The sequence below is a fragment of the Aurantimonas sp. 22II-16-19i genome, from assembly GCF_002088275.1.
GTDB lineage: Bacteria > Pseudomonadota > Alphaproteobacteria > Rhizobiales > Rhizobiaceae > Jiella.
In genome coordinates, this window is record NZ_AQQS01000038.1 from 1 (window position 1) to 56,488 (window position 56,488).

47 protein-coding genes and 1 tRNA gene are annotated in these 56,488 nt (G+C 67.3%); 28 read left to right on the forward strand and 20 right to left on the reverse strand.

The genetic code is table 11. From position 1 onward, the window contains the following. Nucleotides 1-310: 310 nt before the first annotated feature. Nucleotides 311-1,198, forward strand: a complete 888-nt coding sequence (galU, locus tag ATO4_RS22330; protein WP_083593986.1) for a UTP--glucose-1-phosphate uridylyltransferase GalU — start codon at nt 311-313, stop codon at nt 1,196-1,198. 183 nt (nt 1,199-1,381) lie between these two features. Next, complete coding sequence (locus ATO4_RS22335; protein WP_083593987.1) at nt 1,382-1,993, forward strand: NUDIX domain-containing protein; 612 nt, start codon at nt 1,382-1,384, stop codon at nt 1,991-1,993. Between the two features lie 40 nt (nt 1,994-2,033). On the opposite strand, the gene ATO4_RS22340 is transcribed toward ATO4_RS22335, so the two are convergent. Next, nucleotides 2,034-3,773: an outer membrane beta-barrel protein gene (locus tag ATO4_RS22340; protein ID WP_139802633.1), complete on the reverse strand. Its 1,740-nt coding sequence runs from the start codon at nt 3,771-3,773 to the stop codon at nt 2,034-2,036. A gap of 258 nt (nt 3,774-4,031) precedes the next feature. Here ATO4_RS22340 and ATO4_RS22345 point away from each other — a divergent pair, with 258 nt between their 5' ends. Beyond that, complete coding sequence (locus ATO4_RS22345) at nt 4,032-5,033, forward strand: KpsF/GutQ family sugar-phosphate isomerase (protein ID WP_083593989.1); 1,002 nt, start codon at nt 4,032-4,034, stop codon at nt 5,031-5,033. Between the two features lie 121 nt (nt 5,034-5,154). Here the strand turns inward: ATO4_RS22345 and ATO4_RS22350 are convergent, their stop codons facing one another. After that, nucleotides 5,155-5,829: an HAD family hydrolase gene (locus ATO4_RS22350; protein ID WP_083593990.1), complete on the reverse strand. Its 675-nt coding sequence runs from the start codon at nt 5,827-5,829 to the stop codon at nt 5,155-5,157. Between the two features lie 283 nt (nt 5,830-6,112). Here ATO4_RS22350 and ATO4_RS22355 point away from each other — a divergent pair. Next, nucleotides 6,113-6,188: transfer RNA gene (locus ATO4_RS22355), tRNA-Phe, on the forward strand. 353 nt (nt 6,189-6,541) lie between these two features. Here the strand turns inward: ATO4_RS22355 and pyc are convergent. Next, nucleotides 6,542-10,003: a pyruvate carboxylase gene (gene pyc, locus ATO4_RS22360; RefSeq protein ID WP_083594028.1), complete on the reverse strand. Its 3,462-nt coding sequence runs from the start codon at nt 10,001-10,003 to the stop codon at nt 6,542-6,544. A gap of 306 nt (nt 10,004-10,309) precedes the next feature. On the opposite strand from pyc, the gene ATO4_RS22365 reads away from it, so the two are divergent. After that, nucleotides 10,310-10,705, forward strand: coding sequence for a type II toxin-antitoxin system RelE/ParE family toxin (locus ATO4_RS22365; RefSeq protein WP_083593991.1), 396 nt, complete (start codon nt 10,310-10,312; stop codon nt 10,703-10,705). Further along, nucleotides 10,674-11,000: a DNA-binding transcriptional regulator gene (locus ATO4_RS22370; RefSeq protein ID WP_083593992.1), complete on the forward strand. Its 327-nt coding sequence runs from the start codon at nt 10,674-10,676 to the stop codon at nt 10,998-11,000. The genes ATO4_RS22365 and ATO4_RS22370 overlap by 32 nt, the downstream gene beginning before the upstream one ends. 36 nt (nt 11,001-11,036) lie before the next feature. On the opposite strand, the gene ATO4_RS22375 is transcribed toward ATO4_RS22370, so the two are convergent. Further along, nucleotides 11,037-11,921 carry a DMT family transporter gene (locus tag ATO4_RS22375; protein WP_083593993.1) on the reverse strand — a complete coding sequence of 295 codons (885 nt, stop codon included), beginning with the start codon at nt 11,919-11,921 and terminating at the stop codon, nt 11,037-11,039. Between the two features lie 392 nt (nt 11,922-12,313). On the opposite strand from ATO4_RS22375, the gene ATO4_RS22380 reads away from it, so the two are divergent. From ATO4_RS22380 to ATO4_RS22390, 3 genes are all read left to right on the forward strand, one after another. Continuing rightward, complete coding sequence (locus ATO4_RS22380) at nt 12,314-13,069, forward strand: alpha/beta fold hydrolase (RefSeq protein WP_083593994.1); 756 nt, start codon at nt 12,314-12,316, stop codon at nt 13,067-13,069. A gap of 501 nt (nt 13,070-13,570) precedes the next feature. Beyond that, nucleotides 13,571-14,179, forward strand: a complete 609-nt coding sequence (locus ATO4_RS22385) for a hypothetical protein (RefSeq protein ID WP_083593995.1) — start codon at nt 13,571-13,573, stop codon at nt 14,177-14,179. Nucleotides 14,180-14,318: 139 nt separating this feature from the next. Beyond that, on the forward strand, nt 14,319-15,320 hold the full coding sequence (locus tag ATO4_RS22390; RefSeq protein ID WP_083593996.1) for a LysR substrate-binding domain-containing protein: 1,002 nt from the start codon (nt 14,319-14,321) through the stop codon (nt 15,318-15,320). Here the strand turns inward: ATO4_RS22390 and ATO4_RS22395 are convergent. After that, on the reverse strand, nt 15,296-15,820 hold the full coding sequence (locus ATO4_RS22395) for a cupin domain-containing protein (protein ID WP_083593997.1): 525 nt from the start codon (nt 15,818-15,820) through the stop codon (nt 15,296-15,298). The two genes, ATO4_RS22390 and ATO4_RS22395, sit on opposite strands and share 25 nt — an antisense overlap. Before the next feature lie 149 nt (nt 15,821-15,969). On the opposite strand from ATO4_RS22395, the gene ATO4_RS22400 reads away from it, so the two are divergent. After that, entirely contained in the window at nt 15,970-16,983 is a 1,014-nt protein-coding gene (locus ATO4_RS22400; RefSeq protein ID WP_210191124.1) for an alpha/beta fold hydrolase, read from the forward strand. 433 nt (nt 16,984-17,416) lie between these two features. Further along, nucleotides 17,417-17,794 (forward strand): L,D-transpeptidase, encoded by a 378-nt coding sequence (locus ATO4_RS22405; protein ID WP_083594029.1) that lies wholly within the window; start codon nt 17,417-17,419, stop codon nt 17,792-17,794. A gap of 747 nt (nt 17,795-18,541) precedes the next feature. Here the strand turns inward: ATO4_RS22405 and ATO4_RS22410 are convergent. From ATO4_RS22410 to ATO4_RS22435, 6 genes are all read right to left on the reverse strand, one after another. Further along, on the reverse strand, nt 18,542-20,746 hold the full coding sequence (locus tag ATO4_RS22410) for a beta-propeller fold lactonase family protein (RefSeq protein WP_176223126.1): 2,205 nt from the start codon (nt 20,744-20,746) through the stop codon (nt 18,542-18,544). Nucleotides 20,747-20,993: 247 nt separating this feature from the next. Then, nucleotides 20,994-21,935 (reverse strand): lipid A biosynthesis lauroyl acyltransferase, encoded by a 942-nt coding sequence (locus tag ATO4_RS22415; protein WP_083593999.1) that lies wholly within the window; start codon nt 21,933-21,935, stop codon nt 20,994-20,996. Beyond that, on the reverse strand, nt 21,932-23,026 hold the full coding sequence (locus tag ATO4_RS22420) for a zinc-binding dehydrogenase (RefSeq protein WP_083594000.1): 1,095 nt from the start codon (nt 23,024-23,026) through the stop codon (nt 21,932-21,934). The genes ATO4_RS22415 and ATO4_RS22420 overlap by 4 nt, the downstream gene beginning before the upstream one ends. Before the next feature lie 34 nt (nt 23,027-23,060). After that, complete coding sequence (locus ATO4_RS22425) at nt 23,061-24,347, reverse strand: beta-ketoacyl-ACP synthase (protein ID WP_083594001.1); 1,287 nt, start codon at nt 24,345-24,347, stop codon at nt 23,061-23,063. 94 nt (nt 24,348-24,441) lie between these two features. Then, nucleotides 24,442-25,653 carry a beta-ketoacyl-ACP synthase gene (locus ATO4_RS22430; protein WP_083594002.1) on the reverse strand — a complete coding sequence of 404 codons (1,212 nt, stop codon included), beginning with the start codon at nt 25,651-25,653 and terminating at the stop codon, nt 24,442-24,444. 284 nt (nt 25,654-25,937) lie between these two features. After that, entirely contained in the window at nt 25,938-26,222 is a 285-nt protein-coding gene (locus ATO4_RS22435; RefSeq protein ID WP_083594003.1) for an acyl carrier protein, read from the reverse strand. A 454-nt stretch (nt 26,223-26,676) separates the two neighbouring features. Between ATO4_RS22435 and ATO4_RS27885 the strand changes: the two genes are divergently transcribed. Beyond that, nucleotides 26,677-27,045, forward strand: a complete 369-nt coding sequence (locus tag ATO4_RS27885; protein WP_176223127.1) for a MarR family transcriptional regulator — start codon at nt 26,677-26,679, stop codon at nt 27,043-27,045. Between the two features lie 298 nt (nt 27,046-27,343). On the opposite strand, the gene ATO4_RS22445 is transcribed toward ATO4_RS27885, so the two are convergent. From ATO4_RS22445 to ATO4_RS28760, 7 genes are all read right to left on the reverse strand, one after another. After that, complete coding sequence (locus ATO4_RS22445) at nt 27,344-28,441, reverse strand: branched-chain amino acid ABC transporter substrate-binding protein (protein WP_083594005.1); 1,098 nt, start codon at nt 28,439-28,441, stop codon at nt 27,344-27,346. Nucleotides 28,442-28,584: 143 nt separating this feature from the next. Beyond that, nucleotides 28,585-28,938 carry a DUF6867 family protein gene (locus ATO4_RS22450; RefSeq protein ID WP_083594006.1) on the reverse strand — a complete coding sequence of 118 codons (354 nt, stop codon included), beginning with the start codon at nt 28,936-28,938 and terminating at the stop codon, nt 28,585-28,587. Further along, complete coding sequence (locus ATO4_RS22455; RefSeq protein ID WP_083594007.1) at nt 28,938-29,696, reverse strand: ABC transporter ATP-binding protein; 759 nt, start codon at nt 29,694-29,696, stop codon at nt 28,938-28,940. The genes ATO4_RS22450 and ATO4_RS22455 overlap by 1 nt, the downstream gene beginning before the upstream one ends. Beyond that, nucleotides 29,693-30,652: an ABC transporter ATP-binding protein gene (locus tag ATO4_RS22460; RefSeq protein WP_083594008.1), complete on the reverse strand. Its 960-nt coding sequence runs from the start codon at nt 30,650-30,652 to the stop codon at nt 29,693-29,695. Before ATO4_RS22460 ends, ATO4_RS22455 begins: the two co-directional genes overlap by 4 nt. Beyond that, nucleotides 30,652-32,109 (reverse strand): high-affinity branched-chain amino acid ABC transporter permease LivM, encoded by a 1,458-nt coding sequence (gene livM, locus ATO4_RS22465; protein WP_083594009.1) that lies wholly within the window; start codon nt 32,107-32,109, stop codon nt 30,652-30,654. The genes ATO4_RS22460 and livM overlap by 1 nt, the downstream gene beginning before the upstream one ends. Before the next feature lie 4 nt (nt 32,110-32,113). Next, on the reverse strand, nt 32,114-33,031 hold the full coding sequence (locus tag ATO4_RS22470; protein ID WP_083594010.1) for a branched-chain amino acid ABC transporter permease LivH: 918 nt from the start codon (nt 33,029-33,031) through the stop codon (nt 32,114-32,116). Continuing rightward, nucleotides 33,007-33,132, reverse strand: coding sequence for a hypothetical protein (locus tag ATO4_RS28760; protein ID WP_280940521.1), 126 nt, complete (start codon nt 33,130-33,132; stop codon nt 33,007-33,009). The genes ATO4_RS22470 and ATO4_RS28760 overlap by 25 nt, the downstream gene beginning before the upstream one ends. Nucleotides 33,133-33,544: 412 nt before the next feature. Between ATO4_RS28760 and ATO4_RS22475 the strand changes: the two genes are divergently transcribed. The 3 genes from ATO4_RS22475 to ATO4_RS22485 all read left to right on the forward strand — a co-directional run bounded on the left by ATO4_RS22475 (nt 33,545) and on the right by ATO4_RS22485 (nt 35,420). Next, a complete protein-coding gene (locus ATO4_RS22475) occupies nt 33,545-33,718 on the forward strand; it encodes a DUF3309 family protein (RefSeq protein ID WP_083594011.1) in 174 nt (57 codons plus the stop codon). A gap of 219 nt (nt 33,719-33,937) precedes the next feature. Continuing rightward, nucleotides 33,938-34,081, forward strand: a complete 144-nt coding sequence (locus ATO4_RS22480) for a DUF3309 family protein (protein WP_083594030.1) — start codon at nt 33,938-33,940, stop codon at nt 34,079-34,081. A gap of 394 nt (nt 34,082-34,475) precedes the next feature. Further along, the gene (locus ATO4_RS22485; RefSeq protein ID WP_083594012.1) at nt 34,476-35,420 is read left to right on the forward strand and encodes a cytochrome c; all 945 of its coding nucleotides are present in this window, start codon (nt 34,476-34,478) and stop codon (nt 35,418-35,420) included. A gap of 58 nt (nt 35,421-35,478) precedes the next feature. On the opposite strand, the gene ATO4_RS22490 is transcribed toward ATO4_RS22485, so the two are convergent. Then, complete coding sequence (locus ATO4_RS22490) at nt 35,479-36,333, reverse strand: D-amino-acid transaminase (protein WP_083594013.1); 855 nt, start codon at nt 36,331-36,333, stop codon at nt 35,479-35,481. A gap of 269 nt (nt 36,334-36,602) precedes the next feature. On the opposite strand from ATO4_RS22490, the gene ATO4_RS22495 reads away from it, so the two are divergent. From ATO4_RS22495 to ATO4_RS22530, 8 genes are all read left to right on the forward strand, one after another. Next, nucleotides 36,603-37,274 (forward strand): hypothetical protein, encoded by a 672-nt coding sequence (locus ATO4_RS22495; RefSeq protein WP_083594014.1) that lies wholly within the window; start codon nt 36,603-36,605, stop codon nt 37,272-37,274. A 120-nt stretch (nt 37,275-37,394) separates the two neighbouring features. After that, complete coding sequence (locus ATO4_RS22500; RefSeq protein ID WP_245308895.1) at nt 37,395-38,276, forward strand: urease accessory protein UreD; 882 nt, start codon at nt 37,395-37,397, stop codon at nt 38,274-38,276. Between the two features lie 28 nt (nt 38,277-38,304). Further along, entirely contained in the window at nt 38,305-38,607 is a 303-nt protein-coding gene (locus tag ATO4_RS22505) for an urease subunit gamma (protein ID WP_083594016.1), read from the forward strand. 128 nt (nt 38,608-38,735) lie between these two features. Beyond that, nucleotides 38,736-39,611: a helix-turn-helix domain-containing GNAT family N-acetyltransferase gene (locus tag ATO4_RS22510; RefSeq protein WP_083594017.1), complete on the forward strand. Its 876-nt coding sequence runs from the start codon at nt 38,736-38,738 to the stop codon at nt 39,609-39,611. An 85-nt stretch (nt 39,612-39,696) separates the two neighbouring features. Continuing rightward, complete coding sequence (locus ATO4_RS22515; protein ID WP_083594018.1) at nt 39,697-40,104, forward strand: DUF1810 domain-containing protein; 408 nt, start codon at nt 39,697-39,699, stop codon at nt 40,102-40,104. Nucleotides 40,105-40,433: 329 nt separating this feature from the next. Next, nucleotides 40,434-44,231 carry a methionine synthase gene (gene metH, locus ATO4_RS22520; protein WP_083594019.1) on the forward strand — a complete coding sequence of 1,266 codons (3,798 nt, stop codon included), beginning with the start codon at nt 40,434-40,436 and terminating at the stop codon, nt 44,229-44,231. Nucleotides 44,232-44,542: 311 nt separating this feature from the next. Further along, nucleotides 44,543-47,797 (forward strand): autotransporter domain-containing protein, encoded by a 3,255-nt coding sequence (locus ATO4_RS22525; protein ID WP_083594020.1) that lies wholly within the window; start codon nt 44,543-44,545, stop codon nt 47,795-47,797. 516 nt (nt 47,798-48,313) lie between these two features. Beyond that, complete coding sequence (locus tag ATO4_RS22530; protein ID WP_083594021.1) at nt 48,314-49,129, forward strand: ferredoxin--NADP reductase; 816 nt, start codon at nt 48,314-48,316, stop codon at nt 49,127-49,129. Nucleotides 49,130-49,223: 94 nt separating this feature from the next. Here ATO4_RS22530 and ATO4_RS22535 read toward each other — a convergent pair whose 3' ends face one another. Then, nucleotides 49,224-50,111, reverse strand: a complete 888-nt coding sequence (locus tag ATO4_RS22535) for an SMP-30/gluconolactonase/LRE family protein (protein WP_083594022.1) — start codon at nt 50,109-50,111, stop codon at nt 49,224-49,226. Between the two features lie 476 nt (nt 50,112-50,587). Between ATO4_RS22535 and ATO4_RS22540 the strand changes: the two genes are divergently transcribed. The 5 genes from ATO4_RS22540 to ATO4_RS22560 all read left to right on the forward strand — a co-directional run bounded on the left by ATO4_RS22540 (nt 50,588) and on the right by ATO4_RS22560 (nt 56,229). Next, nucleotides 50,588-51,679, forward strand: a complete 1,092-nt coding sequence (locus tag ATO4_RS22540; protein WP_176223128.1) for a sugar ABC transporter substrate-binding protein — start codon at nt 50,588-50,590, stop codon at nt 51,677-51,679. 163 nt (nt 51,680-51,842) lie between these two features. Further along, entirely contained in the window at nt 51,843-53,417 is a 1,575-nt protein-coding gene (locus tag ATO4_RS22545) for a sugar ABC transporter ATP-binding protein (RefSeq protein WP_245308896.1), read from the forward strand. Next, nucleotides 53,414-54,373, forward strand: coding sequence for an ABC transporter permease (locus ATO4_RS22550; RefSeq protein ID WP_083594025.1), 960 nt, complete (start codon nt 53,414-53,416; stop codon nt 54,371-54,373). The genes ATO4_RS22545 and ATO4_RS22550 overlap by 4 nt, the downstream gene beginning before the upstream one ends. 3 nt (nt 54,374-54,376) lie before the next feature. Then, on the forward strand, nt 54,377-55,357 hold the full coding sequence (locus tag ATO4_RS22555; RefSeq protein ID WP_083594026.1) for an ABC transporter permease: 981 nt from the start codon (nt 54,377-54,379) through the stop codon (nt 55,355-55,357). A 116-nt stretch (nt 55,358-55,473) separates the two neighbouring features. After that, the gene (locus ATO4_RS22560) at nt 55,474-56,229 is read left to right on the forward strand and encodes a sulfite exporter TauE/SafE family protein (protein ID WP_083594027.1); all 756 of its coding nucleotides are present in this window, start codon (nt 55,474-55,476) and stop codon (nt 56,227-56,229) included. Nucleotides 56,230-56,488: the final 259 nt, after the last annotated feature.

Consider the following 56,488-nt stretch of genomic DNA (forward strand, 5'->3'; position numbering starts at 1 on the left):
CTGAATGGTGTCGCCATCGGCGATCTCGACGCGACCGACTTCATCTTCTGAACCCAGCAGGGACCGTGCGAGCCTCCCGCGCGACTGGCTCCCTCATCAGGGGCGGCGGGAGCGCGTGCGCCGCGTGCCGCCGCCGCCCCGGCTGCGCCTGATGCCCGCGGTTTGGACGGCCCGGCCCGGATCTGCCGACGCCGACCGGCGGCCGATCTGCGTTTTCGTCGCGGCCGCCTGTTGACTTTGCGATGGCGCACAAGATTTTGATGCGCTCATCGAACCGACCCTTCGGTCGCATTTCAGGAGAAGCCTTTCGATGAAGAAGGTCCGCAAAGCCGTATTTCCCGTGGCAGGTCTGGGAACACGCTTCCTGCCTGCCACCAAGGCGATCCCCAAGGAGATGCTGACGGTCGTCGACCGGCCGGTGATCCAGTATGTGGTCGACGAGGCGAGGGAAGCCGGCATCGATCACCTGATCTTCGTGACCGGCCGCAACAAAGGGGTCATCGAGGACTATTTCGACATCCAGGTCGAGCTTTCCAACACGCTCGCCGAGCGCGGCAAGACGGCCGAGCTGAAGCTTCTCGACGACCTCCAGCCGAAACCCGGCACCGCGAGCTTCACCCGCCAGCAGGCGCCGCTCGGCCTCGGCCACGCCATCTGGTGCGCCCGCGATCTCGTCGGCAACGAGCCCTTCGCGATCCTTCTGCCCGACATGATCATGCAGGCCGAGAAGGGCTGCCTCGCCGAGATGGTGGCCCTCTACGAAAAGACCGGCGGCAACGTCATTTCGGTCGAGGAATGCGATCCGGAAGAGACCCACAAATACGGCATCGTCGGCAAGGGCGACGCCGTCGGCAACGGCTTCAGGATCACCGGCATGGTTGAAAAGCCCAAGCCCGAGGACGCGCCGTCGAACTTCTCGATCTCCGGCCGCTACATCCTGCAGCCGGAGATCTTCGACATCCTCGCCACCCAGGAAAAGGGCGCGGGCAACGAGATCCAGCTCACCGACGGCATGCTGAAGCTGGCGGAAAGCCAGGATTTCGCCGCCTATCCCTTCACCGGCCGCACCTTCGACTGTGGTTCGAAGGAAGGCTTCATCGAGGCGAACGTCGCCTTCGCGCTCTATCGGCCGGACATTCGCGACAAGGTCATCGGCAACCTGGAAAAGCTGATGAACACGGTGAAGCCGGCGGAGTGATCCGGCGCCGGGCCGCCTGCGGATGCCGGGCCGGCGCCCGGCGCCCGTTGGCGCCCATGCCGCCGACCGTGGGATGAACGCCTGCCGGCGCGCGGTTCCGCCGCGCTCCGCATTCCGGCCGCGACGACGCTCGTCCCGCACCATCACCAGCTACAGCAATGGCAAGTCTCGAAGGGAGGCCAGATGAGCGTCGCGGATCGTGTGCGGCTGGGCGAGGTCACCGTCCTGGCGGATGACTGGGGCGTCCTCAAGAAGACCGTCTTCGACTTCCGCCGCGCCGACGGCAGCTGGCAGCGCCAGACGCGCGAGACCTACGACCGGGGCAATGGCGCGGTCATCCTGCCCTATGATCCCGTCGCGGGGCGGGTGATCCTGATCCGGCAGTTCCGCTTCCCGGCCTTCGTCAGCGGCTGCGACGAGCTGATGATCGAGGCCCCGGCGGGGCTTCTCGATGCGGCGGCGCCGGAAGAGCGGATCCGGGCCGAGCTCGAGGAGGAGGCCGGCCTGCGGGTGCGGGAGGTCGAGCGGCTCTGGGACGTATTCATGAGCCCCGGCTCGGTCACCGAACGGCTGTTCTTCTTCGTCGCCCGCTACGACAGTTCGCACCGGGCGGGCACTGGCGGCGGCATCGCCGCGGAGGGCGAGGACATCGAGGTCCTCGACCTCGCCTTCGCCGAGGCCCTGCAGATGACCCGCGACGGCCGGATCCGCGACGCCAAGACCATCATGCTGCTGCAGCATGCGGCGCTGACGATCTTCGCCGGCCGCTCCGGGGCCGAACCAGCCTCCGCCTGAGCCTCCCGCGGGGGAACGACAGAGCCGGCGCGTCGCCGCCTCAGCGCTGCAGCGTGATGCCGAGCCGGATGGTGTCGGCGCTGTAGCGGCTGTCCTCGGCGACCGCGAAGGACCGGCGGTGTTCGTAGGAGCCGGTCAGGGCGAACTGGCGGTTGAGCCAGTAGTTGAAGCCGGCTTCGCCCGACAGGAGCAGCTTGTCGTCGTTCTCCACGGTCGAATCCTCATAGCCGAGCCGTGCCGCCGCCGTCAGCGTCGTTCGGGCGCCGACGGAGTGGGCGATGGCGAGGGAGGTCTCGTAATTGGTCGTCGCCGACTGTCCGGTCAGCTCCGGCGCGAAGCTGGTGAGGGCGGCGAGGGTCACGTCCGTGCCCCGCTGCGGCGACCAGACGAGGCTGGCGTCGACGGTCGTCGCGCTCGCCGTCCGGGCCGCTTCGTCGTCGGGCAGGTACCAGGCATAGCCGACGGCGATTTCGCCCTTCAGCTTGTCCCGCAGGTCGAGGGCGACGCCGGTCCGCAGCGCCGGCAGCCAGGCATCGCGTGACGGCCCGTCCCGTTCGCTCGGCTGGGGCACGTCGAAGAGCCGCCGGCCGAGGCTCGCCTCGACAAAGGGCTTGATGGCCGGGGAAAGGTCGAAGCCGGTGCGCAGCGCCGCGCTCAGCGTCGTGTAGTCCTCGTCGACGCTGCCCTCCGGCAGGCTCAGATAGGAGCGCCGCGCCGCCGTCAGCGTGCCGCCGACAGTCACCGGATGGAAGTCGTGGGTGAGTTCGGCCGCCAGCGACCCCGAGAACACATCGGCCCGGCCGGAAAGGGATTCGTCGTCGAGGACGTCGGAATAGTCCTCGCGGGCATAGTCGATCGCGCCGCGCAGCGTCGCCACCGTGTCCCGGGAGATGTCGATCCGCAGGCGGCCGTCGACCGCCGCGCTCGGATCCTGCTGCTCGTCCCCTGCGAAATCCTTGCGGTAGGAAAAGTGCGAGTTGAACTCGGCCTGGTGGCTCGACCAGTCGGAGACGAGGCGCGAGGAGATGATCGTCTCGGTGAAGGCGCCGCTCGTGGCATCCCTGTCGTTCTGGAGGTTGCTGGAGGCGCCGATCGTCTGGATCAGCTCCGGATAGAGAATGAAGGTGCCGACCCGCACGCCGACGGGCGCGAAGGGGTCGTCGGCATCGGCGCGGTTCAGCCGGCGGACGCGGTCCACCGTCTCGGCCGCCTGGTTGCTGCGCAGGATCGACTGGGCGCCCCGCGTCTCGTCGGTGATGCCGGCGCCGAGCGTCGGGTTGAGCGGATCGGGCAGGTCGTCGCCCTGGTTTTCGCCGGCGGCCGCCTCGCCGTCTTCGGTCCGCTCCTCGCCGCTTCTCTCGGCCGGTCTCGCCGAGGTGTTGGCGCGTCCGGCCGGCACGGCGAGGCCATCACCGGGAACAAGGGAGGGCGGTCCGTCATCGAGGTCGAAGCTCTGCCGTGGCCCGGTTCCCGAAGCACCGGCATCGGGTCCGGGATCGGCGGCGTCCTCGGCTGCGGGATCGGGGACCTGCCGCAGCTGCGAGGGATCGTCGCCCTTCTCGTCCGGCGCGGTGATGTCCTGGCGATTGTAGGCGCCCAGCGCCTCGATCAGGTCGGCATTGGGATCGGCGAGCCGGCTGGAGCTCGGATTGCCCTCGACGGTCCGCCGCAGTGATCCGTCGCTGGACAGGTCCTGCGCGAGCGCCGGCGAGGCGGACATGGCGAGCCCGGCCGCCAAGAGCAGCATCACCGGCAAAACCCGTCCGTCTGTCTGGTCCATCGTCGCGCGTCGTCCGGCATGTCTGTTGGCGTCCCGCTTGCACTCGGCCGGCGGGGTCTTCAGCGGCATTGACCGATTGTTGCAGATCGGACACTTCTGGGACGAGAACCTAGCCGCCGGCGGTTGCGCGAAACAGGAATCGCGACGCCGTCCCGATACGGTCACGTTTGCGTCAGATAGCCGAAGGCTTCATTCCATCGTCGGGTGCGTCGGTCTCGTCGGCCGCAGCCAGCCCGGCCAAGACGAGAAGAACGAACGATGTCCCTGCCCAACGTCGAGATTGCCGCCGCGAACGACCAGGTCGGTTCGCGCTCCGCCGCCCACACGATCGAGACCGAGATCGAGGCGCTGAAGGCACTGGCGGCGCTGATCAAGACGGACATGGCGGCGAGCTTCGAGGCGGCCCTCGATCTCATCGCGTCGGTCTCCGGCCGGCTGATCGTCACCGGCGTCGGCAAGAGCGGCCATATCGGCTCGAAGATCGCCGCGACCTTCGCCTCGACCGGCACGCCGGCCTTCTTCGTCCACCCCTCCGAGGCCAATCACGGCGATCTCGGCATGATCGGCAAGGACGATGCGATCCTCGCCATGTCGTGGTCCGGCGAGACCGCCGAGCTCTACGGCATCGTCGCCTATTCCCGCCGCTTCCGCATTCCCCTCGTCGCCGTCACCTCGCGGCCGAACTCGACGCTTGCCCGCGAGGCGGACGTGACGCTGCTCCTGCCGCGGGCGACCGAAGCCTGTCCGCTCGGCCTCGCGCCGACCTCCTCCTCGACCATGCAGCTGGTCATGGGCGATGCGCTCGCCGTGGCCCTCCTCGAACGCCGCGGCTTCACCCCCGACGACTTCCACGTCTTCCATCCGGGCGGCCAACTGGGCGCCAGCCTGAAGCACGTCTCCGACATCATGCACACCGGCGAGGCGATGCCGCTGGTCGCCTCCGGCACGCTGATGTCCGAAGCGATCATCACCATGTCGCGCAAGGGCTTCGGCTGCGTCGGCGTGATCGGCGAGGACGGCCGCCTGAAGGGCATCATCACCGACGGCGACCTGCGCCGCCACCTCGATCCGGGCCTGCTCGCCCGCACCGTCGACCACGTGATGACCGCCGATCCGAAGACCATCCGGCCGGACACCCTTGCCGTCGCGGCGCTGGAGATGATCAACACCCGCAACATCACCGCCGTGATGGTGGTGCGCGAGGGCCGGCCGGTCGGCATCGTCCACCTGCACGACCTTTTGCGCCTCGGCGTCGCCTGAACGGGTAGCCACCCCGATAAGCCCCGCGCCCCGTCCGTCGTGATCGGGGGCCGGGTTTCACGGCGACGCGGGGGCCCGTTCAGGACGGGTGATCTGCTCGACCGCGCCGCGAGCGGGCGTGTCAGGTCCGCCCGCCGACCTCGTCGAGATGATCCAGCATGTCCGCCGGATCCTCATAGACCCGGAACGCGCCCGAGCGTTCCAGTTCCTCGCCGCCATAGCCGCCGGACAACAGCCCGACGCCGAGCGCCCGGCAGCGCTGGGCGGCGAGCATGTCCCAGATCGAATCGCCGATCACCATCGAACCTTCCGTCGCGACCCCGAGGCGCTCCGCCGCCGCGATGAACAGGTCGGGCTCGGGCTTGGCGTATTTTACAGCGTCCCTTGTGACCACCGGCACCTCGTCCGGGTCGATCCCGAGCCGGTCGAGATTGTGCTTTGCCGTCTCCATCCGCCCGCTCGTCGCGATCGCCCAGGCGAGCTTCTCGCGGGTCAGGGCGTCGAGCAGCTCGCGCGCCCCCGGCAGCGGCACGACGCTGCGCGAATGGCTCCTGTAGGCCTCCGCATGGGCCTGACGCAGCCGCTCGCGGCGTTCCTCGGTGATCTCCTCGCCGATCTCGCGCAGCAGCTGGTTGGTGAACAGGCCGCCGCTCATGCCGATCTTGCGGTGGATCCGCCAGACCGACAGGGCGATGCCCTCGGCGTCGAGCGCGTCCTTCCAGGAGAGGACGTGCTGGTAGACGCTGTCGACCAGCGTGCCGTCGAGATCGAAGAGGAAGGCGGGGCTTTGGCGCATGATGGCCTCCGGGGAACTGGGGAGGGGAAGATAAGCCAGACGATGGGAGCTTCCATGGCGCCCGCCGCCGGGGCACTGGCAACCCGCCCTCGCAGCCGCCGCCGATCGGGCGCCGGCGCCGGGACCTCGACCGGTTCTGGCGAAGCTTCTGTCACGCAAATGAAAAACTCCACGGGCCGGCACGAGATTGCCGCTGGACAGGGCCCGAAAGCTTTTCTATAAGGCCGCCACTCCCCGCCGCATCGGCCTTGCAGAAACGCTGTAAGCGAGCATCGGCGGCGGCGCCCGGGTAGCTCAGTTGGTAGAGCATGCGACTGAAAATCGCAGTGTCACTGGTTCGATTCCAGTCCCGGGCACCACTCCTGATCGAGGGCGTGGCGACATCGACCGGACGTGCTGCCTGAAGCACTCCTGATCTCGCCGGGAGATTTCCTCCAAGTCGCAGATATCAGCGGATGCCGGCGCGTATCGTGCCGACGCCGACGCTTGCTTTTTCCTCGATCAAGATGCGCGAATGTGCGGGGCGGGGGTTGCACCTGCCGAAGCGACGCGATGCGCCCAACAGCGGCCGCGCCAGGCCCGGCCATTGCAAGCGTTGCGGCGGACGCCGCTTCGCCGCGCACCGTTGCCGTTCCAGCCAATCATCGTCGGTGGAGGCGAAGCGGGAGGCCGCCTGAAGCGGGCCGCCCTCTTCATTCACCCGCGTGACGACCTACGCCGCATAGACCACCAAGAGGTCCTTGGCGTCGATCTGCGAGCCGGTGGAGACATGCACCGCCTCGATCCTGCCGTTGCGCTCGGCGTGGATGGCGGTTTCCATCTTCATCGCCTCGATCGACAGGAGCACGTCGCCCGCCTTGACCTCCTGGCCGGCCGCGACCGCAAGCGTCGAGACGACGCCCGGCATCGGGGCGCCGAGATGGTTCGGATTGGCCGGATCGGCCTTCTGCCTGGCGCCATTGCCGGCGGCGCCATGGGCCCGGTCCGGCACCTTCACCCGGCGGGGCTGGCCGTTCAGCTCGAAGAACACCGTGCGCATGCCCTTCTCGTCGGTCTCGCCGAAGCCGAGGCAGCGGATCACCAGCGTCTTGCCCCGCTCGATGTCGACCAGCACCTCGTCCTCCTGGACGATGCCGTAGAAATAGTTCGGCGTCGGCAGCATGGAGACCGGGCCGTAGAGATCGGCGGCGAGGGCGAAGTCGGTGAATACCTTCGGATACATCAGATAGGAGGCGAACTCCTGATCGCTCACCTTGCGCTCCAGCTTGGCCTCGATCGTCGCCTGCTCGGCGGCGAGGTCGGCCTCCGGGATCAGCGAGCCGGGGCGCACGGTGATCGGCTGCTTGTCCTTCAGGATCTTCGCCTGGATGTCTTTGGGCCAGCCCGAGGGCGGCTGGCCGAGATCGCCGTGCAGCATGGCGACGACGCTGTCGGGGAAGGCCAGATCCTTCTTCGGATCCATCACGTCGGCGACGGTGAGATCCTGGCTGACCATCATCAGCGCCATGTCGCCGACGACCTTGGAGGAGGGCGTCACCTTGACGATGTCGCCGAACATCTTGTTGACGTCGGCATAGGTCTGGGCGACCTGGTGCCAGCGGGTCTCCAGCCCGAGGGAGCGGGCCTGCTCCTTCAGATTGGTGAACTGGCCGCCCGGCATCTCGTGCAGATAGACCTCCGAGGCGGGGCCCTTCAGGTCGCTCTCGAAGGCGGCATACTGGGTGCGCACGGCCTCCCAGTAGAAGGAGATCCGCCGGATCGCGGCCGAGGAGAGGCCGGGATCGCGCTCCGATCCCTTCAGCGCCTCGACGATCGAGCCGAGGCAGGGCTGCGAGGTGTTGCCCGAGAAGGCGTCCATCGCCGCGTCGACCGCGTCGACGCCGGCATCCACCGCCGCCAGCACCGTCGCCGCCGAGATCCCCGAGGTGTCGTGGGTGTGGAAGTGGATCGGAAGCCCGACCTCCTCCTTCAGCGCCTTGAACAGGACGCGCGCCGCCGCCGGCTTCAGGAGCCCCGCCATGTCCTTGACGCCGAGGATGTGGGCGCCGGCGGCTTCCATCTCCTTGGCCAGCGCGACGTAGTATTTGAGATCGTATTTCGCGCGCTCGGGGTCGAAGAGGTCGCCGGTGTAGCAGATCGCGCCTTCGCAGATCTTGCCGGCCTCGCACACGGCGTCCATCGAGACGCGCATGTTCTCCACCCAGTTGAGGCAGTCGAACACCCGGAAGAGGTCGACGCCGCCCTTCGCCGCCTCGGCGACGAAGTACTTCACGACGTTGTCGGGATAGTTGGTGTAGCCGACGCCGTTGGAGCCCCGGAGCAGCATCTGCAGGAGGATGTTCGGCGCCTTCTCCCGGACGAGGGCGAGCCGCTCCCACGGGTCCTCGGTGAGGAAGCGCATGGCGACGTCGAAGGTGGCGCCGCCCCAGCATTCCAGCGACAGGAGCTGCGGCAGGCCCCGCGCATAGGCCTCGGCGATACCGACGATGTCATGGGTGCGGGCCCGCGTCGCGAGCAGCGACTGATGGCCGTCGCGCATCGTCGTGTCGGTGATCATCACCTCGGGCTTGTCGCGCAGCCAGTCGGCAAAGCCCTTGGGGCCGAGCTCGTCGAGCTTCTGCCGGGTGCCGGGAGCGATCGGGGCGTCGAACAGCGGCGCCACCGGCGGGGCGTGGTCCTGCGGCGGCATCGGCCGGTTCTTCGTCTCGGGATGGCCGTTGACCGTGACGTCGGCGAGATAGGTGAGGAGCTTGGTGGCGCGGTCGCGGCGCTTGACCTGCTGGAACAGCTCCGGCGTCTCGTCGATGAACTTGGTGTTGTAGGTGTTGTCCCGGAACTTCTCGTGGCCGATGATCGCCTCGAGGAAGGTGAGGTTCGTCGCGACGCCGCGGATGCGGAATTCGCGCAGCGCCCGGTCCATGCGGGCGATCGCCTCTTCCGGCGTCGGCGCCCAGGCGGTGACCTTTTCCAGGAGCGGATCATAGAACCGCGTGATCACCGCGCCGGAATAGGCGGTGCCGCCGTCGAGCCGGATGCCGAAGCCGGTGGCGCCGCGATAGGCGGTGATGCGGCCATAGTCCGGGATGAAGTTGTGCTCGGGATCCTCCGTGGTGATCCGGCACTGCAAAGCGTGGCCGTTGAGCTTGATGTCGGCCTGGGCGGGAACGCCGGATTCGGGCGTTCCAATCGCGTGACCGTCGAGGATGTGGATCTGCGCCTTGACGATGTCGATGCCGGTCACCTCCTCGGTGACCGTATGCTCGACCTGGATGCGTGGGTTGACCTCGATGAAGTAGAACGCGTCGGTGTCCGCATCCATCAGGAACTCGACGGTGCCGGCGCCGACATAGGCCGTCGCGTCGGCGAGCTTGCGGGCATAGGCGGCGAGTTCGCGGCGCTGCTCGTGGGAGAGATACGGCGCCGGCGCGCGCTCGACGACCTTTTGATTGCGTCGCTGGATCGAGCAGTCGCGCTCGAACAGGTCGACGACGTTGCCATGGGTGTCGCCGAGGATCTGCACCTCGACGTGGCGGGCCCGCTCGACCAGCTTTTCCAGATAGACCTCGTCCTTGCCGAAGGCGGCCTTGGCCTCCCGCTTGGCCTCGATCACCTCGCGCTCGAGGTCCTTCTCGGCGCGGATGACGCGCATCCCCCGGCCGCCGCCGCCCCAGGAGGCCTTCAGCATCACCGGGAAGCCGACCTCGGCCGCCATCCGCCGGACCTCGGCCATGTCGTCCGGCAGCGGCGCGGTGGCGGGCACGACCGGCACGCCGACCTCGACGGCGAGATTGCGGGCGGCAACCTTGTTGCCGAGCCGGCGCATCGTATCCGCCGAGGGGCCGATGAAGGTCAGGCCGGCCTCATGGCAGGCATCGACGAATTCGGGGCTCTCGGAGAGCAGCCCGTAGCCCGGATGGATCGCGTCGGCGCCGGACAGCTTGGCGACGCGGATCACCTCCTCGATCGACAGGTAGCTCTCGATCGGGCCGAGATCCTTGGGAAGATGGGCGCCGCGGCCGACCTGGTAGCTCTCGTCCGCCTTGAAGCGATGCAGCGCCAGCTTGTCCTCCTCCGCCCAGATCGCCACGGTCCGCAGACCGAGCTCATTGGCGGCGCGAAACACGCGGATGGCGATCTCCGACCGATTGGCGACGAGAATCTTGCGAATGGCCACGAACAACACCTCCCGAACTGTCCTGATGGGGCCGCCGGCTTACCGCCGCCCGCCCCGATGCACAAGATTGCGGCGCGTCGCGCGATTTCGCAAGTGCGAAGAAATGGCCCCGGGGTCGTCTCCGCCTATGACGTCGTCGGGCCCTCGTCAAAAGGCGCGGTGCGCGCAGACGCACGCGACCGCGTGGCTCTTGAAATATAGGACCAGGTCATATAGATTTGACCATGTTTCCATGTCGTTTGCCATCTGGGGCCGACGGCTTTTTCGGAGTTCCTGATATTCCACAACCAAACTGACGAGCGAAGGATGCGGGCGTTCAAGACGAAGGAATTCGCTCGCACTGCTCGCAAAGAGGGCGTGGCGGTGGATGAGCTGAGAAACGTCGTCAAGCGAACCCTGGGCGGGAAGATTGACGCCGAGCTCGGCGCCTTCCTGATCAAACAGAGGATATCGCAGGGAAAGGGCGGTCGGAGGGGCGCACACCGGACCATCATCGTCTTCAATGCGAAAGACCGGCTCGTGTTTGTCCACCTCTTCGGCAAAAGCGAGAAGGCCAATCTGAGCACCATTGAGGAGCGTGCCTACAAGAAGGCGGCAAAACTCATCGTCGGCCTCACCGAAGATCAGGTGCAGGCTCTTGTTCACTCCAGAGAATGGATCGAGATCGAGGATGACGGAAAAGAAAAAGGTCTATCGGAGTGAGGCGCTTCGTTCCCTCCATCTGGCGATGGAGGGGCTTCAAAAGGTCGGCGCGATCGATCTGCAGACAATGCGCGAATTCGACGTCGAATGCCTGACGACCATCGAGACATTCGATGCGGAGGGCATTCGGGCGCTCCGCGAGAACGCGCAGATGAGCCAGGCCGTGTTCGCCAAGGTTCTGAACGTCAGCACCTCGGTCGTCAGCAAATGGGAGCAGGGCGAGAAGCGGCCGAGCGGGCCTTCGCTCAAACTGCTCTCACTCGCCTACAAGAAGGGCGTCGAGGCCATCATGTGAACCTGGCTCGGCGTGTCGGATGTGCGTCGTCGAACCTCACCGGTTCCGCACCAGCGGCGTCTTCTGCGGCCAGGCGGTCTTTTCCGTCTCGCGCACGAAGGTGAAGAGCCCGGAGAGACCGACCAGCGCCATGCCGGCCATGGCGATCCAGTCCGGGAACTCCTCGAAGAAGGCCGCGCCGATCACCGCCGCCCAGATGATCTGGCTGTACTGGGTGGGCGCGACCCGGGCCGCCGAGGCGAAGCGGGTCGCGAAGACCAGGAGGAGATGGGCGAGGCCGACGACGAGGCCGCCGAAGACCAGCAGCAGCCAGGTCTCGGCAGGCGGCGCCTTGAAATCCGGCAGCATCAGGACGCCGTTGACGACGACGGCGGCGACGAGCACCGCGCCGATCAGCGTCACGCGCTTTTCGCTCGGGCCGAGCACGCGCAGGACGATCACCGTGATCGCCCCGCAGATCGCGACGCCGACGGCGGCGAGATGACCGGGAAGGATCTCGCGAAAGCCCGGCCGCACGACGAGCAGGACGCCGACGAGACCGCCCACCACCGCCAGCCAGCGCCGCCAGCCGATGTCCTCCTTGAGGACCACGAAGGAGAACACCGTCACGAAGATCGGCAGGAGGAAGATCAGCGCATAGGCCTCGGCCAGCGGCAGGGTGGTGAAGGCGACGACGCCGAGTATGCCGCCGAGGGTGCCGCTCGCCATCCGGATCGCGAGCAGGCCCGGCCGCTTCGGCACGAAGACCGACGGCCAGCTATCCTCCGGCCGCTTGGTGAACAGCGCCGGCACCAGGGCGATCAGCGAAATGAAGAAGCCGACCTCGAACACCGGCAGCTGATGGCCGATCGCCTTCAGCGCCGCATCCCCGCAGGCAAACGAAAAATAGGCCGCAAAGGCGAGCAGGATGCCGGATTGCATGGGGTGCTTTCGAAACGGGCGATCGAGGCCGGTCGATAAGACGGCGTCCGGTGGCTGACAAGCGGCGGACGGCCACAGCCCGGCAAAATCCGCAAGTCTGCGAACAGATTGAGCCGACCGGGGTGGCGACGGCGTGGCGCGACCGGGACACACCCAGCCTCCGGTGCCAGCCGCGTCGAGGACGCCCGCGGGAGGCCTGAGCAAGGCCTGAGCTATGCCCGCGAGAGGCCTCGCGAGAGGCGCGCGGGAGGCCCCGCGAGAGGCGCGCGAGAGAGGATTGACGGCGCTCCGCCGGTGGTGCCAATTCCGCCCGGTCCGAGGCGGCGGGCAGGGCCGTTCGGAACTGCCGCGCCACGGACGATCGCACAATCGAAACTTGGGGAGCGAGGACGATGGTCAGTGTTATCGAGGGAGCCGAGCCGTTCGCATTTGAGGGCAACGACATCGGCGTCGTGGTGCTGCACGGCTTCACCGGAACCACCCAGAGCATGCGCTATCTCGGCGAGGGCCTCCATCGCCGCTTCGGCTTCACCGTCGTCGGGCCGCGCCTGCCGGGGCACGGCACGTCGCCGGACGACATGGAGACGACCGGCTATCTCGACTGGGTCGGCGAGGCGGAGGCGGCGCTGACGTCGCTGGCGGCGCGCAAACGCAAGGTCTTCGTCGCCGGCCTTTCGATGGGCGGCACGCTGACGCTCAACCTTGCGGCCCGCTTCCCCGATCTCGTCGCCGGCATCGCGCCGATCGCGGCGGCCGCCGGCCAGCTGACCGAGCCCTTCGCCGAGGCGCTGATGCTGAACCCGCGGCCGAAGCGGCTGCCGGGCATCGGCTCGGACATCAAGGCGGAAGGGGTCGTGGAGCTCGCCTATCCGGAGGTGCCGGTCGCATGCATGGCCGAGGCGGTGGTGCTGTTTGCCGCCACCAGCGATCTGCTGGCGAGGATCGCCTGCCCCTGCCTGGTCGTCCATGGCCGCGAGGACCACGTCGTGCCGGCCGCGAACGCCCTGAAGATCGTCAACGCCGTGTCCTCGGACGACATCCGCCTGCTCTGGCTGAACGAATCCTACCACGTGGCGACCCTCGACAACGACAAGGACCTGATCGTCGACCGCCTGGGGGCGTTCTTCACGGAGATCGGCGCCGCCTGAGACAGCCGCGGGAGTTCCTCGCGGGAATCTCGCGAGGCCCCGCAGGCACTGCCTGTTCGGGGAGCTGCCTGGCCGAGGAGACAGCGAACGGGAAAGCCGAAATTGCGAAGCAGGTGCCGGACACACGAAAAAGGGCAGCGAGGGGGAGCTGCCCTTTTTCGTGTGCATGTTGCGATCGAGGGGGGATGATCGCTTGGGGGTGCCTGAATAATGCACGGGTCTCGCCCGGGTTCCGGGTGTGGCGAGAATTATTTCGCCGGGTGTCGAGAAGGCTGCCTGCCGGCCGAAAGGGCGTCCTGTTCCGCCAAGTATCTGCGCCCGATGGTTATGTCACAGGTTCGGGGATGAAACGGACGGCCCGGTGCAGGACCTCCTCCGGCGGGGATCGGGTCGAACCGGGCGGTGCTGCCCTGATCGTCCCGCTTTTCGGCTTGGCGCGAGCGGCTCCGGGAGTGCATAATTGCCGGATGCAGCCGGTCGGCAGAGCCTGTGGAGGGTGATTTGGTCACGGCGTTTCATTCGCTCGCAAATGCCGGCCGCCATCCTCGCGGCTGGCCCTGCCGCATGCTGGTCTGCGGGCAGTCGGAAGCGCGGCGCTTCCACGCCGAACTGCGGCCGAGCCACGTCCTGTCGATCGTCACCCCGGGGCGCAGCTATCTCGGTCCTAAGGACGTTGCGCCGGAGTGCCACCTGAAGGTCGAGTTCGACGACGTGGAGGAGCCCGCATCCGCCGCCGCCCCGACGCTCGACCAGATGCGCGGGATCATCGCCTTTGTCGCCGACCTGCCGGAGGAGGCGAGCCTCTGCCTGCACGGCCTGCAGGGTGTGCGGCGGGCGCCGGCCGTCGGCCTCGGCATTCTCGCCAGCCTGATGCCCGCAGGCGAAGCGGCGGCCGCCCTGACGCCCTTCTGCCGGCATTCGCCGGATCCCAATCGTCTCGTCGTCCGGCTGTTCGATGCGGCGCTGGCGGAGGAGGGCGCGCTGATCCAGGCCTGCGACAGCCGTTTCGTCGCCGGCAGCGGAACATTGCTCCGGCGCAGCCAGGACGATCGCACCGATTTCGACTTCGGTCTCCTGGCGCTCGAGGAAGACCGCGTGCGCCGCGGCTGAGTGGAAGCCACCGGCTCGGGCCAAGCGGGCGATCCATTAGGGCCACCGCCTGTCCTGGTGGGTGCATCCCGATGGCGACGCGATATCACCTCCCGCATCCGCCGCCGGATGCGGTCAGCCGTTCGAGGGAAGCCGTGTCATGGACGATGGTCTCTATTCCGCTCGGCTCGAACCGGAGCCGCCCACGGCCCATGCGCAGCACCGGCTGAACGTTCCGCTCAATGCGCTTCGCGCCTTCGAGGCGGCGGCGCGTCATCTGTCGATCAAGCAGGCGGCGCTCGAACTGGCGGTGACGCCGTCCGCCGTCAGCCATCAGCTGCGGATCCTGGAAGAGGCTCTGGGCGTGACGCTGATGCAGCGGCTCGCGGGCGGCCTCGTCCTCACAGAAGCGGGCGCAAGGCTGGCGCCCGAACTGACCGGCGGCTTCGGCCGGATCGCCGGGGCGGTGGCCGGGCTGCGGCAGGAGCGCGGGAGCGGGCCGCTGCGGCTGTCGATGCTGCCGACCTTCGCCTCGCACTGGCTCTTGCCCCGGCTGGCGCGCCATCCCCTCGAGCGTGCCGGCTTCGACCTCCTGATCTCGACCACCCAGGACGCCGTGGACCTCGCCTCCGGCGCCGCCGACGTCGCCGTCCGGCACGGACGGGGCAACTGGCGGGGGCTGCGGGCGGACCTGTTGTTCGAGGAGCATGTCGGCCTCTTCGGCCCCGCGACAGCGGATCCCCCCGATCTGGAGGAGATCCGCGCGCGGATCGGCCGGGCGACGCTGTTCCTGTCCCGGCATCGCCGGGAGAACTACGTCCGCTGGAACGACACCCTGCCGGGCGGCCCGATCCGCCCGGCTTCGGTGATGACGGTGGATTCCGCCGGGCTATCGCTGCGCGCGGCGATGGATGGGGCAGGCTTCGCTTTGGCCGGCGTGGAGATGGCGGCGTACGACGTCGGCGCCGGACGGTTGAGCGAGCCCTTCGCCCACCGCATTGCGGCCGGAGGCGGCTACTATCTCGTCTATCCGGAGGCGCTGGCGCGGGATCGGCGGGTGCGCAACCTCAGCCGCTGGATGGCCGACGCGGCGGGCGAGGGCGGCGAGCCCGGCGCCATGCCGTCAAGGGAGAGACCTCACTCTTCTTCGCCCGACCAGTAGTCGACGGCATCTTCCGCCCGGAACGAGGCGGCCACCCGGCGCATCGCCTTGTCGCCGCCCGGCGCCGCGCCTGCGAACACGGTGATCTTGCCGCTGTCGGGATACTCCATGACGTCCGGCTCGCGCATCGTGCTGATGGCGACGTAGCGCAACGGCTCGCTGCCCGTCGCGATCATCTGGTGGGCCGTCTCCGCCCCGCCGGCCGGGCAGACGACGACTGCCCCCGCCGTAACCTCGTAGCGCGCCTCGCCGAAGCGGACGGTGCCGGTCCCGGAGAGAACGACGAACATCTCGTCGTTGCCGTGGTGGCTGTGGAAGGGCCATGCCGCCTTGCCGGGCGGTACCTCGACGAGGCGGGCGCCGAGATGGGCCGCGCCCAGCGGCGCCGCGATCGGCGCCATTGCGGCGGCGAAACGGTCGCCCTGCGTCTGTGAGACCAGCGTCAGCTCGTCGAGCCGGACGACGGGTGAGGGGCGGGGGGATGCAGGATCTCGGGACATGGCGGAGGTCTCCTTGGCGCAATTGAGCGCCGATCGCGGCTCGCTCGCAACTGAGATACCCTCAGCCGGGGACGAGAAAAGCTCACTTGGCGCGACCGATGCTTTGCCGGATCCTGTCCGGCAGGCAGGCTCGCGCGAAGGATGACGATGTGGACACTGATGCTCTACCGCTGGCGGCTGGACCAGACACGGCCCGCCCCCGCCGATCCGGCGCCGGCGCCAGCATTGGGGACGTTCCGGCACCGCCCGACGAGGCCTTCACCGTCCTTGCCGCCGACGGCTACCCGATCCGCGGCAGCATCTGGCATGGCGAGGCGCACGGCCCCGTCGTCGTCGTCCACGCCGCGACGGCGGTTCTGGCGCGTTATTATGCCCGCTTTGCCGCCTGGCTGGCGGGGCGGGGCGCGACGGTCCTGACCTTCGACTATCGCGGCATCGGCCAGTCGCGCTCGACGCCGCTGCGGGCGCTCGATGCCGGCTGGGCCGCCTGGGGGGCGCTCGACGCCGAGGCGGTCCTCGCATATGCGCTGGAGCGATGGCCGGGACGGGCCCTCATGGCGGTCGGCCATTCCATCGGCGGCTTCGCCATCGGGCTTGCGCCGAGTTCGGTGCGGCTGGAGGCGATCGTCACCGTGGGCGCGCAGTTCGCCTACTGGCGCGACTATGCTCCCCGCTCGCGACGCGCGATGGTTCTGAAGTGGCACCTCTTCATGCCGGCCGTCACCGCCATCCTCGGCTATTTCCCGGGCGCGCGGCTGGGCTGGCTGGAGGACGTGCCGCGCGGCGTGGTGCGGGACTGGAGTCGCATGGGGCCGCGTTTCGAGGCGAGCCTCGAGACCGCCCTCGACCGCGCCGAACTCTCGCGGCGCCACAGCGCAACCCGCGCGCGTCTCCTCGCCATCGGCATCAGCGACGATCCCTTCGCCACCGACGCTGCCATCGCCCGCCTTCTCGCCTATTATTCGGGCGCCGACCGCACCCATCTGCGGCTCGCGCCCGGGGATGTCGGGACCGCCGAGATCGGTCACTTCGCCTTCTTCCATGGCCGCTTCAGCCAGTCGCTCTGGCCGCTCGCCGGCGACTGGCTGATCGAGGGGCGGCTCGCGGGCGACGCACCGGGCCGGATCGTTTCGCGCAGCGAGCGCCGCGCAGGTGGCGCCTGACCGGGACCACCGCCGGGCGCCCGCGGCAGCGACCATCCGGGGCGAGACCGCTGGAGCATGATCCGATAGAGGTCGACCGGCTTCCGGCAGGCCCTGCGAAGAGGATCGGATGAAGCCGATCGCGCCCGCCGCCATCTTGCCCTCGCGCCTGCCGCCCCACAGGGGCGCACTTTCCGGCAATCCCGGATTCTTCGGAAGACGGCCACGTCCGGCGAGCGCGGAGCCTGCCCGGCGGGAGGACGCCCCTGCGGGAGAACGGCGGGGATGACGGCCGCGAGCGGCAACCTCTGCGATCACGACATTGGCAATTGATTCACAGAGCTCGTGAAATTACGGTCATTTCGGGGCAAAAAGACGACAATGTGTTGGCAGGAGTTGTGCTGTGAAAAAGTTTGCTCTGGCGATCGCGCTGGCGCTCGCCTCGTGTTTCTCGATGGTCTCCACGGCCGAAGCCGGTCTTGTGGCGAAGGTCGATCTCTCGTCCCAGACCCTGACGGTCATCAATGATGGCCGGGTGATGTATCGCTGGCCCGTCTCGACGGCCCGTCGCGGCTATCGCACGCCCACCGGCAGCTGGTCGGCGAAGCGGATCCACCGCATGTGGTACTCCCGCAAATACGACATGTCGCCGATGCCCTATTCGGTGTTCTACAATGGCGGCTATGCGATCCATGGCACCGGCGCGATCGGCCGGCTCGGCCGTCCCGCCTCCCACGGCTGCGTGCGCCTCCACCCGGCCAATGCGAAGGTGTTCTACTCGCTGGTCAAGCAGAACGGCATGCGCAACACCCGCATCGTCGTCCAGCGCTGAGACGCGCGGAACTGTCCGGCCCCGGAGCGAGCGGACAGGCTCGCCGGTTTCGGCAGTGCCGGTCGAAGCGACGGATCTGCGTCAGGATCGGGGACGGCGGACGGACAATTCCACCGGATGGGCGGGAATTCGCTGTCTCCGGGCCCCATTTCCGGACGGCCCGGGCCTGCGATCTTCGACGGCATCGCGCGGACGGCATCGATGTGCGGTCGATGCTGCTTCGTCCCTGCTCCCGGGCGTTGGCGCGGGCGGCTGTCGGCTCATATCAGCGGCCGATCAGCGGCCGAGAGATTGACTCCCGTACCGCGGGTATCGAGCCCGCGCGGCGCTTGAGCGGCAACCCTCTGGCGCAGGTCGAAGACCGGGGCCGACGGTAGCCGATGGCAGATGGGGCCGGGATCGGTGCCTCGCCGATGATCTCGGACCGCAGTCTCAGACCCTGATCTCACAGCAGACGATGATCTCGCCCCGGTCGCAGCGTCCGGGCCTTCGGGGAATCGACCGCGCCGAAGAGCTGAAGAATTCATCGCCATCGCGACACGGGATGCCGGATGCGGTGGTAAGCAACGGCGGCTCCGCAGGTTCACCGGGTTTGCGCACCGGCCCCGAGTCGTTCCGGCGCGATCTGTCGGCCGACGCATCGCCGGCCTGCCGATCAGCCTCTCTTCCTCGAAGAGGCGGCAATCGCCGAGATCGCCGCCGCCGCGTCAAATGGGCGAGAGCCTTGCCTCGTCTGGGCCGCCGACTTCAGAAGATGAAGTCGCTCGCATCCAGCGCCGCGATGGCGACGTTGTTGAGGGTGATGGTGTTGAAGCCGTCGGTGATGACGGCATTGGCACCGACCTGGGTGAGGTGGTTGGCGGCGAGGTCGGCGAATGAGGTGATGGCGGTGACGGCGGAGAGATCGATCTTTTCGGCCGGGTTCGTCGCCTCGAAGTCGGCGATGATGTCCCGGCCGAAGCCGTTGCCGAAGGCGAAGATATCGGAATCGGCGTCGCCCTGCAGCCGGTCGTTGCCGGCGCCCCCGATGAGGACGTCGGAGCCGGCGAAGCCGCGCAGATTGTCGTTGCCGGTCCCGCCCCAGAGGCTGTTGTTGCCCGCCCCGCCGACGAGAATGTCGTTGCCGCCGCCGCCGCCGAGGAGGATGGTGAAGTCGTTGGCGGTCAGGCGGTCGCTGCCGGACCCTGCGAGCACTCGCTCGATGCCGAAGAGACGGTCCGTGCCGATCGCGGCGCCTGTGGCGAAGCCGGCGACGAGGTTGACGTTGATCGCCGAGGTGATCGCGCTGTAGTCCAGCGTATCGACGCCCGCGCCGCCGCCGATGATGTCCCTGGCGCCATCGGCATCGCCGGTGATCGTGTCGTTGCCGGCCTCGCCGTCGAGGAAGTCGCCGCCGGCGCCGCCGGCCAGCGTGTCGTTGCCGGCGCCGCCCCTAAGGGTGTCGGCGTTGAACCCGCCATCGAGCTGGTCGTTGCCGGCCCCGCCGAACAGCCGATCGTTGCCGGCATAGCCGCGGACGACGTCGTTGCCGCCGCCGCCATTCAGCGTGTTGGCCCCGGAATTGCCGAGGAGGGTGTCGGCGAAGTTCGAGCCGAGGACGCCTTCGATGCTCGCCAGCGTATCGCCGGCGGCGTGGCCAAACCGGCCGGTGCCGTTGCCGAGATTGACGACGACGCCGGCGTTCGAGCCCTGGTAGCTCGCCGTATCGAAGCCGCCGCCACCGTTCAGCCGGTCCGCACCCGAGCCCCCGACGAGGACGTCGTTGCCGCCAAAGCCGTTGAGAACGTCGTTCGCAGCGAGGCCGAACATCGTGTCGGCGTCGGCGGTGCCCTGGAGGTTGTCCGGGCCGGCGCCGAAGCCGAAGACGGAGACGCCTGAATTGTTGTAACCAGAAGCGAAGACGAAAACGTTGCCGCCAACACCAACAACCGTGTTGTCCAAGGTCCCGAAAATGCTCGACGCTTGAGTGTCAACAAATCTGGCATTGGTGGGGGTCAATGTTCCCCCTTGGCCGACCGCGAAGATGGCGATTGCGTTGTCGCTGGGACCACTCACAGACAGGAATGTCTGTCCGTCGACTTCGAATATCGTCATTCCTCGAGCATCATCGATGCCGAGCTGGTCGGGTCCGTATGTTCCAACGTTTGTCAGCTGACCGGAAGCCGTCATTTCAAAGACGGCGATTCCGCGTCCATATATTCCTGCCGCAAAGACATAGGCGCGCCCCTGCACGATGCCCGTTTCAAGAGAAGCCGCAGAATTAAGTGGCAGAGTTTCATTGTCTTCGACGAAGCTTGTTCGGTTCACCGTCCCGTCGCCGTTCAGCCGAAAGGCCGTCAGCCCATCGTCTCCTATGCCTGCGATCACCAGGAACGTCTGGTTGCCAACTCTGATGGACTGGACATCGGCAGCTTCCAGCAGCTGGTTGTTGGGGCTGGCCGCATCGTCCTCATTGTCGGTCGCCGTAAGACGTCCGTCGGCCCCAATTCTGAAGACGCTGAAGCCGGAATCGCCGTATCCCGAAGCGACAAGAAAATTGGTTCCCCCGACAGACGTGACTTCCATCCGCCCGAACGTGCCGTCAATTTCTCGCGTTGCGTTGTCCGAGATGACGTCCACAAAGGAAAGCGTGCCGTTGTTCGCGACCTTGAAGACGGTGATGCCGTCGTCTTCACTTCCATTTACATAAAGATAAGTCCCGCTTGGGAGTGTGATGGACGTGATGTTCGATGCGCCCGCCAATGCTGTGAGGCCGGCATCGGCAACAACGGGTAGAGGTGAAAGCTGACCGGCAGCATCGATTCGAAAACCGTTCACTGTATTTCTGGTATTTCCAGCGGTATATATGTATGTCTGGCCACTTATAGTGAGTGAGTGCACGCCAAAAGCCCGGAGAAGCGACGAGTTCGATACGTCGTCCGTTAGAGTCAGCCCGCCAGTTACCGTCGCCACGTTTTTGGTCTCCACAGAACCACAGTGACGCAACGGTAGCGCAACTCCAGATTATTTTAAATTCGAAAAAAATCAAAAATAGTAGCGGCATACGCCGCTGGGTGTTCAAAGTGGCTGCTCGATTGCGACTTGGTGATCATAACGCAGGTGGAGTGATGCGCTGTGACAGGTAACCAGGCCGTAATGCCAAAAATCTGACGCGTTGACGGCTGCATCCGTCCTGCCGGTGGCAATGCTAGAGGCTTCCCTACTGCTTCTTCTTCCGCTTCCGCATCACCTGCCAGCGGTCGTGGAACCACATCCACTGGTCGGGGTGCTCGCGCACCCAGCCTTCGACCACGTCGTTGAGGGCCTGGCAGCTGGCCTCGACGTCGATCTGGCCGGCGGCGTCGCGGGGCAGGTCGAGCCGCGGCTGGAGTTCCAGGCGGTAGCGGCCGTTCGGAAGCCGGATGCAGCGGGCCGGATAGACCTCGGCGTCGTATTGGCGGGCGAGCTTGGGGAGCAGCGGGTTGGTCTTCACCGAGTGGCCGAAGAAGGTCGTGCGCACGCCCTTGCGGAACTTCTGGTCGACGAGGACGCCCACCGAGCCGCCGCCCTTCAGGATGCCGGCCAGCGACCAGACGGCGCCGGCCTTGGACGGGATCAGGTGGCCGCCGGCGGTGCGCCGGGCCGCCTGGACGCGTTTGGCGACATAGATGTTGTTGGGCTGGCGGAACAAGGCGGTGAACTGCAGGCCATAGGCGGCAGCGCCGATCGGCAGCAGCTCGAAACAGCCGAGATGCCCGGTGAAGAAGATGAAGGGGCCTTTTCGCTCGCGCAGCTCGATGAAGGTCTTGACGCCCGTAACCTCGATCCGGCCTTCGCCGGGCCTGTCGGGATCGAAGTCGAAGAGATCGTCGAGATAGACGAATTCGGCGGCGATCCGACCCATCTGGCCCCAGTTGGCCAGCGCCGTCGCCTCGATCCAGGCAGCATCCTTCTCGGGAAAGGCGCGGGCGAGGTTTTCCCTCGCCAGCTTGTGGCGCCAGGACAAGGGGCCGAGCAGCCGCGCCGCCCGGTCGGCGATCGCCAGCCCGGCATCGGCTGGCAGCAGGCGCAGAAGCCGCAGCAGGCCGAACAGCGTCTTGGCGGTGACGAAGTCGGTCGCCCGCTTGGCCCGGAGCGCGAGTTTCAGGAGGCGTGGGTTCATGCGGGCGTTGCGCCGGTTTCCCCGTCGCCTGGCCCATCGCTGGCCCCGTCGCCGGCCCCATCCTGGCCGACCCGCAGGATGATCTTGCCGAACACCTCGCGCGCCTCCATGCGCTTCAGGGCGAGGTCGATGCCGTCGAAGCCGATCTCGGTGTCGATCACCGGATGGACGAGGCCGCGCGCCATCTTCTCCATGGCATTCGCCATGTTCTCCATGCGGCAGCCGAAGGAGCCGAGGAGCTTCAGCTGCTGCTGGAACAGCTGCATCAGGTTCATCTGGGTCGAGACGCCCGAGGTCGAGCCGCAGGTGACGAGGCGCCCGCCGCGCTTCAGGCACAGCATGGAGCCGGCCCAGGTGTCGGCCCCGACATGCTCGAAGACGACGTCGACGCCCTTCTTCTTCGTCAGTTTCCGGGTGACGCCCTCGAAGCGGTCGACGCGGTAGTTGATGACGTGGTCGGCGCCGAGTGCCCTGGCCCGCTCCGCCTTGTCGTCCGATCCGACGGTGGTGATCACCGTGCAGCCCATGCGCTTGGCGAGCTGGATCGCGGCCGAACCGATGCCCGAGCCTCCCGCATGGATCAGGATCGTCTCGCCGGGCTCGAGCTTGGCATTGTCGAACAGCATGTGCTCGACCGTGCCGAAGGTCACCGGGGCGAGCGCCGCGCCGACGGCGTCGCAGCCGGGAGGGGCGGGCACCAGGAGGCGGGCGGGAAGGTTGATCTTCTCCTGCGCGAAGCCGTCGAGATGGAAGCCATGCACGCCGCCGACGTTTTCGCAGAGATTGTCGCGGCCCGCCCGGCAGTGGCGGCAGAGCCCGCAGGTGCGCGCGCCGTAGATCGAGACCAGTTGTCCCGGCAGCACCGAGGCGACGCCTTCGCCGATCGCCTCGACGACACCGGAGGCTTCGGCGCCGACGGTGAGCGGCATCTTGCGCTTGGCGAAGGCCATGCCGCGCCAGCCCCAGACGTCGATGTGGTTGAGTGCGACGGCGGCGATCCTGACGGTCACCTCGCCGGCTGCCGGGGCCGGGGGAGGGGAGACGTCGACGGCTCGAAGGTCGCGGTCGCCGAAGAGCTGGAGTGCGCGCATGAAAAAGCCCTGACGTTCTGGATGTGGCCGGTGCTCAGGCGCCGGGGGCGCGGCCGAGCACGAGGCAGGCGTTCTGCCCGCCGAAGCCGAAGGAGCTGGAGAGAACCGCGCCGATCTCCTGGCGCCGCGCCACGTTCGGCACGACGTCGAGGTCGATGGCGGGGTCCGGATTGGCGTGGTTGATCGTCGGCGGCAGGATGGCGTCCTTCAGCGACAGGATCGAGAAGGCCGCCTCGATGGCGCCGGCAGCCGTCAGCGTGTGGCCGATCATCGACTTGTTGGAGGAGATCGGCGTCGATTTCAGCCGGTCGCCGAAGACCGCCGCAAGGCCCATGGCCTCCATCCGGTCGTTCTCCGGCGTCGAGGTGCCGTGGGCGTTGATGTAGTCGATGCCGTCCGGTTCGAGCCCGGCATCGGCGAGGCCCGCCTTGATCGCCGCGATGATCGGCGAGCCGTCGGGCTTCGACCGGGTCCGATGGAAGTCGTCGGCCCGTTCGCCGCAACCGAGGATGAGGCCGTAGATCGTCGCGCCGCGGGCTTTCGCGGAGGCGTAGGATTCCAGCACCAGGGCACCTGCGCCCTCGGCCATGACGAAGCCGTCGCGGTCCTTGGAAAACGGCTTGGAGGCCTTTTCCGGCTCGTCGTTCTGGGTCGACAGGGCGGACAGCAGCGAGAAGCGGATCAGCGATTCCTGGGTGATCGAGCCGTCGGTGCCGATGGTGATGGCCCGATCCGTCTCGCCGCGGCGGATCGCCTCGACGCCGAGCTGGATGGCGCTGGCGCCGGACGCGCAGGCCGTCGACAGGGTGATCGGCAAACCGCGCGTGCCGAGGCGGTCGGCGAGCAGCTCGGAGATCCGGCTGCACTGGGTGAGATGGTAGATCGACGGGTCGGGATGCTGGCGGGCGATCTCGAGCAGTCGGTCGTAGCCGGCCTCAGTGGTCGCGGCGCCGTCCATCCTGTCGAGGCCGAGGCGATGCTGCCATTCCATCTCCACCGGCGGTGCGGCGAGAAACAGCGGCCCGGCGAAATCGTCGTCCTTCAGCCCGGCCATGCGGATCGCCTCGGATCCGGCGGCTTCCGCCATGGCGTAGGAGAGGCCGGTCGAGGTCCGGCCCATCTCGCCCATGAAGTCGACGCTGCCGGAGATCGTCGTGCGCAGGCCGTCGGTGGAGAAGCGGTCGATCCGGTGGATGCCCGAGCGCCCGGCGGTGAGCGCCTCCCAGTTCGCCTCGACGCCCTTGCCGAGGGAGGAGACGATGCCGAGGCCGGTGACGGCGATGACCGGGCGGCCGAGGAAGTCGGTGTCGCTGGCGCTCATGGGGAAACGCTCCTGATATCCTTGAAGGAGGGCTGCAGCCGGAAGGCCGGAAGGCCCGCGCCGCCATTCGACGCCCTCTCGTTCGATGGCGTCGTCATCGGCTGGCGCCCTCGATCGCCTCGACGAGGCAGACGCCCTCGCCGTGGAGGTGGCCGAGGCTGGTGACGACCGCCTGGCGGGGCGGAGCCTCGCAGGGCCGTTCCTCGCCGGTGTCGAAGGCGGGGATGGCCATGCCGCGGGCCAGCGCTCCGGCGGCGAGCGCGACGCCCGCCGGCATCTGCGCTTCGAAGGAGTGGCCGAGCATCGTGCCATAGGCGCGCACCGGGGCGCCGGCGAGACGCTCCGCCAGCACCTGGCGCTCGGTCCGGGTCAAATCGCCGAGGCCGGTGGCGCCGGAGAGCACCACGACCTCGTCCATCGGCGCGGTGACGTCGGGCAGCAGCGCCGCAAAGCGCGTCGCCGTCTTTTCCGGATCCCGGCGACCGCGATCGCCGACGGCCGAGACGAGCCGGGCATAGGCCTTCGCCGCGCGGCGTTCGGCATGTTCCGGCGACTCCAGCACCAGAAACGCGCCGACGCTGCCGGCGGCGATGCCCTGATGGGCGCCGGAGCGGGCGAAGACCGGCCGCCACTCGTCCTTGAGCAGCAGTCCGGCGAGGTCGAAATTGAGGATCAGGTCCTTGCGCTCGGCCGAGAAGGCACCGCCGACGAGGCAGATCTCGCTCTGGCCGGAGGCGATCCGCGCCTTGGCGGAATAGAGCGCCGAGATGCCGGCCGCCTCCTCGCCCATGAAGGTGCGCGACGAGCCGGTGACCTTGTGGACGATCGAGATGTTGCCGGCGAGAAGATTGGACAGCTGGGCGAGAAACAGCGTCGGACGGAGTTCGCTCGAGAGCGTGTCGTTGATGACCTTCTCGGTGTCGTTCGAGCCGCGGGCGCGTTCCATCACCATCGCGTCGACGGCAGCGTCGCGCTCGCCGCCGCCGGCCGCGACGATCATGTCGATCTCGGCCCGCACGGCCTCGTCCATCGGAATCCCGGCGTCTTCCAGCGCCAGCCCCGCCGAATAGGTGCCGAGCTTCTGCCAGGTCTCCATCTGGCGCAGATCGCCCTTCTTGGGGATCTGGCGCGACCAGTCGATCGCCGGCAGGCCGTGGACGAAATAGGGCTCGTAGCCCTCCGTCTTGATGTTCGGCTGCAGCCCGGGACCCTTGGCGAGGACGTCGAGATGCGCGCCGATGCCCTCGCCGAGGGATGAGACCAGACCGATCCCGGTGATCAGAACGTCCCTTGACGGATTATTCATGCGATGTGTCCATAGATCCCGATGCTCGAGGGCGAAGGGTCGTTCGCCGTCTCGCGTCCCGTGTAGATGGCGGATCCTGCCGGCGCCGGCTCTGGCAGCGTCGATCCCGCCAGGCGGTTGGGGAGCGGCCCGTCACCGGCCCGCCTCGCGCGACGAGCCCGATCGTGCGCGCCGTTCATCAAGCTTGCCGCCGGGGCGGTCCGCGCCGCCCGCAGACGCCATATAGACGGCAGGCGCGGATTTTCGAAGGGCGCCGCCCCCGTCCGTCCAACCTTCGGACCGTCTCAGCCGGCCGCCTTGGCGGCGACGAGCTCGTCGATCTTGGCGCACAGATTCTTGAGGACGAAGTATTCCTCCGTCGGAACCTGGCCCTCGTTGACCTCCTGCGTCCACTTCTCGAGCGGGATCTTGATCCCGAATTCCTTGTCGATCGCGAAGACGATGTCGAGGAAGTCGAGGGAATCGATCCCCAGATCCTCGATGGTGTGGCTCTCCGGCGTGATCTCCTCGCGGTCGATCTCGCTGGTTTCGGCAATGATGTCGGCGACTCGGTCGAATGTTGAGGACAATGACCTATCCTTATACGCTGCTCTGTTCGGATTGGCGCGAAGCTATAGGGAATTGGCGGGCGAAAAGCAAAGCGTGTTCGGCAGCGCCCACGCCGGGGCGACGGCCCCCGTCTGGGGGTGAGGTTGACGCGCAACAACTCGGGGGACGTTGCACTTTTGGCCGATGCGAACGTTTTTCAACAGTCACACCTTGCACATGGGCCCAAAGCGCGCAAAGTTGAAGTTGCGTTTGCCGTGCAATCAACCCTCATGGTCTGCAAGGAAACGCCAAGAAACGTGGCTGGCTTCGTACATGCGACGTGTCGACATCGTCGGCTGTTCTTCGGGATTGCCGACGCTGCGACCAACGACAACCATTCAGCCAAGGGGCCAGATCATGGGAGGCCTGATTGACCAAGACGACCGACGTCTCGTTTCCAACCGCCTGATTCGGGCGGCCACGGCTCTCGGACGCGTGACATCGCGGGTCCACAAGCGCGAGCAGGGGCTGACCTCGCCGGAATTCGCCGTGCTGCTGGCGCTCGGCAGCGAACGCGCCAAGCTGACCTCGTCGCACATCGTGGACCTGACGGCGATGGACAAGACCAAGGTCAGCCGGGCGGTCGCCTCGCTCGACCAGCGGGGCTGGGTCTCGCGGGAGCGGGCGACCTCGGACCGGCGCTTCGAATATCTGACGCTCACCGAAGACGGCAGGGCCGCGCTCAACCATCTCCTGCCCAAGATCATCGAGGCCGAAGTTGCGGTCCTGAAGAACCTGTCAGAGGATGAGAGGCTCGGACTGGAGGCCGGGCTGAAGGGGCTCGACAGGGCGATCAGCCACTGACGGGCAGGGCGTGCGTCGTCGAATGCCGGGTCGGCGTGCAACGGCCGTGCCTGGAGAGCCGCGAATCGCCATGACCGCGCTGCGCAACGTCGCGCGAGCCCACCGCCCGCCATGCGCTTCGGGTACAACCCGCCATGCGGTCCGAGTACAAGCGGTTCGGGTACAAAGGAAAGGCCGCAGTCGATCCGACGCGGCCTTTTCCGTTTCATGTGCCGATGTGCCGGGGCGGAGCCGGTTGCCCGGCCCCGCCGCCAGTCTCGGTCCAACTGGCTAGTTCAGCTGGCTCGGTTCAACCGGCTCAGTTCAGCTGGGCGTACTTGCCGTCTTTCCATTCGTACATGACGTAGCCCGGCAGGGTGACGTCGCCCTTGTCGTCGAACTCGAGCGAGCCGATGACGGTGTCGAAGGTGCCTTCGTCGAGCGCCTTGACGATCGGGTCGTAGTCGGTCGAGCCGGCCTTGTTGGCCGCATCGGCCCAGGCCTGGATGGCGGCATAGGTGTAGAGGACGTAGCCCTCGGCGGTCTTGCCTTCCACCTCGAGCGCCTCGACGACGGGCTTGGCTTCCGCGTTCTGGCGCGGATCGGGCGAGAAGGTCATCAGCGTGCCGGCGCCGGCATCGCCGGTGATCGCCCAGTACTCGTCGGTGACCAGCGCGTCGCCGGACATGATCGTCGTGTCCATGCCCTGTTCGCGCATCTGGCGCGCCATCAGGCCGGCTTCGGTGTGGTAGCCGCCGATATAGACGAGGGTGACGCCCGCCTGCTTCATCTTGGTGACGAGCGAGGTGTAGTCCTTCTCGCCGGCCGTGTAGGCCTCGGTCAGGACCGGCTTGCCGCCGGCTTCCTCGAAGAACTTCTGGGTCTGGTCGGCGAGGCCCTTACCGTAGGCCGTCTTGTCGTTGATGATCGCGACCTTGGCGTCGGGGAAGTTCTTGGCGATGTAGTTGCCGGCGACTTCGCCCTGCTGGTCGTCGCGGCCGCAGACGCGGAACACGCCGTCGCCCGGACGCTTGTCGGTGAAGTCCGGATTGGTCGAGGCCGGCGAGATCTGGACGATCTGCTCGTCGGCATAGACCTGGCTGGCCGGGATCGAGGAACCCGAGCAGAAATGGCCGGCGACGAAGGTCACGCCCTCGCCGGCGAAGCTGTTGGCGACCGCGACGGCCTGCTTGGGGTCGCAGGCATCGTCGCCGACGGACAGCTTCAGCATCTCGCCGTTGACGCCGCCCTTGGCGTTGATGTCCTTCACCGCCTGCTCTGCGCCGATCTTCAGCTGTTCGCCGAAGCTTGCATACTGGCCGGTCATCGGACCGGCGACGCCGATCGTGATGTCGGCAAAGGCTGCGCCCGCGAAGACGAGATTGAGCGCCGCGCCTAAAAGAAGTGCCTTCTTCATACGAACCTTCCCTGTGTTGAACGACTTTGCGACGAGACCGCCGCACCAGGTAGCGACCTCCCCCTACCTGACGGGGATTAAAGCCCGGAACGCTCCGTCATGGAAGCGTAACAAGCCAAAAAACCTCAGCTTTTTCCGACGAGTCAGCTCGAGACTCGATCGAGGAAGCCGTATTGCCTGGCCATCTGCCGGTTCCTGACGAAGATGCGTCCGGCCGCAGCGATGGCAGCCAGCACGACATAGTCGACGACGGCATAGTATAACCCGGTCCCGAAGTGCGAAAGCGGCAAGAAGAACGTGCCGTTGAACAGGCTGAAATGGATGAAGCGGACCGCGATCGTCAAAAGCAGGAGATAGAAGGCAAGGAGGCCCCAGCCGCTCCAGGTCAGCGCCGTCGAGCGGCCGATCATCCAGGCGCCGCCGCCGCCGAGGATCACGGTGACGAAGAGGAACTCGGCGATGGCGACTTCCCACAAGAGGCCCATTTCCGGCGTCATCAGTGCGCCCCCCCTTCGAGATAGGCGCTGCGGACTTCCTCCCGCGCGAGCAGTTCGCGTCCGGTGCCGGCCATGGTGATCGCGCCGTTGACCATGACGTAGCCGCGATGGGCGAGGCGCAGGGCATGGAAGGCGTTCTGCTCGACCAGGAAGACGGTCAGGCCCTCATTGGCGTTGAGTTCGCGGATCACCGCGAAGATCTGCTTGACGACCAGCGGAGCGAGGCCGAGCGAGGGCTCGTCGAGGAGGAGGAGCTTCGGCCGGCTCATGAGGGCCCGGCCGATCGCCAGCATCTGCTGCTCGCCGCCCGACAGGGTGCCGCCACGCTGGCCGCGCCGCTCCTTCAGCCGCGGGAACAGCTCGAACACCTTGCGCAGGTCGTCCTCGAACCATTTCTCGTCCTCGAGGATCGCGCCCATCTGCAGGTTTTCCATCACCGTCATGCGCGGGAACACCCGGCGACCCTCCGGTGACTGGGCGATCGACATCGACATGATGTCGTGGGTCGGCAGGTTGGTAATGTCCTTGCCGTTGTAGACGATGTGGCCGGTCCTCGCCTGGGGGTTGCCGCAGATCGTCATCATCAGCGTCGACTTGCCGGCGCCGTTGGCGCCGATCAGCGTGACGATCTCGCCGCGGTGGACGTCGATGTCGACACCGCGCAGGGCCTGGATCTTGCCGTAGAAGGTCTCGACGCCGCGCACCGTGAGAAGCGGTTCGCCGGTCGGTTGCGTCTCGACGTGCTGTGCCGCGCTCATCGGGTTCCTCCCTCGGCGGATGCGCGCGCGGCGCTCACCTCGAGATCGCGTTCGACCTCCTCCACTTCCTCGTCGTCGACGCCGAGATAGGCGGCGATGACCTTGGGATCGCTGCGCACCTCGGCGGCGGTGCCGTCGGAGATCTTCTTGCCGTAGTCGAGAACGACGATGTGGTCGGAGATCTCCATGACGACGCCCATGTCGTGCTCGATCAGGAGAACGGAGACGCCGTGATCGTTGCGGATGGATTTCAGAAGACCGTTGAGTTCGGCCGATTCGCGCGGGTTGAGGCCGGCCGCCGGCTCGTCGAGGCACAGCAGCACCGGGTCCGTGCACAGCGCCCGGGCGATCTCCAGCCGCCGCTGGTCGCCATAGGGAAGGTCCGCCGCCGGATCGTCCGCCCGGTCGAGGAGATCGACCCGGCGCAGCCATTCGACCGCCAGATCCTGGGCCGCCTTGGCCGCGCGGCGATAGCCGGGCAGGCCGAGAAGGCCGGCGATGGAGTAGCCGGAGGCGCGCATCAGCTTGTTGTGCTGGGCGACGAGCAGGTTCTCCAGAACGGTCATGCCGCCGAACAGGCGGATGTTCTGGAAGGTGCGGGCGACGCCGGCGACTTCGGTGATCTTGAAGTCGGCCATACGCTCCAGCAGGAACACCGCCTTGTCGGCGTCCTCGCTGTACTGCTTGCCGCTCTTCGTCAGGTCGCCGATCGCCTGCGACGAGACGCCGTGTTTGCGGCGGAGCGCGATGCGCCCCTCGGTCGGCTTGTAGAAGCCGGTGACGCAGTTGAACACGGTGGTCTTGCCGGCGCCGTTCGGGCCGATCAGGGCGGTGATGTCGCCCCGCCCGACGTCGAAGGACAGGTCGTCCACGGCGACGAGGCCGCCGAAGCGCATCGTCAGGTGCTCGACGGACAGGACCGGATCGGCCGCCCAGTTGCGGTTTTCGTTCAGCATCAGTGACCCTCGCCCTGTGCGACGAGATCGGCGCCGATCGTCTTCTTTTCCTTGTAGACCGCCGATGGCGAGCGGGTGGAGACGAGACCGCGCGGCTTCCACACCATGATCACCACCATCGCGAGGCCGAAGATCAGCATGCGATACTGGGTCGGATCGAAGCCGGCGCCGAAGATCGCCTGCAGCCCGGTGAGGTTGCGCAGGAGCTCGATGCCGCCGATCATCACCACCGAGGCGATGACGACGCCGAGCTGCGAGCCGAGCCCCCCCAGCACCACGATGGCGAGGATGATCGCCGATTCGATGAAGGTGAAGCTCTCCGGCGAGATGAAGCCCTGGCGGGTGGCGAAGAACGAGCCGGCGAAGCCGCCGAACATCGCGCCCGTGGCGAATGCGGTGAGCTTGACGTTGACGGTGTTGATGCCGAGCGACCGGCAGGCGATCTCGTCCTCGCGCAGGGCTTCCCAGGCCCGTCCGACCGGCAGCTTGCGCATCCGCATGGTGACGAAGTTGGTCAGGAGCGCCAGCGCCAGGATGATGTAGTAGAGGAAGACGAAGCGCTGGATCGAGGAATATTCCAGCCCGAAGAAGTCCGAGAACGACCCTTCGCCGCGGGAGAATTCGAGGCCGAAGAGGGTGGGCTTCGGGATGCCGAGGATGCCGTTCGGCCCGCCGGTGAAATCGTACCAGTTGAGGAGGACGACCCGGATGATCTCGCCGAAGGCGAGCGTCACGATGGCGAGATAGTCGCCGCGAAGACGCAGCACCGGAAAGCCCAGCACGATGCCCCACATCGCCGCGAACAGCCCGGCCATCGGCAGGCAGACCCAGAAGCCCAGGTCGAAATTGGTGGCGAGCAGCGCGAAGGAATAGGCGCCGACGGCATAGAAGGCGACATAGCCGAGGTCGAGCAGACCGGCGAGGCCGACGACGATGTTGAGGCCCCAGCCGAGCATCACATAGGTGAGGATGAGGATCGCGAGGTCGAGGAGATAGCGGTTCTGGCTGGGCAGGAAGGTCGAGAGCAGGAAGGGCAGGGTGAAGGCGACCAAAAGCAGCGCCACGCCGACGATCTTGCCGAGCCGCAGTTTCGTGGTGGCGGCGGCGACCTTCTTCCAGCCGCCGATGCTCGGGCGTTCGCCGCCGAAGACGAAGTAGGACAGGAGGAAGCGCGCCGCGAAGGCGACGGCGATCCACTTCAGCCAGAGGGCGATGTTGCCGGTCAGCGCCAGGCCGCCGACGGCGATGTCGGTCGAGAAGGCGAAGAAGAACACCGTCAGGACGGCGACGAGGGCGGCGGTGATCGCCGCTTCCTTGAGCGAGCGGACGAGGCGGGTGTCTTCGGTGGGGGCCTCGACGAAGGGTGGTTCGCCGCGCATGGCGTCGCGGCGGTCCTCGGAGAGGCGCTCGGCGCCTTCCGGGCGGTTGGCGCTGGCGGAGCTTGTCGTGTCTGTCATGTCTTCAGACCTTCTCGACCTCGGGCCGGCCGAGCAGGCCGGAGGGCATGAAGATCAGGACGATGGCGAGGATCGAGAAGGCGGCGACGTCCTTGTACTCGACCGAGAAGTAGCCCGACCAGAAGGTCTCGATCAGGCCGATGGCAAGGCCCCCGAGCATGGCGCCGGGCAGCGAGCCGATGCCGCCGAGGACGGCCGCGGTGAAGGCTTTCACGCCGGCGATGAAGCCGATGTAGAAGTCGATGACGCCGTAATAGAGCAGGAACATCATGCCGGCGACGGCGGCGAGCGCCGCGCCCATCACGAAGGTCAGCGAGATCGTCCGGTCGACGTTGACGCCGAGCAGCGAGGCCATCTTGCGGTCCTGTTCGCAGGCGCGCTGTTGGCGCCCGAGCGAGGTCTTCGAGATGATCAGCGAGAAGGCGGTCATCAGGACGATGGTCATCGCGATGATGATGATCTGGATCCACGAGATCTGGACGACGATGCCGCTCGGCGAGTCCATCAGCGTGATGCCGCCCTGGATCTGCGGCGGCAGCGGCTTGACGCGCGCGCCCTGCGTCACCTGGACGAAGTTCTGCAGGAAGATCGACATGCCGATCGCGGTGATCAGCGGCGCGAGGCGGAAGGAGCCGCGCAAGGGGCGGTAGGCGATCCGCTCGATGGTCCATCCCCAGGCCGCGGTGCAGAGCATCGCCACGATGATCATCAGGAGGATGACCAGCGGCAGGAAGGTGATGCCGATCGCCGCCAGCGCCAGGAAGACGGTCAGCGCGATGAAGGAGCCGATCATGAAGATCTCGCCATGGGCGAAATTGATCATGCCGATGATGCCGTAGACCATCGTATAGCCGATGGCGATCAGCCCGTAGATCGACCCGAGGGTGACCCCGTTGATCAATTGCTGCAGAAAATATTCCATCGACCGCCTTTGTGCCGGTTCTTCTTGATCAGGGCGAGCGGCGCGGCATCGTTCGTCAGGAGCGCCGCGTCCGTGTGCATGATGAATTCCATGGCAGCCATGCGCGTGGCAAGTCTTGGCTGTGAAAAAAGTCGGCGCTCGTCGTTGCTGCACTGCAATGTTGCACCGGCTGCCCGGCATCCGCCTCATGGGGGCCTGCGGCGGGACGCCGACCTGCTGCCATGTTCTGAAGAAATGGCAATGAATCCAGAGCGTTGACAAGTTTCGAATGGGCTCGTCCGGGCTGGAGCCCGGGGCCGACGGCAATGGAAGATCCGTCCGGCAAAGGGGCGAGACCGGCGGCGTTTCCGGCGCCGGGGCCGGTTGCCGGAACGGGGGCTAGACGAAAGTCGCAGAGAGCCAAAGTTCCGAAACGGTCCACACGATCGCCGAAGGCATCGATCGAGGCCGACCGGGAATTCGCCTTGCCATGCCGCGTCCGGCAGTGAGGCCACGTGAAAGAGGAAGTTCAGAATGATCGTTGGATACGGACCGATCATCGTCGTCATCGTGTTTCTGGCGCTGATCGCGGTGATGCCGGCATGGCCCTACTCGCGGCAGTGGGGCTATCGCCCGACGATGGTTCTGGGGATCGTCTTCCTGTTGATGGCGGTCTTCGTCGCGATCGGCGGATTCGGGCCGGCATGACGGCCATCGCCGCGCCCTGCCGAAAAACCGGAATGATGACATGGCCGCTGATCCCCGCCGGATGCAGCGGACGACCGTAGCGGCGACCCTGGAACCCGCTGCGAGTAACGGCCGGGCCGGTCGGTCCGGGTTCTGCGTCGCGGGAACGCAATTCGCGTTCAAAGGTTTGTGATGGATTATAAGTCTGTCTGAAGGAATTCCAGCAAGAGCCTCGACACGATCCTCATCGTCATCCTGCTGCTGGTCTGCGCCCTGCCGACCTGGGGCTGTTCGGGCGGCTGGGGTTATGGCCCGTCGCGCATCCTCGGGCTGGTGCTTGTCGCCGTCCCCGTCCTGCTCGTGCTCGTGCTCGGGCGGATCTGATTCCTGCGCATCGCCGGCGGTTTACGGTTGAGTGCAGGAGCGGAAGCCGGTTGCCGGCGGGAATAACGGAGAGACCGGAAGAAAAAGCCGAAGTCTCCTCCTCTGGTGTTCCTCTGGCTGCGCCAACCGCTACCGGCTTGCCGGCAATGGTTAGGCCGCCGAATGGCGCACGCTTGACAGCCCGGCGTCTAACGACACGCTATGGAGAGGCCCGCGGACGATCGTTCGCGGGCCTTTTTTCTTCCTCCGATCCACAGCTGCTTTCACAAGAGCCCGAGCAAAGCCGCCACGCTGATGTGAAGGATCGCCGCGGTGAAGCCGGTTGACGCATGGCTACGCATTGCGGACGTTGCGAGCCGTTCGAAGCCGGAAATTGCGGAGCCGAAACCGTCCCATGCTCAACAACATCCTGATCGGCGTCTTCGTCGTGGTGCTGGCAGGGGCGGGAGGGTTCAAGCTCTTGACCCTGCCCCAGCGGCTGGGTCCCGACCAGATCGCGGCGGAGGGCAGCGGCGACGCTGTGCGGGGCGAGCGGATCTTCTGGGCCGGCGGCTGCGTCTCCTGCCATGCGCCCTCCAGGGCCGAGGGCGAGGACGGGCTGAGGCTTGCCGGCGGCGATCCGCTGAAGACCGATTTCGGCATCTTCCATGGGCCGAACATCTCGCCGCATCCCGATGACGGGATCGGCGGGTGGTCGCTCGCCGACTTCGCCAACGCGCTCCAGCGCGGCGTCGATCCAGAGGGGCGCCACCTCTATCCGGCCTTCCCCTACACCTCCTATGTGCGGATGACGAAGGAGGACGTCGCCGACCTCTTCGCCTATCTGAAGACGCTGCCGCCGGTGGCCGGCAAGGCTCCGGCGAACGAGCTGACCTTTCCGTTCAACATCCGTCCGGCCGTCGGCCTGTGGAAGCTCGCCTTTCTCGGCGACGGCTCGCCCGTCGCCGACCTGCCGGCCGATGCCTCCGAAGCCGCCCATGCCGGCCGATACCTGGTCGAGGGGCCCGGCCATTGCGGCGAATGCCACACGCCGCGCGGCTTCGCCGGGGCCGGCGGCCTCGAGACCGGCGAATGGCTGGCGGGCGCGCCGAACCCCGAGGGCCGGGGCCGCGTGCCGAACATCACGCCGGCCAAAGCCGGCATCGGCTCCTGGTCGGAGAAAGACATCGCCTACTATCTCGAAAGCGGCTTCACGCCGGATTTCGATTCCGTCGGCGGGCCGATGGTCGAGGTGCAGGAGAACATGGCGAAGCTGACCGATGAGGATCGCGCGGCGATCGCCGCCTATCTGAAGGCGGTCCCGCCCCGCGGCGACGGCGAGGCCGCGGCCGAGCGGTGACCTTTGCCCGGCCTTTCGGTCGGCCTCGGGCCGACGTCGGCTCTCCGCCTGCCCTTCGTCAGATCGCCGTCTTCAGCGCTTCCTCGATGTAGATCTCGCGCAGCCTCCCGGCGATCTCGCCCGGACGGCCGTCGCCGATCGGCTGGCCGTCGATCTCCACCACCGGCAGGACGAAGCTGGAGGCGGAGGTGATGAAGGCCTCGCGCGCGGCGAGCGCTTCCTCGACGGTGAAGGCCCGTTCCTCGATGGCAATCCCGGCTTCCCCGGCCAGCCGCAATACGGCGGTGCGGGTGATGCCCGGCAGGATCGCGTGGGACAGGGGGCGGGTGATCAGCCGGCCGGAGGCGTCGACGATATAGGCGTTGTTGGACGAGCCTTCGGTGACGCGGCCGTCCTCCACCAGCCATGCGTCGTCGGCGCCGCGACGCTTCGCCTCGGTCTTCGCCATCGACGAATAGAGCAGCTGCACGGTCTTGATGTCCCGGCGCGCCCAGCGCAGATCGGGCACCGTCACGACCCGAAGGCCGGTCCGGGCCGCGGGCTTGTCGCGCAGGCTGCCCGCCTGGGTGAACAGGACGAGGGAGGGCGGCGTGTCCTCCGGCGGGAACAGGAAGTCCCGGTCGGCGACACCGCGCGTCACCTGCATGTAGACCGCCCCCTCGGCCAGCTGGTTGCGGGCGAGCAGTTCGCGGTGGATGGCCAGGAGTGCGGTCTCGTCCGCCGGGGCCGGCATGGACAGTTCTCCCAGCGAGCGGGCGAGCCGCGCCATGTGGCCGGCAAAGTCGATGAGCTTGCCGTCGAGGACGCTGACCACCTCGTAGACGCCGTCGGCAAAGAGAAAGCCGCGATCGAAGATCGAGATCCTGCCCTCGTCCTCCGGGCAGAAGACGCCGTTCACATAGACCGTCCGCATCGCCAATCCCTCGCGTCAGCGTTTCGCTCGCGGCGCGGTATAGACCCTGACGCGGCGCCGGGGGAGCGAAATGTTCACGGCCCTCACCCGGACCCGTTCGGTCCCCTCCCGGTCCCGGCCAGCTTCCCGTCGCGCCTGCCCGGCCGGATCCTGAGGCTCGGGCCGACCCGAACCCGTCAGCCTCGCGGACTGATCCAGTTTTACGAAAGCTTCACGAGACCGGCCGCATGGTGGCGCAGAGTATCGCACAGCGAGAAGCACCGCGTATCATGGTGGACCAGTCGTTCGAGGCGATCCTGGAAGGGGTCGTCGCCAAGCATGAAGACAGGGGCTGGCGGACCGTGTTCGGCCGGGCGTCGACCGGCGTGATGTCGGTGATCGGCATCCGGCGCGGGCCGAAGCTGGCCGGAAGCGTCGCCAGCGCGGCCGCCGCGCGGGCGGCCTATGAGGACCTGCCGGACGAGGACGACTTCTCCGATTTCGATCCGCCGGCGCCGGCATCCGCGAAGGCACCGGCATCGGCGAAGGCACCGGAGCCGCCGCGCCGGCCGCAGCCGGAAAGGCCGGCCAGCCGGGAGGAGGCGGCCGAGCCCCCCCGTCAGCCCCGGCCGGGCGGGCGGGCTCAGGATCCGGGACCGACGGAAGCCACGAAGGGTTCGGCGGCCGAGGCGAAGGCGGCCTATGCCAAGGACCGCGAGGACGCGCCGCCGCCGCCGCCGGGCGCACCGAGCACGGACCCCTACGAGATCGCCCGGGAGTTGAATATCCTGACCGCCAGTTCGGTGAAGGACCTCCTCGACGCGCGCCGCAACTTCGCCCGCAAGAATCACCCCGACCGCATGCCGATGCTCTACCGCGCCCAGGCGACGATCAGGATGCAGGTCGCCAACCGGCTCGTCGACGACGCCGTCGCCAGGATCAGCGGCCAGGGGCGGCGATAGGAGAGGGCGCTTCGGTTCGCTCTTCCGGGACGCTTTCCATCGCCCGGGCCGCTGGATAGATTGCCGGCACGCAGGAAGGCCGTCTCCGCTCAGGAAGTCGGCCGGCCGCAACGACGATCCTTGGGACATCATGCGCTCATGAATGACGGCAATCCCGGCCCCGTCTGCGGCCTCGCCGCCGCTTCGGGCGCAGAGCCGGTAGCGCCGCAACGTCTGCAGCGCGCCGAAGGGCGCCTCGAGCTGAAGGTCAAGCTTGCGGACGGCCGGACGAGGCTTGCGGATCTTCATCAGGCCGGCTGCCTGAAACTGCGCTTTCCCAGGGTCGCCGGCGTGACCAGCGAAGCCGTGCTGATCAACACCTCCGGCGGGCTGACCGGCGGCGACCGGCTGGACCAGGGCTTTGCCGTCGGTGCGGGCGCGAGCCTCTCCGTCACCACCCAGGCCTGCGAGCGGATCTACCGGGCGAGCTCTGACGAGGCGAGGGTGACGACGCGGCTGAGGGTGGGCGAGGGCGGCTTTCTCGCCTGGCTGCCGCAGGAGACGATCCTCTTCGACGAGGGTGCCCTGTCCCGCCGGCTGGACCTCGATGCGGCGACTGACGCCGGCTTCGTCATCTCCGAAAGCGTCATTCTCGGCCGCGAGATGATGGGCGAGGACGTGGCCAACGGCTCCTTCCGCGAGAGCTGGCGCATCCGCGTCGGCGGCAGACTGATCTTCGCCGAGGAGACGCGCCTCGACGGTGCGATCGCCGAACAGACCCGAGCCGCGGCTTCCCTTGCCGGCAACCGCGCCTTCGCCACCCTCGTCGCGCGCCGCGAGGCGCCCGAGACCCTGATCGAAGACCTGCGCACGGTGATCGGCGAGGCCGGCGGCGCCAGCCTCGTCGACGGGTTGATCGTCGCGCGCATCGTCGCCCCCTCCGGCTATCTCCTGCGGCGGCGGCTGGTTCCGGCCATCGCGGCACTGGCAAAGACCGCCGTCCCGCGGATATGGTCGCTCTGACGCTCCGACCATCCTCAAGGAAGCCAAGATGCAGCTCACCCCCCGCGAAAAGGACAAGCTCCTCGTCTCCATGGCGGCCGTCGTCGCCCGCAAGCGACTGGAGCGCGGCGTCAAGCTCAACCATCCCGAAGCCATCGCCCTGATCACCGACTTCGTCGTCGAGGGCGCGAGGGACGGCCGCAGCGTCGCCGATCTGATGGAGGCGGGGGCAAGGGTGATCAGCCGGGACCAGGTGATGGAAGGCATCGCCGAGATGATCCATGACGTCCAGGTCGAGGCGACCTTTCCGGACGGCACGAAGCTGGTGACGGTGCACGAACCGATCCGCTGAGAAAGAGCGGAGCGGGCGGCCGGAGCGGACGACTGGAGGCGCAACGCGTTCGGCACGACCGGACGGGCTCCTCTCCACCAGCGCGATTTCGCTTGCCGGGACGATTTGTCTGACTTAAGTCAGCTATCATGCATCTCGACCCGACCTCCCGCTTTCGCCGTTTCGCCCGCGCCGTCGTTACCGAGGTCGGCGCGCTCGATCAGTCCTTTCTCGGGCGCGGCCGACCGCTCGGCGTCGCCCGGGTGCTCAATGCCATCGGCCACGGCAAGTGCGACGTCGGCGAGATCCGCGCCTATCTCGATCTCGATTCGGGGCTGGTCAGCCGGCTGTTGCGCGGCCTCGAAGAGGAAGGGCTGGTCGCAACGACGCCGCATCCGGGCGACGGAAGGCGGCGGGTCGTCGCCCTGACCCCGGCGGGCGAAGCCGAATTCGCCGCTTATGAGGCGTTGTCGAACCAGCGGGCGGAGCGGGCGCTCGCGCGTCACGCCAACCCGGACGCCCTCTTGGCGGCGATGGATCTTGTCGCCTCGGCTTTCGGCCGCGACCAGATCGAATTGCGGGAGATGGATCCGCGATCGGCGGTCGCCCGCCATTGCCTCGGCGAATATTACGCCGAACTCGGCCGGCGCTTCGACCGCGGCTTCGACGTGACGCTCTCCGCCGACCCAGACGCCGAGACCATGGTGCGCCCGCGCGGCGCCTTCCTCGTCGCCTTCTCCGACGACATGCCGGTCGGCTGCGTCGGGCTGAAGGGAACATGCCCTGAATACGCCGAGGTGAAGCGGCTCTGGGTGGCGCCCTCGGCACGCGGCCTGGGGCTGGCCTGGAAGATCATGGACCGGGTCGAAGCGCTCGCCCGGGAGCTCGGCATCCCGCTCCTGAGGCTCGACACCAACAAGGCGCTCCCCGAGGCGATCGCCATGTATCGCAAGTCCGGCTGGACCGAGATCGACCGGTTCAACGACGATCCCTATCCGGACTTCTTCTTCGAGAAGCGGCTGTAGCGCGGGCGCCGCAGGAACGGCCGTTCCGACTTCGGCGTTGAGCTTCGTGGTCCGCCCGGGCGCGGACGCTGGAGGGAGAGGGCCCATGTCGCTGAACCGTTTCGTCGAGGCCCAGGCACCGGTCTATCACCGGGCGCTGGCCGAGCTTCAGGCCGGCAACAAGCAGAGCCACTGGATGTGGTTCGTCTTCCCGCAGATCGCCGGGCTCGGCTCCTCGCCGATGGCACAGCGCTACGCGATCCAGTCGCTGGACGAGGCGAAGGACTATCTCGCCCACGAGCTTCTCGGCCGACGCCTGGCCGAATGCACCGCCGCCGTCCTCGCCCACCCCGACAGCACCGTCCATGCGATCTTCGGCTCGCCGGACGACATGAAGTTCCACTCCTCGATGACGCTGTTTCACCGCGCCGATCCGAGAGACGAGCTCTTCGGGCAGGCGCTTGAAGTGTTTTTCGATGGTGAGGAAGACAAGGCGACACTGTCGCGGATCTGAGCGCTGCCCTCGCAGTCGCCCTCATCCTGAGGTTCGAGCCGAGCGAAGCTCGGGGAGCCTCGAAGGGCGAGGGCGTGGCTCCACGGTGACGAGGCGTTTTGCACCAGGCGGGAAGGCGGGTGCCGGGCGCCCCTCGCCCTTCGAGGCTCGCTCCGCTCGCACCTCAGGATCAGGGGCGACTGCGGCGACCCGCCAGCCGCGCTCACCGGGACGGTGCACCTCGCCATCGGCAGGAGCGGCGTTTGCAACGCCGATCTCCCGGTCGATTTGTTGACATAAGAATATCTTTATGTGATGTGGACGGCGACCCAGAAGGATAAGCGACGCTCATGACTTCCACGACCGAACAGCTCTTCGGGCCGATGACCGAAGGCCGCAATCCGTCCGAAGCCGCCGCAGCGCTGAAACAGGCCGCCAGCGAACGCATTCTCATCCTCGACGGCGCGATGGGCACCGAGATCCAGCTCCTCGGCCTCGGCGAGGACGATTTCCGCGGCCACCGCTTCGGGGCCTGCGAATGCCATCTGCAGGGCAACAACGATCTCCTCAATCTGACCCAGCCGCAGGCCATCGAGGACATCCACTACGCCTATGCCATCGCCGGCGCCGACATCCTGGAGACCAACACCTTCTCCTCGACGACGATCGCCCAGGCCGACTACCAGATGGAAGATCAGGTCTACGAGCTGAACCGCGACGGCGCCCGGCTGGCGCGACGCGCGGCGATCCGCGCCGAGCAGACCGACGGCAGGCGCCGCTTCGTCGCCGGCGCCCTCGGCCCGACGAACCGCACCGCCTCGATCTCGCCGGACGTGAACAATCCCGGCTACCGGGCCGTCACCTTCGACGACCTGCGCATCGCCTATGGCGAGCAGCTGCGCGGCCTGATCGACGGCGGCGCCGATCTCGTCCTGATCGAGACGATCTTCGACACCTTGAATGCGAAAGCGGCGATCTTCGCCTGCGAGGAGATCTTCGAGGAAAAGGGCGTGCGCCTGCCGGTGATGATCTCCGGCACGATCACCGACCTGTCCGGCCGCACGCTCTCCGGCCAGACCCCGACGGCCTTCTGGCACGCGGTGCGTCATGCCAAGCCCTTCACCATCGGTCTCAACTGCGCCCTCGGCGCGGCGGCGATGCGCGACCATCTGGCCGAGATCTCCCATGCGGCGGACACCTTCGTCTGCGCCTATCCCAATGCCGGCCTGCCGAACGAATTCGGCGAATACGACCAGAGCCCGGAGGCGATGGCTAGGGAAGTCGAGGTCTTTGCCAAAGAAGGCCTCGTCAACGTCGTCGGCGGCTGCTGCGGCTCGACGCCGGACCACATCAAGGCCGTCGCCGAGATGCTGAAGGCCTACAAGCCGCGGCAGATCCCGACGGTCAAGCCGCTGATGAAGCTGTCGGGCCTCGAGCCCTTCACGCTCACCTCCGACATTCCCTTCGTCAATGTCGGCGAGCGCACCAACGTCACCGGCTCGGCCCGCTTCCGCAAGCTGATCAAGGACAACGACTATCCGGCGGCTCTCGAGGTCGCGCGCCAGCAGGTCGAAAACGGCGCCCAGATCATCGACATCAACATGGACGAGGGCCTGATCGACTCCAAGCAGGCGATGGTCGACTATCTCAACCTCGTCGCCGCCGAGCCGGACATCGCCAAGGTACCGGTGATGATCGATTCCTCGAAGTTCGAGGTGATCGAGGCGGGCCTGAAATGCGTCCAGGGCAAGGCGCTGGTCAATTCGATTTCCATGAAGGAAGGCGAGGAGGCCTTTCTCGCCCAGGCCAGGCTGATCCAGCGCTACGGCGCGGCGGTGGTGGTCATGGCCTTCGACAGCCAGGGCCAGGCCGACACCTACGAGCGCAAGGTCGAGATCTGCACCAGGGCCTACAAGCTCCTGACCGAGGAAGCCGGCTTTGCGCCCGAGGACATCGTCTTCGATCCGAACATCTTCGCCATTGCCACCGGTATCGAGGAGCACAACGGCTACGGCGTCGCCTTCATCGAGGCGACCCGCACCATCCGCAAAACCCTGCCGCACGCCCACATCTCGGGTGGCGTCTCCAACCTGTCCTTCTCCTTCCGCGGCAACGAGGCCGTGCGCGAGGCGATGCATGCGGTATTCCTCTACCACTGCATCCAGGCGGGCATGGACATGGGCATCGTCAATGCCGGCCAGCTCGCCGTCTACGACTCGATCGATCCGGAGCTGCGCGAGGCCTGCGAGGACGTGATCCTCGACCGCAAGCCGGCCGATGGCAGCGATCCGACCGAGCGCATGCTGGAACTGGCCGAGCGCTACAAGGGCCAGGGCGGCGGCAAGGCCAAGGAGAAGGACCTTTCCTGGCGCGAGAAGCCGGTCAACGACCGCCTCGCCCACGCCCTCGTCAACGGCATCACCGAATATATCGACGTCGACACCGAGGAGGCCCGCCAGGCCGCCGAGCGGCCGCTGCACGTCATCGAAGGCCCGCTGATGGCTGGCATGAACATCGTCGGCGACCTGTTCGGCGCCGGCAAGATGTTCCTGCCCCAGGTGGTGAAGTCCGCCCGCGTCATGAAGCAGGCCGTCGCCCTTCTCCTGCCCTACATGGAGGAGGAGAAGCGTCTTCTCGGCGGCGAGCAGCGCAAGAATGCCGGCAAGGTGCTGATGGCTACGGTGAAGGGTGATGTCCACGACATCGGCAAGAACATCGTCGGCGTCGTCCTCGCCTGCAACAACTACGAGGTCATCGACATCGGCGTCATGGTTCCGGCGGCGAAGATCCTCGAAACGGCCAAACGCGAGAAGGTCGACATCATCGGCCTGTCCGGCCTGATCACCCCGTCCCTCGACGAGATGGTGCATGTCGCCTCCGAGATGGAGCGCGAGGGCTTCGACATCCCCCTCCTCATCGGCGGGGCGACGACCAGCCGCGTCCACACGGCGGTGAAGATCCACCCGCAATACGAGCGCGGCCAGAGCGTCTACGTCACCGACGCATCGAGGGCCGTCGGCGTCGTCTCGAGCCTTCTGTCGGAGGAGACCCGCGACAAGACGATCGCCGGCATCCGCGAGGAGTACAAGAAGGTCGCCGAGGCCCACGAGCGATCCGAGCGCGACAAGAAGCGCCTGAGCCTCGCTTCCGCCCGCGCCAATGCGATGAAGATCGACTGGTCCGGCTACGAGGTGAAGGCGCCGTCCTTCCTCGGCACCAAGGTCTATCAGGACTTCGATCTCGCCGATCTCGCCGCGCATATCGACTGGACGCCGTTCTTCCAGACCTGGGAGATGAAGGGGCGCTACCCGGCGATCCTCGAGGACGAGCGTCAGGGCGAAACGGCGCGCTCGCTGTTCGCCGATGCTCAGGCGATGCTGAAGCAGATCGTCGAGGAGAAGTGGTTCATCCCGAAGGCCGTCGTCGGCTTCTGGCCGGCCAATGCCGTCGGCGACGACATCCGCGTCTTCACCGACGATACGCGCAAGGAGGATCGCGCGACCTTCTTCACCCTGCGCCAGCAGCTGACCAAGCGCGGCGACCGGCCGAACCTTGCCTTGTCGGACTTCGTCGCGCCGCAGGATAGCGGCCGCCCCGACTATGTCGGCGGCTTCTGCGTCACCGCCGGCATCGAGGAGGAGGCGATCTCCAACCGCTTTGCCAAGGCCAATGACGACTACGCCTCGATCATGGTCAAGGCGCTGGCCGATCGCTTCGCCGAGGCCTTCGCCGAGCGGATGCATGCGATGGTGCGCCGCGAGCTCTGGGGCTACGCGTCCGACGAGACCTATACGCCGGAAGAGCTGATCGCCGAGCCCTATGCCGGCATCCGCCCGGCGCCGGGCTATCCGGCCCAGCCCGACCACACCGAGAAGTTGACCCTGTTCGAGCTGCTCGACGCCGAGAAGGAAATCGGCGTGAAGCTGACCGAAAGCCTCGCCATGTGGCCGGGTTCGTCGGTTTCGGGGCTCTATATCGGCCATCCGGACTCGCATTATTTCGGCGTCGCCAAGGTCGAGCGCGACCAGGTCGAGGATTATGCGAAGCGCAAGGGAATGAGCGTCGAGGAGGTCGAGCGCTGGCTCGCCCCGGTGCTGAACTACGTGCCGAAGCCGCGGGCCAGCGAGGCGGTCGACGAGGCGGCTTGAGACCGTCGCCAGCTCACGCGACGGAGCCGTCGACGACGAACGGCTCCGTCCGACCATCTCCTGGCCGCAGGACGGCCGAGGCCTATGCTCAAAGTCGTTCGGTGCGGGCGGCCGCATCCCGGCCCGCATAGAAGTCCCCGTCGCCGCGATAGCCGATGCGAATCGCAACGGCCGGACATGGCTCGGCCGTTTCGATTTCGTGCCGATAAGTCCATGCGATTCAAGCGCTTATATGCATCACAGGGATGTTACCAAACCGATGTAGGCAGCCTCGCTGACTGTTCGAACACAGTCTATTGAGGGGATCTGCATTGTCTGACATCGAAAAGCTCAAAGTCTCGACGGCGCTCGCCGTCCTGCTCACCGCCTGTCCTTCCATCGCCCTGGCGCAGGAAGCCTATCTGAACAAGGACGTCCCGGCCTTCATGGACACGGGATACTCCAACGAACGCAACGACCCGCGCTATGCGACCGCGGAAACCAACGCAGCGGTCAGGCTGCTGAGCGGTTTCCTGCAGATCTGGCAGCCGCGCACGCCCTATGTCGATGCCGACAACGCCATCGACGCCGGCTACGGATATCCCGCCGTCCCGAGGACCGACTGGGATGGCATTCCCGGCAGCGCGACGGACGGCAAGGTCCTGAACCAGGCCGTGCACGACTACAACATCCAGTACGTCATCGATGTTACCCGGAACCGCACCGCCCAGGAAGCCGAGGACGCCTATCTGGATGACCGCCGGGCCAAGGGCTACAGCGTCCTGACCGGCCTCGGGCCGCTCCAGGAAGCCTGGGTCAAGGGCAGCAAGCAGTACACGACGATCCTCGGCGTCGCCGACGATGCCACCACCGTCAAGTATGACGACGAGGGCAACAACAACGGCGCCGGCTGGTGGGAAGGCAACGAGGATCTCGGCATCGCCGTCGAGCTGGTCGGCCGGATGGGCTACCACGCCTCGACCGAGCCCTCGAAGCGCTATTTCAAATATGCCCGCCCCTGGCGCTGGTCGGACGAGGTTTCCGTCGTGCCGACGCTGGAGCCCGCCAAGAGCTCGACGCCGGTCAAGGACGGCGGCTTCCCGAGCGGTCACACGGCCGAAGCCTGGCGCGATTCGCTCGCCCTTGCCTACATGGTGCCGCAGCGCTTCCAGGAGCTGGTGACGCGCGCCGTGTCGATGGGCGACAGTCGCATTCTCGCCGGCATGCACTCCCCGCTCGACGTCATCGGCGGCCGCATGCTGGGCATCGCCTCCGTCGTCTACAACCTCAACCGCGAGAATGGCGACGACGGCTTCAACTGGCAGGACCTGAAGCACGACGCCTACGAGCAGGCCCAGGCCTGGCTGATGAAGGAGACCGATTCCGCGACGGCGGCCGATCTCTATGTCGCCGCCCATGACGGGGACCTGTCGGTCGATCGCTTCGCCGACCGCGAGGCCAACGCCGCCTATGTCGCCGAGCGCCTCACCTACGGCTTCGCGCCGATCGGCGCCACCGACCAGCCGATGCACGTTCCGAAGGGCGCCGAAGTCCTTCTGGAAACCCGCATGCCCTATCTGACGGCGGACCAGCGGCGCGCGGTCCTGGCGACGACCGGCCTGCCTTCGGGACTGCCGGTGATGGACGATCCGGAAGGCTACGGCCGTCTCAACCTGTTCGCCGCGGCCGACGGCTACGGCGCCTTCTGGGAAGACGTCACCGTCACCATGGACAAGGAGCTCGACGGCTTCAACGCCTTCGATGCCTGGCGCAACGACATCAGCGGCGCCGGCAAGCTGACCAAGGACGGCACCGGCACGCTGATGCTGACCGGCCTCAACACCTATACCGGCGGCACCCACGTTGCCGGCGGCATGCTGGTCGGCACCAACGGCCAGGCCTTCGGCACCGGCGATATCGAGGTCGATGCGGACGGTGAGCTGGTGGTCAACACCCTCGTCGACAGCACGATGGCCAACGACGTCTCCGGCACCGGCAGCTTCGACAAGCGCGGCACCGGCAACCTCCTCTATACCGGCGACGGCTCGGGCTTCACCGGCACGACGCTGGTCAGCGGCGGACGCTTCTCCGTCGACGGTTCCTGGGGCGGGGCGCTCGAGATCGAAAGCGCTGGCATCCTCGGCGGCATCGGCACTGTCGGCAGCGTGACGCTGAAGGACGGCAGCCGTCTGGCACCCGGCAAGTCGATCGGCACGCTCACCGTCAATGGTGACCTGACGCTCGCCTCCGGTTCCACCTACGACCTCGAACTCGCCAGCAATGGCAGCTCCGACCGCACCATCGTCAGCGGCACAGCCGCGATCGACGGCGCGACGGTCAACGCCATCGCCCTCGACAAGACGGTGAGCTATGCGGCGGGACAGAGCTATACGTTCCTGACCGCGGGCAACGTGACCGGCGAGTTCGGCAGCCTGCTGATCGACTCCGCCTTCATCGACTCCAAGCTCTTCTACACCGCGACCGACGTGACGCTGCGCCTGTCCACCTGGGGCGGCAAGGCCTTCACCACGGCGGCGCAGACCGCCAACCAGCGCGCCGCAGCCGCAGGGCTCGACGCGCTCGACCAGACGGCGGGATCGGCCAGCCTCGCCCTCTACAATGCCGTTCTGTTCATGAATGAGGCCGATGCCCGCGACGCCTTCGACCAGGTCTCGGGCGAGTTGCACGGCAGCGTCCAGTCGGCGCTGCTCTCCAATTCCCGGATCGTCAGCGACACGGTTCTCGACCGCATGAGCGCCGGCAATACCGGGATCTGGACCTCGGGCTACGGCGCCTTCGGCCAGTTCGACGGCAACGACAACACCGCGTCCTACGACCTGAACGGCGGCGGCGTCTTCTTCGGCGGCGACGGCTATGTGGCGGACAACCTGCTTCTCGGCCTGATGACCGGCTGGGGACGCTCGTCCCTCGACAGCGACGGCAATGCCGGCTCGGCCGACATCGACAGCTACCATGTCGGCATATACGGCCGCACCGGTCTCGGTGGAGTTTCGGTGAAGGCGGGCGCGGCCTACAGCTTCAGCCAGGTCGATACGGAGCGCTCGCTCAACTTCGGCGGCTTCTCCGACAAGCTTGAGGCCGACTACGATGCCGGCGTGACGCAGTTCTTCGGCGAGGCCAGCTACAGCCTGGCATTGAGCGAGACCTCGGAGCTGGCGCCCTTCGTCAATCTGTCCCATGCGATCGTGTCGACGGACGACTTCTCCGAAACCGGCGGCGCCGCAGCGCTCTCGGGCGAAGATGGGGACGCTCAGGCCACCTTCACCACGGTGGGCCTCAGGGCATCGGGGGATTTCAATCTCGCAGGGACGGCGCTGACCGTCGACGCCATGGCCGGCTGGCGGCATGCCTTCGGCGATCTCGAGCCGGAGGCCCGGATGACGCTTTCCAATGGGGGCAGCTTCACCGTCGAGGGCGCTCCGATCGGCCGCGATGCCGCGAAGGTCTCCGTCGGCGTCGGCATGAAGCTCAGCGACAGCGCAGACTTCGGCGTGTCCTATCACGGCGAGTTCTCCGGCGACGCGTCGGAAAGCAAGGCGCGGGCGGACTTCACCTTCCGCTTCTGATCGAGCCTGCGGCGAGGATCCCGGGGCAGCGTGCTCCGGGATCCTCCACGTTTCGGCCGGTCGGCGCACTGCCGGCCGGCTGCCTTCGACCTGGCCGGGCAGTGCGCCCCGTGACGCCTGCGGCACGGGCCGCCAGACCCTGCAGCGAGGGGCGAGTTGCCATCGACGGCGCTGCGCCGGTCGTTTTGGTCTGGCGCGGGCGCATCTCCCGACACGGCGCCGATGCTGCGGCATGCGAGGCGAGCGGCTTTTCGAGGTCGTGCCGGTGCCTGCGGATCGCCGTTGCGAGCGCAGCTGGTCCATTTTTCCATGCCGGAGGGTTTTTTTGAAACGGCAGACGCTGCGGTTTCGCGCCGCAGCAACTATGTTCTGCCGGATTGACCGCACCCTGGCATCGCAATCATACAGCCGGGAGAATTCGGCGCGGCCGCCATCTAGGGATGGCAGGGGCCGCAAGCCGCTGCGTGAGGCGGCGGAGCCGCGCGGCAGATGACGACGATGAGAGAGGCATTTGGCATGAGTTCAGTCGCGACGAGTGAAGAGACGGCGGCATTCCCGATCCCCGCAGGCGTCTTTGCCGAGACGGTAACGTCGGTGAAGCACTATACCGACCGGTTGTTCTCCTTCCGCATGACCCGGCCGGCGAGCTTCCGCTTCCGCTCCGGCGAATTCGTGATGATCGGCCTGCCGAACGCGGCGAAACCCGTGTTTCGGGCCTATTCGATCGCCAGCCCGGCCTGGGACGAGGAGCTGGAATTCTTCTCGATCAAGGTGCCGGGCGGCCCGCTCACCGAGCATCTCCAGAAGATCCGGCCCGGCGACACCGTGCTGATGCGCAAGAAGCCGACCGGCACCCTGGTGCACGACGCTCTCATTCCCGGAAAGCGCCTGTTCCTGTTCTCGACCGGAACCGGCATCGCCCCCTTCGCCTCGGTCATCCGCGATCCCGAGACCTATGAGAAGTTCGAGCAGGTGATCCTCACCCAGACCTGCCGCGAGAACGCCGAGCTGAACTACGGCCGCGAACTCGTCGAGAACACCAAGTCCGACGAGCTGATGAGCGAATTCGTCGGCGACAAGCTGATGTTCCACGCCAGCGCCACCCGCGAGGGCGAGACGAGGGGCCACCGGATCACCACCCTGATCGAGAACGGCAAGCTGTTCACCGACCTCGGCATCGAGCCGCTGAATCCCGAGACCGACCGGGCGATGATCTGCGGCTCCATGGCGATGCTGCGCGAGATCGAGGGCCTGCTCCAGGCGAGAGGCTTCGAGGAAGGCGCCAACAACAAGCCCGGCACCTACGTCGTCGAGCGGGCCTTCGTCGACTGAGCGGCGGCCACGTCCGATGTCTGAAGATGTCGCGCGACAAGACTGATCCTACCGCAAGGCCCGCTCGCAAGAGCGGGCCTTTCATCATTGCCGGTCAGACCTGCGGATCGAACAGCGGCTCCGGCAGCCCGGGCACCTCGGTGCGCATGGAAAAGACGCCGCCGGAATGCGGCAGCCGCTCGAGCTCTTCCGCCGGCCGGCCGTCCCTTGCCGAGGTGACGTAGAGGGTCCTGAGGTCCGCGCCGCCGAAGGCGACCATGGTCGTGCACGTCGCCGGCACCTGAAATTCGGCCAGAAGCTCGCCCGCCGGCGAATAGCGCTGCACCCGGCCGCCCTCGTAGAGGGCCGACCAGTAGCAGCCCTCGGCGTCGACGGCCGCGCCGTCCGGCCGCCCGCGATCCTCGCCCTCGGGCTTCAGTTCGGCAAAGACCCGTCGGTTCGACGCTTCGCCTGTCTCGACGTCGTAGTCATAGGCATAGATGGTGAAGCGCGGCGTGTCCGAGTGGTACATCGTGCAGCCGTCGGGCGAGAATGCCAGGCCGTTCGAGGTGAGGAGGCCGCCCTCGATCGCCTGAAGGCCCCGCCGGTCGAAGCGGTAGAGCGAGGCGGTGCCGCCGGCCTTCTTCTCGTCGATCGTCCCGAGGATGAAGCGGCCGCGCGGGTCCGTGCGTCCGTCGTTGAAGCGATTGGTGGCGACGGGCTCGGCGTTCGGCGCGAGCATGGCGACGCGCTCGCCCGTCGGCGAAAGCTGCCAGACCCCCGATCGCAGGCCGGCGACGAAGCCGCCGTCCTTGCGGATCGCGAAGCAGCCGATCTCCTCCGACAGTCCGGTGATCGTGTGCTGTCCCGTCTCCGGCTCGAAGCGATGCAGCTTCATGCCCTTGATGTCGGCAAAATAGAGCGCCTTCTCCGCCGGCGCCCAGACCGGGCATTCGCCGAGGGCGCATTGCGAGTCGAGAACGAGGGTGAAGGGCGAGGTCATCGGGAAACTCCAGGGCTGGCGCCGGGCTGCCGGCCGGCAATCCGAAGTGGCGGTGCAACGCGCCCTTCCTGCCTTTCCCCGCGGGGTCCCCGCAAGAGGAAAAACCGGGCCGGGCTAACGGGCGACTGCGTCCTTCGGCCATCCGGCATCGCGCCGCTCCTCGGCGCGCCAGGATGCCGGCGGGAGCGCATGCGGGGCAGGATCTCGCTCGCCGAAGAAGCCAGCGTCGACGTATCCGTCGTCCTTCTGCCGGGCTTCCGCGGGGCGAGGATCTGCCGCTCCACGGCCATCGGCACGTGCTCCCTTCGGGGCCAACACCTACCGGCAGATGAATCTCGCGCCGCGCGCTCATTCTCGCGGAAAAGCATCTTCACGTCCTGTTTGTGTGGTGCATAATGTATGCGTTGATGTCCGATCCGTCGATGACCGCTCGGGAGGCGGTGCCGGATCGCGGCCAATCTCGGGAGGAGACCAGCATGCAGCGCAGACAGTTCATCCAGGGCCTGGCCGGCGGCGTCGCAGCGACGGCCCTGTCCGGCCTCATGGGACGTCAGGCCTTCGCGGCCATGGGGGAATGCATCGTTCCCTGGGCGTCCGACACCAAGATGATCCAGCGCGAGGCGAAGGAAGGCCCGTTCAGGATCGCCCTGTCGAACTCCTACATCGGCAACACCTGGCGCACCGAGATGGTGCAGATCGCCAAGGCCTATACGGAGCGCCCGGAGGTGAAGCCCCTGATCGCCAGCTTCCAGGCGACGAGTTCGGGCAACGAGGTCAGCGCCCAGATCGCCCAGATCAACCAGATGATCCTCTCCGGCGTCGATGCCATCATCCTCAACGCCGCCTCGCCGACGGGCCTCAACTCGGTGATCGACCAGGCCGCCGATGCCGGCATCCTCGTCGTCTCCTTCGACAACGTGGTGACGACGGACAAGGCGGTGACGGTCAATCAGGACCAGTACGCCATGGGCAAGCAGTGGGCCGATTTCGTCGTCGAGAAGACCGGCGGCAAGGGCAACGTGCTGATGGTCCGCGGCGTCGCCGGAACCTTCGTCGACCAGGAGCGGACGCGGGCCGCCACCGACGTCTTCGGCCAGCATCCCGACATCGAGACCACCGAAATCTACGGCAACTGGGACGATGGCACCGCCCAGAAGGTGACGGCCAACGCTCTCGCCTCCGGTACGAAGTTCGACGGTGTCTGGAGCCAGGGCGGCGACACCGGCGTGGTGCGCGCCTTCCAGCAGGCGGGCCTGGACATCCCGCCGATCGCCGGCGAGGCGGAGAACGGCTTCCGCAAGCTGGCGTCGGAACTGAAGTTCCCGATGCTGTCGATCGGCCAGTCGCCGGCGCTCTCGGCCCTGTCGATCATGGTCGCTCTCGAGATCCTGCAGGGCAAGGAAGTGCCGCAGTCGGTCTCGGCGCCGCTGCCGACGGCGACGACGGACACGCTGAAGTCCGGCGTGGACTTCTTCCCCGAGCTGCCCGACAGCTTCTTCACGCCGATCTCCATTCCCGTCTGCGGGCTCGATTTCACCGCCGAGCAGATCCTGAAGCAGAAGGTCTGACGGCGCGCCGCGCCGTCCACGGGGGCGGGTGCCGCGATACGCCGCGGCATCCGTTTCTTTCGTCTTCGAGCCGGAGGGCCGGGCGCTCCCAACGCTCGGCGCCGGCTCCCTGAGGCGGCGTCGGCGCCCTGCGCCGGCCCGCTTCGATCGGCGGAGAGTTCGCGTGACATCCAGGTCCGACCATCCTCGTTCCCCTTGCGGCCCGTTGCTGGAAGCTCGAGGGATCTCCAAGAGCTTCGGCGGCGTCCATGCGCTGCAGGAGGCCGATTTTGCCTGTGATCGCGGCGAGATCCATGCGCTGCTCGGCGCCAACGGCGCGGGCAAGTCGACGCTGGTCAAGGTGCTGAGCGGCGTCCAGCGCGCCGATGCGGGCAGGCTCGCGATCTCCGGCGAGACCGTCAGCTTCTCCGGTCCCGCCGACGCGGTGCGCCACGGCGTCGCGACGGTGTTTCAGGAACTGTCGCTGTTTCCTCATCTCACCGTTGCCGAGAACATCCTGATCGGCCACGAGCCGACCGGCTTCCTCGGCCAAATCAGCCAGCGCCGGATGCGGGCCGAGGTCAGGGCGCTGTTCGAGAGCCTCGGCATCGATCACATCCCGCCCGGCGCGCAAGTCGCCGACCTGTCGCTTGCCGACCGCCAGCTGGTCGAGATCTTCAAGGCGCTGTCGCGCCAGCCGCGGCTCCTGATCCTCGACGAGGGGACGTCGGCGCTGGGGCGCAAGGAGGTCGAGCGGCTGTTCGCGCTCTTGCGCAAGCTGCGCGACAGCGGCACCTCGGTGATCTTCATCTCCCACCGCATGAGCGAGATCCGCGAATTCGTCGACCGCATGACGATCTTCCGCAATGGCCGCCACGTGGCGACGGTGAAGGCCGCCGAGGCGAGCGACGCCGAGATCGTCGAGATGATGCTCGGCCAGAGGGTCGAGCGTTCGTTCCCGGCGAAGACGGCGGTTCGCGGCGAGGATCCGCCGCTTCTGGAGCTCGACGGCTTTTCCGCCGGCGCCGGCCTGAAGGGGGTCTCGCTGTCGCTCCAAGCCGGCGAGGTGCTCGGTCTCGCCGGCCTCGAAGGCCAGGGGCAGGGCACGCTGCTTCTCGCGCTCTTCGGCGCCTATCGCGGCGTTGCCGGACAGGCTCGCATCCGTGGCCGTCCGGCGAGGCTCAAAAACCCCTGGGACGCCAAGGCGAGCGGCATCGCGCTGATCCCGGAGGACCGCAAGACCGAGGGGCTGGTTCTGCCGATGAGCGTTCGCGAGAACATCACCTTCTCGGTTCTCGACCGGTTCGGCCGCTTCGGCTTCGTCAGCCCGGCGAGGGAAAAGGCCTTCGTCTCCCACATGATGGAGCGGCTTTCGGTGAAGGCCGCCTCGATGGAACTGCCGGCCCGCTCGCTCTCCGGCGGCAACCAGCAGAAGCTGGTGCTGGCCAAGTGGCTGGAGACCGGCGCCGAGATCTTCCTCTTCTACGATCCGACGCGGGGCATCGACGTCGGCACCAAACAGGCCTTCTACGAGCTGATCGTCGGGCTGACGCGCGAGGGCAAGGGCGTGATCCTCTATTCCACCGAGACCAGCGAGCTGATCGGCCTCTGCCACCGGATCGCGGTGATGGACGACGGGCGGATCGTCCAGACCCTCGAGGGCGATCATATCACCGAACAGGACATCCTCGCCGCCTCCCTCGGGGTCGGGCGGGGGCGGGCGGATGCCACGCCCGACATCGCGGAGGCCGCCCAATGACCCTGCGCCGCTACCGCAGCTCGCTGCTCGCCATCATCGGCCTGATCCTTCTCCTCGGCTACTACTGGGTCCAGCAGCCGCTGATCCTCTCGCCCTTCGGCTTCCGCCTCCTCGCCAACCAGGGCACGACGCTGGCGCTGGCCGCGCTCGCCCAGCTGACCGTCGTCCTCACCGGCGGCGTCGACCTCTCCGTCGGCGCCATCGTCAGCCTCTCCAACGCGATCGCCGCGACCTACATGGGCGACAGCCCGTGGAGCGTCTTCGGCGTCGTCCTCCTCACCCTCGGGGCCGGGGCGGCGGCCGGCCTCGTCAACGGCGTCCTCGTCGCCTATGGCCGCATCCAGCCGATCATCGTGACGCTGGCGACGCTCTACGTCTATTCGGGGCTCGCCCTGCTGATCCGCCCGCAGCCGGGCGGCTCGGTGCCGGGCTATTACGCCTCGACCCTCACCGGCGCCTGGGGCTGGCTGCCCTATTCGCTGATCGTGCTTCTGGCGGTCACTCTCTTGTTCCGCATGCCGATCATGCGCTCGCGGCTCGGAACCGCGATCTATGCCGTCGGCGACAATCCCGGCGGGGCCCACATGTCCGGCATCAACGTGCCGAGGACGCTGGTCTGCGCCTATGTCATCGGCGGCGTCCTCGCCGCCTGCGCCGGCCTGTTCCTCACCGCCCAGACCACCTCGGGCGATGCCACCGTCGGCACCTCCTACACGCTGAACTCCGTCGCGGCGGTGGTCTTCGGCGGGGCGATCCTCGGCGGCGGCAGGGGCCTCGCCCTCGGCCCGATCGTCGCGGCCTTCTTCATCTCGATCATCATCTCGGTGCTGTTCGCGGCCGGCGTCTCGTCCTTCTACCAGAGCGTCTTCCAGGGGGCGATCCTGATCGTCGTCCTGATGTTCGGCAACGCCTGGACCCTCAGAGCCCGCAACCGCCTGCACGTCCTCCGGAGCTGAGCGATGACCACCGAAACCCGCGCCTCGCAGACGCTCGGCTCGAGCCTCTCCGCCTTCACCCGCCACGGCGTCGCCGTGTCCTATGTCCTGCTCGTGCTCCTCATCGTCGTCGCGGTGATCCTCAACCCGGCCTTCGCCTCCTTCGCCAACGTCAAGGCGCAGCTGCAGATCGCCACTTTCATCGGCATCATCGCCATCGGCCAGACGCTGGTCATCCTCACCGGCCAGATCGACCTGTCGGTGCCGTGGAACCTGACCTTCTCCTCGATCCTGATGGCGACGCTCTACGGCCAGGGCTACGGCATGGGCGTCGCCATCGGCGCGGCGCTCCTCGTCGGCATCGGCGTCGGCCTCGTCAACGCCATCGGGGTCGCGGTCTTCCGGCTGCACTCGCTGGTCTGGACGCTCGGCATGAACGCGCTGCTCGAGGGCGCGACCATGGTCTATACGAATGGCCAGCCACCGGATTCGACGATCCCCTCGGTCGTGCGCTTCCTCGCCGTCGGCAGTCTCGGTGGCTTCCCGGTGTCGCCGCTGGTCTGGGCGTTCCTGGCGCTGGTCACCATCCTCGTCCTTTCCCGCTCGCGCTTCGGCCGCTTCCTCTATGCCACCGGCAACAACGAGCCGGCGCTGTTCCTCTCCGGCGTCGACACCAGGCTCGTCCATGTCGGCGCCTTCGTCGCCTCCGGCGTCTGCGCGGTGATCGGCGGCATCCTCCTCACCGGCTACGCCTCGCAGACCTATCTCGGCATGGGCAACGACTACCTGCTGGTACCGATCGCCGCCGTCATCATCGGCGGCACCAACATCATGGGCGGCGCCGGCGGCTATGTCGGCACCATCGCCGGCACGCTGATCGTCGTCGTCCTCCAGTCGATCCTGTCGATCGCCCAGATCGGCCAGGCCGGCAAGAACATCGTCTTCGGCCTGATCATCATCGCGCTGGTGCTGCTCTATGCCCGGCAGGCAAGGCCGACCGACTGAGGCGGCTGCCGCGGCGCGCCACGCCGTCCCGTCCCGATGGCGGGATGCGCCGCGCATGGCGGGACGAAATCGCCTATGAGGGGGCCGTCCCCCCGATGATCATCTGATTCTGGCCCATGACCCTCCTCACCATCGCGCTCCTCTTCCTGGCCGGCTTCGCCGCGGCCGCGATCAACGCGGTCGCCGGCGGCGGCACCTTCATCTCCTTCGGCGCGTTGACGCTCATCGGGGTGCCGCCGATCTCGGCCAACGCCACCTCCTCCATCGCCCAGCTGCCGGGCTATTTCACCTCGACGCTACCCTATCTGAAGGACATCCGGTCGATCTGGCGGGGCATCGCGGTGCTCGCGGTCGCCTCGATCGCCGGCTCGAGCCTCGGGGCGCTGCTGCTCCTGTGGCTGAACAACGAACAGTTCGCCGCCGCCGTGCCCTGGCTGCTGATCGGCGCGACGGGGCTGTTCGCCGCCGGCCCCTTCTTGAAGCCGAAGCCGCGCGAGGCGGCGGCGACCAGCGAGTGGCGGGGCCTCGCGGCGCCGGCGATGCAGTTCGTCACCTCGATCTATGGCGGCTTCTTCGGCGCCGGCATGGGCATCATGATGCTGGCGACGCTGGGCCTCACCGATGCCGGCGACTATCACCGCCTCAACGCCATCAAGAACGTTTTGGCCAACGTCATCGCCATCGTCGCGATCACCGTCTTCGTCGCCGGCGGGGTGGTCCATTGGCCCGGTGCCCTGGCGCTGATCCCGGGCGTCGCGCTCGGCGGCTATGCCGGCGTCTGGATCGCCAGGCGCGTGCCGCAGATCGCGGTGCGCATCTTCGTCATCGCAGTGGGGCTGTTTCTCGCGGGCTACTACTTCGTCATCGGGTGAGGCTTCGCCTTTCCCGGCCGCCCCCCGCGCGACCGGTTCCACGACGCCCGCATGATGGCTTGCGGCAGGCTCTTCCGACGGAAGACGCAACTCCGCGTTCCCGCGCCGCAAAGCGGCCGGGGCTGGGGATGCGAGCCGCCCGAGGGCAGCCAAGGGCGCCGTCCGGCGGGACGGCGGGATGCCGGAGGCAGACCCTCCGAATTTTTTAGTTTGTACGGTCCGCCTCCGGCATCCCGCGCGGTGCTTGACGGTCTCGATG

Coding starts and splice junctions, on each gene's coding strand:
- ATO4_RS22455 (WP_083594007.1), bottom strand. CDS start 29,696: ATGAGCGCGGCACAGCACGTCGAGACGCAACCGACCGGCGAACCGCTT.
- ATO4_RS22345 (WP_083593989.1), top strand. CDS start 4,032: ATGTCCCTGCCCAACGTCGAGATTGCCGCCGCGAACGACCAGGTCGGT.
- ATO4_RS22560 (WP_083594027.1), top strand. CDS start 55,474: ATGACCCTCCTCACCATCGCGCTCCTCTTCCTGGCCGGCTTCGCCGCG.
- ATO4_RS22540 (WP_176223128.1), top strand. CDS start 50,588: ATGCAGCGCAGACAGTTCATCCAGGGCCTGGCCGGCGGCGTCGCAGCG.
- ATO4_RS22510 (WP_083594017.1), top strand. CDS start 38,736: ATGCATCTCGACCCGACCTCCCGCTTTCGCCGTTTCGCCCGCGCCGTC.
- ATO4_RS22395 (WP_083593997.1), bottom strand. CDS start 15,820: ATGTCCCGAGATCCTGCATCCCCCCGCCCCTCACCCGTCGTCCGGCTC.
- ATO4_RS22535 (WP_083594022.1), bottom strand. CDS start 50,111: ATGACCTCGCCCTTCACCCTCGTTCTCGACTCGCAATGCGCCCTCGGC.
- ATO4_RS22450 (WP_083594006.1), bottom strand. CDS start 28,938: ATGACGCCGGAAATGGGCCTCTTGTGGGAAGTCGCCATCGCCGAGTTC.
- ATO4_RS22405 (WP_083594029.1), top strand. CDS start 17,417: ATGGTCTCCACGGCCGAAGCCGGTCTTGTGGCGAAGGTCGATCTCTCG.
- galU (WP_083593986.1), top strand. CDS start 311: ATGAAGAAGGTCCGCAAAGCCGTATTTCCCGTGGCAGGTCTGGGAACA.
- ATO4_RS22550 (WP_083594025.1), top strand. CDS start 53,414: ATGACCCTGCGCCGCTACCGCAGCTCGCTGCTCGCCATCATCGGCCTG.
- ATO4_RS28760 (WP_280940521.1), bottom strand. CDS start 33,132: ATGGCTGCCATGGAATTCATCATGCACACGGACGCGGCGCTCCTGACG.
- ATO4_RS22530 (WP_083594021.1), top strand. CDS start 48,314: ATGAGTTCAGTCGCGACGAGTGAAGAGACGGCGGCATTCCCGATCCCC.
- ATO4_RS22445 (WP_083594005.1), bottom strand. CDS start 28,441: ATGAAGAAGGCACTTCTTTTAGGCGCGGCGCTCAATCTCGTCTTCGCG.
- ATO4_RS22340 (WP_139802633.1), bottom strand. CDS start 3,773: ATGGACCAGACAGACGGACGGGTTTTGCCGGTGATGCTGCTCTTGGCG.
- ATO4_RS22470 (WP_083594010.1), bottom strand. CDS start 33,031: ATGGAATATTTTCTGCAGCAATTGATCAACGGGGTCACCCTCGGGTCG.
- ATO4_RS22415 (WP_083593999.1), bottom strand. CDS start 21,935: ATGAACCCACGCCTCCTGAAACTCGCGCTCCGGGCCAAGCGGGCGACC.
- ATO4_RS22505 (WP_083594016.1), top strand. CDS start 38,305: ATGCAGCTCACCCCCCGCGAAAAGGACAAGCTCCTCGTCTCCATGGCG.
- ATO4_RS22390 (WP_083593996.1), top strand. CDS start 14,319: ATGGACGATGGTCTCTATTCCGCTCGGCTCGAACCGGAGCCGCCCACG.
- ATO4_RS22475 (WP_083594011.1), top strand. CDS start 33,545: ATGATCGTTGGATACGGACCGATCATCGTCGTCATCGTGTTTCTGGCG.
- ATO4_RS22460 (WP_083594008.1), bottom strand. CDS start 30,652: ATGCTGAACGAAAACCGCAACTGGGCGGCCGATCCGGTCCTGTCCGTC.
- ATO4_RS22380 (WP_083593994.1), top strand. CDS start 12,314: ATGGTCAGTGTTATCGAGGGAGCCGAGCCGTTCGCATTTGAGGGCAAC.
- ATO4_RS22495 (WP_083594014.1), top strand. CDS start 36,603: ATGGTGGACCAGTCGTTCGAGGCGATCCTGGAAGGGGTCGTCGCCAAG.
- ATO4_RS22515 (WP_083594018.1), top strand. CDS start 39,697: ATGTCGCTGAACCGTTTCGTCGAGGCCCAGGCACCGGTCTATCACCGG.
- ATO4_RS22555 (WP_083594026.1), top strand. CDS start 54,377: ATGACCACCGAAACCCGCGCCTCGCAGACGCTCGGCTCGAGCCTCTCC.
- ATO4_RS22365 (WP_083593991.1), top strand. CDS start 10,310: ATGCGGGCGTTCAAGACGAAGGAATTCGCTCGCACTGCTCGCAAAGAG.
- ATO4_RS22375 (WP_083593993.1), bottom strand. CDS start 11,921: ATGCAATCCGGCATCCTGCTCGCCTTTGCGGCCTATTTTTCGTTTGCC.
- ATO4_RS22430 (WP_083594002.1), bottom strand. CDS start 25,653: ATGAATAATCCGTCAAGGGACGTTCTGATCACCGGGATCGGTCTGGTC.
- metH (WP_083594019.1), top strand. CDS start 40,434: ATGACTTCCACGACCGAACAGCTCTTCGGGCCGATGACCGAAGGCCGC.
- ATO4_RS22335 (WP_083593987.1), top strand. CDS start 1,382: ATGAGCGTCGCGGATCGTGTGCGGCTGGGCGAGGTCACCGTCCTGGCG.
- ATO4_RS22490 (WP_083594013.1), bottom strand. CDS start 36,333: ATGCGGACGGTCTATGTGAACGGCGTCTTCTGCCCGGAGGACGAGGGC.
- livM (WP_083594009.1), bottom strand. CDS start 32,109: ATGACAGACACGACAAGCTCCGCCAGCGCCAACCGCCCGGAAGGCGCC.
- ATO4_RS22350 (WP_083593990.1), bottom strand. CDS start 5,829: ATGCGCCAAAGCCCCGCCTTCCTCTTCGATCTCGACGGCACGCTGGTC.
- ATO4_RS22425 (WP_083594001.1), bottom strand. CDS start 24,347: ATGAGCGCCAGCGACACCGACTTCCTCGGCCGCCCGGTCATCGCCGTC.
- ATO4_RS22420 (WP_083594000.1), bottom strand. CDS start 23,026: ATGCGCGCACTCCAGCTCTTCGGCGACCGCGACCTTCGAGCCGTCGAC.
- ATO4_RS22370 (WP_083593992.1), top strand. CDS start 10,674: ATGACGGAAAAGAAAAAGGTCTATCGGAGTGAGGCGCTTCGTTCCCTC.
- ATO4_RS22485 (WP_083594012.1), top strand. CDS start 34,476: ATGCTCAACAACATCCTGATCGGCGTCTTCGTCGTGGTGCTGGCAGGG.